At 42.3% G+C, this 57,671-nt stretch carries 64 protein-coding genes (2 of these 64 only partly in view); 5 read left to right on the top strand and 59 right to left on the bottom strand.

What is annotated here, in order from left to right:
- Positions 1–146: the 5' portion of a hypothetical protein gene (locus LCL89_RS03245; RefSeq protein ID WP_197316151.1), read on the bottom strand. The gene continues 121 nt to the left of window position 1, outside the view; only the first 146 of its 267 coding nucleotides appear in the window; the start codon lies at positions 144–146; its stop codon lies off the left edge, out of view.
- Positions 147–647: 501 nt separating this feature from the next.
- Here LCL89_RS03245 and recU point away from each other — a divergent pair.
- The 4 genes from recU (at position 648) to LCL89_RS03225 (ending at position 5,312) form a co-directional block, all read left to right on the top strand.
- On the top strand, positions 648–1,238 hold the full coding sequence (gene recU / locus LCL89_RS03240) for a Holliday junction resolvase RecU (protein WP_224807674.1): 591 nt from the start codon (positions 648–650) through the stop codon (positions 1,236–1,238).
- Between the two features lie 16 nt (positions 1,239–1,254).
- Positions 1,255–3,903 carry a PBP1A family penicillin-binding protein gene (locus LCL89_RS03235; protein ID WP_224807672.1) on the top strand — a complete coding sequence of 883 codons (2,649 nt, stop codon included), beginning with the start codon at positions 1,255–1,257 and terminating at the stop codon, positions 3,901–3,903.
- Positions 3,904–4,171: 268 nt separating this feature from the next.
- Positions 4,172–5,005: a protein-glutamine gamma-glutamyltransferase gene (locus LCL89_RS03230; protein WP_224807660.1), complete on the top strand. Its 834-nt coding sequence runs from the start codon at positions 4,172–4,174 to the stop codon at positions 5,003–5,005.
- A 148-nt stretch (positions 5,006–5,153) separates the two neighbouring features.
- On the top strand, positions 5,154–5,312 hold the full coding sequence (locus LCL89_RS03225; RefSeq protein WP_404813391.1) for a YjcZ family sporulation protein: 159 nt from the start codon (positions 5,154–5,156) through the stop codon (positions 5,310–5,312).
- Positions 5,313–5,508: 196 nt separating this feature from the next.
- Here LCL89_RS03225 and nth read toward each other — a convergent pair whose 3' ends face one another.
- The 16 genes from nth to LCL89_RS03145 form a co-directional block, all read right to left on the bottom strand.
- Positions 5,509–6,165, bottom strand: a complete 657-nt coding sequence (gene nth, locus LCL89_RS03220) for an endonuclease III (RefSeq protein ID WP_224807658.1) — start codon at positions 6,163–6,165, stop codon at positions 5,509–5,511.
- Between the two features lie 8 nt (positions 6,166–6,173).
- Positions 6,174–6,869 (bottom strand): DnaD domain-containing protein, encoded by a 696-nt coding sequence (locus LCL89_RS03215; RefSeq protein ID WP_197316156.1) that lies wholly within the window; start codon positions 6,867–6,869, stop codon positions 6,174–6,176.
- 86 nt (positions 6,870–6,955) lie between these two features.
- A complete protein-coding gene (asnS, locus tag LCL89_RS03210) occupies positions 6,956–8,248 on the bottom strand; it encodes an asparagine--tRNA ligase (protein WP_197316157.1) in 1,293 nt (430 codons plus the stop codon).
- A gap of 20 nt (positions 8,249–8,268) precedes the next feature.
- Entirely contained in the window at positions 8,269–9,453 is a 1,185-nt protein-coding gene (locus LCL89_RS03205; protein ID WP_224807657.1) for a pyridoxal phosphate-dependent aminotransferase, read from the bottom strand.
- A gap of 11 nt (positions 9,454–9,464) precedes the next feature.
- A complete protein-coding gene (locus tag LCL89_RS03200; protein WP_224807656.1) occupies positions 9,465–9,995 on the bottom strand; it encodes a cell wall elongation regulator TseB-like domain-containing protein in 531 nt (176 codons plus the stop codon).
- Positions 9,958–10,128: a YpmA family protein gene (locus tag LCL89_RS03195; RefSeq protein WP_197316160.1), complete on the bottom strand. Its 171-nt coding sequence runs from the start codon at positions 10,126–10,128 to the stop codon at positions 9,958–9,960. The genes LCL89_RS03200 and LCL89_RS03195 overlap by 38 nt, the downstream gene beginning before the upstream one ends.
- 96 nt (positions 10,129–10,224) lie before the next feature.
- Entirely contained in the window at positions 10,225–13,023 is a 2,799-nt protein-coding gene (gene dinG, locus LCL89_RS03190) for an ATP-dependent DNA helicase DinG (RefSeq protein WP_224807655.1), read from the bottom strand.
- A gap of 146 nt (positions 13,024–13,169) precedes the next feature.
- Positions 13,170–13,559, bottom strand: coding sequence for an aspartate 1-decarboxylase (panD, locus tag LCL89_RS03185; RefSeq protein ID WP_197316162.1), 390 nt, complete (start codon positions 13,557–13,559; stop codon positions 13,170–13,172).
- Positions 13,560–13,580: 21 nt separating this feature from the next.
- Positions 13,581–14,447 (bottom strand): pantoate--beta-alanine ligase, encoded by an 867-nt coding sequence (panC, locus tag LCL89_RS03180; RefSeq protein ID WP_224807654.1) that lies wholly within the window; start codon positions 14,445–14,447, stop codon positions 13,581–13,583.
- 11 nt (positions 14,448–14,458) lie between these two features.
- Positions 14,459–15,280 carry a 3-methyl-2-oxobutanoate hydroxymethyltransferase gene (panB, locus tag LCL89_RS03175; RefSeq protein WP_224807645.1) on the bottom strand — a complete coding sequence of 274 codons (822 nt, stop codon included), beginning with the start codon at positions 15,278–15,280 and terminating at the stop codon, positions 14,459–14,461.
- The gene (locus tag LCL89_RS03170) at positions 15,273–16,265 is read right to left on the bottom strand and encodes a biotin--[acetyl-CoA-carboxylase] ligase (RefSeq protein WP_224807643.1); all 993 of its coding nucleotides are present in this window, start codon (positions 16,263–16,265) and stop codon (positions 15,273–15,275) included. Before LCL89_RS03170 ends, panB begins: the two co-directional genes overlap by 8 nt.
- Positions 16,238–17,449, bottom strand: coding sequence for a CCA tRNA nucleotidyltransferase (locus tag LCL89_RS03165; RefSeq protein ID WP_224807642.1), 1,212 nt, complete (start codon positions 17,447–17,449; stop codon positions 16,238–16,240). The genes LCL89_RS03170 and LCL89_RS03165 overlap by 28 nt, the downstream gene beginning before the upstream one ends.
- Entirely contained in the window at positions 17,436–18,569 is a 1,134-nt protein-coding gene (bshA, locus tag LCL89_RS03160) for an N-acetyl-alpha-D-glucosaminyl L-malate synthase BshA (protein ID WP_224807641.1), read from the bottom strand. The genes LCL89_RS03165 and bshA overlap by 14 nt, the downstream gene beginning before the upstream one ends.
- A gap of 6 nt (positions 18,570–18,575) precedes the next feature.
- Positions 18,576–18,992 carry a methylglyoxal synthase gene (locus LCL89_RS03155; RefSeq protein WP_197316168.1) on the bottom strand — a complete coding sequence of 139 codons (417 nt, stop codon included), beginning with the start codon at positions 18,990–18,992 and terminating at the stop codon, positions 18,576–18,578.
- Between the two features lie 14 nt (positions 18,993–19,006).
- On the bottom strand, positions 19,007–19,810 hold the full coding sequence (gene dapB, locus LCL89_RS03150; RefSeq protein WP_224807636.1) for a 4-hydroxy-tetrahydrodipicolinate reductase: 804 nt from the start codon (positions 19,808–19,810) through the stop codon (positions 19,007–19,009).
- Positions 19,800–20,144 carry a nucleotide pyrophosphohydrolase gene (locus LCL89_RS03145; protein WP_224807634.1) on the bottom strand — a complete coding sequence of 115 codons (345 nt, stop codon included), beginning with the start codon at positions 20,142–20,144 and terminating at the stop codon, positions 19,800–19,802. Before LCL89_RS03145 ends, dapB begins: the two co-directional genes overlap by 11 nt.
- Positions 20,145–20,302: 158 nt before the next feature.
- On the opposite strand from LCL89_RS03145, the gene LCL89_RS03140 reads away from it, so the two are divergent.
- A complete protein-coding gene (locus tag LCL89_RS03140; protein ID WP_197316171.1) occupies positions 20,303–21,178 on the top strand; it encodes a YitT family protein in 876 nt (291 codons plus the stop codon).
- Positions 21,179–21,218: 40 nt separating this feature from the next.
- Here LCL89_RS03140 and LCL89_RS03135 read toward each other — a convergent pair whose 3' ends face one another.
- The 42 genes from LCL89_RS03135 to LCL89_RS02930 all read right to left on the bottom strand — a co-directional run.
- A complete protein-coding gene (locus tag LCL89_RS03135; protein WP_197316172.1) occupies positions 21,219–21,893 on the bottom strand; it encodes a zinc metallopeptidase in 675 nt (224 codons plus the stop codon).
- A gap of 65 nt (positions 21,894–21,958) precedes the next feature.
- Positions 21,959–22,594, bottom strand: coding sequence for a sporulation protein YpjB (locus tag LCL89_RS03130; protein ID WP_224807633.1), 636 nt, complete (start codon positions 22,592–22,594; stop codon positions 21,959–21,961).
- Between the two features lie 134 nt (positions 22,595–22,728).
- Complete coding sequence (locus LCL89_RS03125) at positions 22,729–23,313, bottom strand: DUF1405 domain-containing protein (RefSeq protein ID WP_224807632.1); 585 nt, start codon at positions 23,311–23,313, stop codon at positions 22,729–22,731.
- Positions 23,314–23,383: 70 nt separating this feature from the next.
- Positions 23,384–24,211 (bottom strand): menaquinol-cytochrome c reductase cytochrome b/c subunit, encoded by an 828-nt coding sequence (locus LCL89_RS03120; RefSeq protein WP_224807631.1) that lies wholly within the window; start codon positions 24,209–24,211, stop codon positions 23,384–23,386.
- Positions 24,212–24,239: 28 nt separating this feature from the next.
- Complete coding sequence (gene qcrB / locus LCL89_RS03115; protein ID WP_197316176.1) at positions 24,240–24,914, bottom strand: menaquinol-cytochrome c reductase cytochrome b subunit; 675 nt, start codon at positions 24,912–24,914, stop codon at positions 24,240–24,242.
- A gap of 2 nt (positions 24,915–24,916) precedes the next feature.
- The gene (locus LCL89_RS03110) at positions 24,917–25,423 is read right to left on the bottom strand and encodes a QcrA and Rieske domain-containing protein (protein ID WP_224807629.1); all 507 of its coding nucleotides are present in this window, start codon (positions 25,421–25,423) and stop codon (positions 24,917–24,919) included.
- Positions 25,424–25,554: 131 nt separating this feature from the next.
- Positions 25,555–26,010, bottom strand: a complete 456-nt coding sequence (locus LCL89_RS03105; protein ID WP_224807627.1) for a DUF2487 family protein — start codon at positions 26,008–26,010, stop codon at positions 25,555–25,557.
- 98 nt (positions 26,011–26,108) lie between these two features.
- Positions 26,109–26,669: a ReoY family proteolytic degradation factor gene (locus LCL89_RS03100; protein ID WP_197316179.1), complete on the bottom strand. Its 561-nt coding sequence runs from the start codon at positions 26,667–26,669 to the stop codon at positions 26,109–26,111.
- A gap of 21 nt (positions 26,670–26,690) precedes the next feature.
- The gene (locus tag LCL89_RS03095) at positions 26,691–27,950 is read right to left on the bottom strand and encodes a tetratricopeptide repeat protein (protein WP_197316180.1); all 1,260 of its coding nucleotides are present in this window, start codon (positions 27,948–27,950) and stop codon (positions 26,691–26,693) included.
- An 18-nt stretch (positions 27,951–27,968) separates the two neighbouring features.
- Positions 27,969–28,835, bottom strand: coding sequence for a hypothetical protein (locus tag LCL89_RS03090; RefSeq protein WP_224807625.1), 867 nt, complete (start codon positions 28,833–28,835; stop codon positions 27,969–27,971).
- A 65-nt stretch (positions 28,836–28,900) separates the two neighbouring features.
- A complete protein-coding gene (aroA, locus tag LCL89_RS03085) occupies positions 28,901–30,190 on the bottom strand; it encodes a 3-phosphoshikimate 1-carboxyvinyltransferase (protein ID WP_224807624.1) in 1,290 nt (429 codons plus the stop codon).
- 12 nt (positions 30,191–30,202) lie between these two features.
- A complete protein-coding gene (locus tag LCL89_RS03080) occupies positions 30,203–31,303 on the bottom strand; it encodes a prephenate dehydrogenase (protein WP_224807623.1) in 1,101 nt (366 codons plus the stop codon).
- Positions 31,303–32,397: a histidinol-phosphate transaminase gene (gene hisC / locus LCL89_RS03075; RefSeq protein WP_224807622.1), complete on the bottom strand. Its 1,095-nt coding sequence runs from the start codon at positions 32,395–32,397 to the stop codon at positions 31,303–31,305. The genes LCL89_RS03080 and hisC overlap by 1 nt, the downstream gene beginning before the upstream one ends.
- Positions 32,398–32,410: 13 nt before the next feature.
- A complete protein-coding gene (gene aroH / locus LCL89_RS03070; protein WP_224807621.1) occupies positions 32,411–32,773 on the bottom strand; it encodes a chorismate mutase in 363 nt (120 codons plus the stop codon).
- Positions 32,770–33,849 carry a 3-dehydroquinate synthase gene (gene aroB, locus LCL89_RS03065; protein WP_224807620.1) on the bottom strand — a complete coding sequence of 360 codons (1,080 nt, stop codon included), beginning with the start codon at positions 33,847–33,849 and terminating at the stop codon, positions 32,770–32,772. The genes aroH and aroB overlap by 4 nt, the downstream gene beginning before the upstream one ends.
- A gap of 1 nt (position 33,850) precedes the next feature.
- Positions 33,851–35,020: a chorismate synthase gene (gene aroC / locus LCL89_RS03060; protein WP_197316186.1), complete on the bottom strand. Its 1,170-nt coding sequence runs from the start codon at positions 35,018–35,020 to the stop codon at positions 33,851–33,853.
- Positions 35,021–35,166: 146 nt separating this feature from the next.
- A complete protein-coding gene (locus LCL89_RS03055; RefSeq protein WP_224807619.1) occupies positions 35,167–35,940 on the bottom strand; it encodes a CheR family methyltransferase in 774 nt (257 codons plus the stop codon).
- 179 nt (positions 35,941–36,119) lie between these two features.
- On the bottom strand, positions 36,120–36,566 hold the full coding sequence (gene ndk / locus LCL89_RS03050) for a nucleoside-diphosphate kinase (protein ID WP_224807618.1): 447 nt from the start codon (positions 36,564–36,566) through the stop codon (positions 36,120–36,122).
- A 90-nt stretch (positions 36,567–36,656) separates the two neighbouring features.
- Positions 36,657–37,628, bottom strand: a complete 972-nt coding sequence (gene hepT, locus LCL89_RS03045; protein WP_224807617.1) for a heptaprenyl diphosphate synthase component II — start codon at positions 37,626–37,628, stop codon at positions 36,657–36,659.
- Positions 37,629–37,647: 19 nt separating this feature from the next.
- Positions 37,648–38,352 (bottom strand): demethylmenaquinone methyltransferase, encoded by a 705-nt coding sequence (gene menG / locus LCL89_RS03040; protein WP_224807616.1) that lies wholly within the window; start codon positions 38,350–38,352, stop codon positions 37,648–37,650.
- 2 nt (positions 38,353–38,354) lie between these two features.
- Positions 38,355–39,158 carry a heptaprenyl diphosphate synthase component 1 gene (locus LCL89_RS03035; RefSeq protein WP_224807615.1) on the bottom strand — a complete coding sequence of 268 codons (804 nt, stop codon included), beginning with the start codon at positions 39,156–39,158 and terminating at the stop codon, positions 38,355–38,357.
- 94 nt (positions 39,159–39,252) lie between these two features.
- On the bottom strand, positions 39,253–39,477 hold the full coding sequence (mtrB, locus tag LCL89_RS03030) for a trp RNA-binding attenuation protein MtrB (RefSeq protein ID WP_197316192.1): 225 nt from the start codon (positions 39,475–39,477) through the stop codon (positions 39,253–39,255).
- A 188-nt stretch (positions 39,478–39,665) separates the two neighbouring features.
- Positions 39,666–39,938, bottom strand: a complete 273-nt coding sequence (locus tag LCL89_RS03025; RefSeq protein ID WP_197316193.1) for an HU family DNA-binding protein — start codon at positions 39,936–39,938, stop codon at positions 39,666–39,668.
- Between the two features lie 361 nt (positions 39,939–40,299).
- On the bottom strand, positions 40,300–41,778 hold the full coding sequence (gene spoIVA, locus LCL89_RS03020; RefSeq protein WP_197316194.1) for a stage IV sporulation protein A: 1,479 nt from the start codon (positions 41,776–41,778) through the stop codon (positions 40,300–40,302).
- Positions 41,779–42,196: 418 nt separating this feature from the next.
- Entirely contained in the window at positions 42,197–42,922 is a 726-nt protein-coding gene (locus tag LCL89_RS03015) for a YajG family lipoprotein (RefSeq protein WP_224807613.1), read from the bottom strand.
- Positions 42,923–42,940: 18 nt separating this feature from the next.
- Positions 42,941–43,138: a DUF2768 domain-containing protein gene (locus LCL89_RS03010; RefSeq protein WP_197316196.1), complete on the bottom strand. Its 198-nt coding sequence runs from the start codon at positions 43,136–43,138 to the stop codon at positions 42,941–42,943.
- 760 nt (positions 43,139–43,898) lie between these two features.
- A complete protein-coding gene (locus tag LCL89_RS03005; protein WP_197316197.1) occupies positions 43,899–44,159 on the bottom strand; it encodes a stage VI sporulation protein F in 261 nt (86 codons plus the stop codon).
- 61 nt (positions 44,160–44,220) lie between these two features.
- On the bottom strand, positions 44,221–45,261 hold the full coding sequence (locus tag LCL89_RS03000) for an NAD(P)H-dependent glycerol-3-phosphate dehydrogenase (RefSeq protein WP_224807611.1): 1,041 nt from the start codon (positions 45,259–45,261) through the stop codon (positions 44,221–44,223).
- 25 nt (positions 45,262–45,286) lie between these two features.
- Complete coding sequence (der, locus tag LCL89_RS02995; RefSeq protein WP_224807610.1) at positions 45,287–46,597, bottom strand: ribosome biogenesis GTPase Der; 1,311 nt, start codon at positions 46,595–46,597, stop codon at positions 45,287–45,289.
- Positions 46,598–46,807: 210 nt separating this feature from the next.
- Positions 46,808–46,993: a capping complex subunit for YIEGIA gene (locus tag LCL89_RS02990; protein WP_197316200.1), complete on the bottom strand. Its 186-nt coding sequence runs from the start codon at positions 46,991–46,993 to the stop codon at positions 46,808–46,810.
- Positions 46,990–47,877 (bottom strand): YIEGIA family protein, encoded by an 888-nt coding sequence (locus LCL89_RS02985; RefSeq protein ID WP_224807609.1) that lies wholly within the window; start codon positions 47,875–47,877, stop codon positions 46,990–46,992. The genes LCL89_RS02990 and LCL89_RS02985 overlap by 4 nt, the downstream gene beginning before the upstream one ends.
- Positions 47,874–48,494: a YphA family membrane protein gene (locus tag LCL89_RS02980; protein ID WP_224807608.1), complete on the bottom strand. Its 621-nt coding sequence runs from the start codon at positions 48,492–48,494 to the stop codon at positions 47,874–47,876. The genes LCL89_RS02985 and LCL89_RS02980 overlap by 4 nt, the downstream gene beginning before the upstream one ends.
- A gap of 122 nt (positions 48,495–48,616) precedes the next feature.
- Positions 48,617–49,645, bottom strand: a complete 1,029-nt coding sequence (gene fni, locus LCL89_RS02975) for a type 2 isopentenyl-diphosphate Delta-isomerase (RefSeq protein WP_224807607.1) — start codon at positions 49,643–49,645, stop codon at positions 48,617–48,619.
- 17 nt (positions 49,646–49,662) lie between these two features.
- The gene (gene rpsA, locus LCL89_RS02970) at positions 49,663–50,805 is read right to left on the bottom strand and encodes a 30S ribosomal protein S1 (RefSeq protein WP_224807606.1); all 1,143 of its coding nucleotides are present in this window, start codon (positions 50,803–50,805) and stop codon (positions 49,663–49,665) included.
- 99 nt (positions 50,806–50,904) lie between these two features.
- Positions 50,905–51,489, bottom strand: a complete 585-nt coding sequence (locus LCL89_RS02965) for a lysophospholipid acyltransferase family protein (protein ID WP_197316204.1) — start codon at positions 51,487–51,489, stop codon at positions 50,905–50,907.
- Positions 51,490–51,492: 3 nt separating this feature from the next.
- On the bottom strand, positions 51,493–52,173 hold the full coding sequence (gene cmk, locus LCL89_RS02960; protein WP_404813389.1) for a (d)CMP kinase: 681 nt from the start codon (positions 52,171–52,173) through the stop codon (positions 51,493–51,495).
- Positions 52,174–52,311: 138 nt separating this feature from the next.
- Positions 52,312–52,974 (bottom strand): flagellar brake protein, encoded by a 663-nt coding sequence (locus tag LCL89_RS02955; RefSeq protein WP_224807604.1) that lies wholly within the window; start codon positions 52,972–52,974, stop codon positions 52,312–52,314.
- A 114-nt stretch (positions 52,975–53,088) separates the two neighbouring features.
- Positions 53,089–54,429, bottom strand: a complete 1,341-nt coding sequence (gene ypeB, locus LCL89_RS02950; RefSeq protein ID WP_224807602.1) for a germination protein YpeB — start codon at positions 54,427–54,429, stop codon at positions 53,089–53,091.
- 11 nt (positions 54,430–54,440) lie between these two features.
- The gene (gene sleB / locus LCL89_RS02945) at positions 54,441–55,274 is read right to left on the bottom strand and encodes a spore cortex-lytic enzyme (RefSeq protein ID WP_404813388.1); all 834 of its coding nucleotides are present in this window, start codon (positions 55,272–55,274) and stop codon (positions 54,441–54,443) included.
- Between the two features lie 119 nt (positions 55,275–55,393).
- On the bottom strand, positions 55,394–56,053 hold the full coding sequence (prsW, locus tag LCL89_RS02940) for a glutamic-type intramembrane protease PrsW (protein ID WP_224807600.1): 660 nt from the start codon (positions 56,051–56,053) through the stop codon (positions 55,394–55,396).
- Between the two features lie 243 nt (positions 56,054–56,296).
- The gene (locus LCL89_RS02935) at positions 56,297–57,256 is read right to left on the bottom strand and encodes an asparaginase (protein ID WP_224807599.1); all 960 of its coding nucleotides are present in this window, start codon (positions 57,254–57,256) and stop codon (positions 56,297–56,299) included.
- Between the two features lie 90 nt (positions 57,257–57,346).
- Positions 57,347–57,671, bottom strand: partial view of a YpdA family putative bacillithiol disulfide reductase gene (locus LCL89_RS02930; protein ID WP_224807598.1) — the 3' end only. 647 nt of this gene lie beyond the right edge of the window; 325 of the gene's 972 nt are visible here — the last part of the coding sequence; the start codon falls outside the window, past its right edge; its stop codon occupies positions 57,347–57,349.

Genomic DNA, 57,671 nt, shown 5'->3' with positions numbered 1-57,671 from the left:
ATTTCTTTTCTATGGGCTACCGCCATCGTAAATACTATTTCGTCAGCTTTCAGGGAAAGGCGACGCTCCAATAAAGAAAACTTCTCTTTCAATTGAAAGATTTGTTCCTCAAACTCTAAAGGGGTGACCACACGAGTTTTAACCATCCGAATCTCCTCCTAGTCTTGATATATTAAAATTCCATGTTCGGAGAATAACTCCTTCCATCATGACAAGACTAGAACTAAAGCTACAAAACAAGTCAATATCGACAAATCCTTCGACAGAAAGGAGGTCACCTATATGGCAAAGAAAAAACAACCGAAGAAGAAACAGCAGCCTACACCAGCAAAAACGGATAACCCTAAATTAGAAGGTGAAAACCGTCCAGCCACATAAATAACGGATCAAACTGTTGCTCTTTATTCGGGCAGCAGTTTTTTTATATCCCCCCTAAAATTAGAAAAATTAAACGAAATCATTAAATGATGTTTATAATCTTGAAAGAGGGGTAAATTCAACTCGAAAAACTTGGATGAATGTCGAAAAAAGAAACCTGTTAATGAAACCTTTCGTTCATAAAAACGTCTAATATATTGGTGCTTCCATATATCCTTTGACATCGATTTTTGGTATGATACTCTCATGGAAATGAGGAGGGATGGAGTTTGAATTATCCCAATGGAAAGCGGAGTACGAAGCAGTCTCACGCTTTAAGAAGGAAATCTAAACCTGACTTCAGTAATCGCGGGATGTCATTGGAGGAAGACATATCAGTCACCAACGAATACTACTTGAGTGCAGGAAAAGCTGTCGTCCATAAAAAACCGACCCCTGTACAAATTGTCAACGTAGACTATCCGAAGCGAAGTGCTGCAGTCATAAAAGAAGCTTACTTCAAACAAGCTTCCACTACCGACTTTAATGGAGTTTACCGCAGCAGGTACATTGATTTTGAAGCCAAAGAAACTAAAAATAAAACATCTTTTCCTTTAAGCAATGTGCAACAGCACCAGATCGATCATATGAAGGCCGTTCATCAACATGGAGGTATCGCATTTATGATCATAAAATTCACACCTCTTGATGAAGTGTATCTACTGCCTTCCCCCCTCTTATTTGAGTATTGGGACGAACAATCGAATGGTGGCAGAAAATCGATTCCTTATTCTTTTATTCACGAACATGGAGAAAAAATCCCTTTTCATTATCAAGCACGAGTCGATTATGCCGCTGCATTGGATAAGCTCTATTTTTGAATTGGAGGAAAACTAAATGGCAAATGAAAGCCAGTCACGTACAGCAAGAAGAAAACAAATGAAGAATGACAAGAAAAGCAAATCAAAACCTAAGTTCAAAAAAATTTTTATGACCCTCATAACACTTGGACTTATTATGATGATCGGTGTCGGAGGGCTCTTCGCATATTATGTATCCGATGCACCTAGTTTGGATGAATCGAAATTATCTACTCCTTTTTCTTCAAAAGTTTACGATAAAAATGATGAGTTGATCACTGATCTCTCAGGTGAAGAGCGCCGGACTAAAGTGAGTTACAACGACCTTCCCCCTGTGTTGAAAGATGCGGTAATCGCTACAGAGGATGCAAGATTTTATGATCATTTCGGAATCGACTTTAAGCGAATTGTAGCGGCTGTCTGGGCGAACATCACAAGAGGGTTCGGTGCAGAAGGTGCCAGTACGATTACCCAGCAGGTAGTTAAACGGTCTTTCCTATCCAGTAATAAGACATTGGAGAGAAAAGTCCAGGAGCAGTACTTGGCCGTCAAACTCGATCAGGAGTATTCAAAAGATAAAATTTTAGAAATGTATTTGAATAAAATCTATTATGGATCAGGCGCATATGGAGTAGCTGAAGCTGCTAACACCTACTTCGGCAAGAAAGACCTGAGTGAGCTGACTTTACCTGAAGCAGCGTTGCTCGCCGGTCTCCCTCAACGTCCGACTGCTTACGCACCATTTGATAACCCGGATTTAGCAAAAGACCGAATGAACACGGTGCTGAGCCTGATGGTGCAGCACGGAAAAATCACAGAACAAGAAGCTAATGAAGCTAGAAAAGTCAATATCGAGGATCTCCTTGTCGATGAAAAACCAAAACGGGACACCCCTTATGATGCTTTCATTGACCAAGTTCGGAAAGAAGTTCAGGAAAAAATGGATGGTGCAGACATCTTCAAAGACGGTCTGAAAATTTATACGACATTGGACCCAAAAGCTCAAGACTCAGTGGAAAACATTTTGAGCAGTGATGGGCAGATCCCTTGGCCTGACGAAAAACTTCAGTCCGGTGTAGCAGTAACTGACACCCAGACCGGTGCCATACGTGCCATCGGCGGTGGCCGTAATTATCAACAAGGGAACTTCAACTTTGCAACAGACATCACTCGTCAGCCAGGTTCAACGTTCAAACCGATCACGGCATACGGACCGGCGATTCAAAACGAGAAAATATCGACGTATCATCAAATTAAAGACGAACCAACTGAATTCGGCGGCGGTTACAAACCGAACAACTTTGACAACCGTTTCAGAGGTTGGGTATCTGCAAGGTATGCACTCAGCCGGTCACTCAACATCCCTGCATTGAAAACACTTGAAGAAGTGGGGATTGATCGAGCTCAATCTTTTGCAGAAGGATTAGGAATTAATTTTGAAGGTGACCAGATGATGCTCAGTGATGGAATCGGCGGTTCCGGTACTGGCGTCAGCCCTGTGCAGATGGCTGGTGCTTATGCAGCTTTCGGTAATGAAGGTGTCTACAACGAACCTTATACGGTACGAAAAGTTGAACTCCCTGGTGAAGGTACAATCGACATGAAACCGGAACCGAAATCAGCGATGAACAGCTACACAGCCTACATGATTTCAGACATGTTACAAACAACGATGTCTGAAGGATCAGGCCGTGCAGCCAATGTTCCCGGCCTTCCTGAAGCAGGAAAAACGGGTACGACAAACCGTGAAGTTGGCGGCAAACAAATTGCTCCTGACTCATGGTTCAACGGCTATACGACGAACTACTCCGTATCCATCTGGACTGGATATGGGGATATCGACGAAGGTCTTTCACAGGCTGCAAAAGATATTCCGAAGCAGATGTTCAAACCTTTGATGACTCAATTATCTGAAGGTGAAGAAACGAAAGACTTCACAAAACCAGATTCTGTCGTCTGGGTAGATATCGAAGATGGATCCCGCCCAGCCAAGCTGCCGAGTAAATTCACACCGGAGAGTCAAATCGTCACAGAACTCTTCCACGTGGATAATCAGCCTTCTAAAGTATCCAATGTTTATAAGAAATTGGAGCCAGTCCAAGGTTTAACAGGCGCATTCAATAAAGAAACACAGTCCATAGACTTATCATGGTCTTATGGAGAGACTGAGGGTATATCCTTCCGGATCGCAGTTTCCATCAATGACGGCGAACCGAAAGTCCTGACAACGACGAAGGATACGAGCCTCAATGTTTCTAATATCGAAGCAGGTGCCACGTATCAATTCTCTGTTGTAGCTCAAAGTGATGAAGGAAAAGCAGCGGAGAGTGATTCAGCAAACGTTCAGGTACAAACCGAAGCATTAGAGGAAAATAAAGACGAAAAAGACGAAGATAAGGATAAAGAGAAAGATAAAGAAGACAAAGAAGAAGAAAATGAAGATAACGAAACTGGAAATGATGATGGAAGCCAAGGTGATGGTGAACAAGACAGCGGCCAAAATAATGATGGCAGCCCCGGAAATGATCAAGGTGGTGAAGGTGACGGAAGCGGATCCAATGACGGATCCGGGGATGGATCTGGATCCGGAGATGGATCAGGTGACGGTTCCGGTGAAGGGTCTGGTGATGGATCTGACTCTGACGACGGCTCTGCATTGAATGGTCTACTTGACTCTGCAGCATGAATAATGAAGGATTAAAGATAACCATACTTGTGAAAAACGCTCTGTATACATACAGAGCGTTTTTTTTTATCTTTTGCCTGTGTTCATCCCCCTTTCACCTATTCTCTGAAATTTACTACACCGTTTGCTCGTTTTTAGTTTGATGGGAGGATTTGAACTTTCTTTTCCCCAAGAGAAGTCAGGGCATCATGAGAATTAACATCTTCCTCCCTATTCTTGAATACCATAAGAACAACACCAAATGACTTCCTATATAAGGAGGAATCCTATGATTTACGTGGCCGGGAGTCCTTTTGAACCAGACAGCTCATGGAATTCTGATAAAGTTTTCAATGATATCATTGACTCTTTAGAGAAAGCCCCTTTCTTCTACTCTTTTCCTACAGAGAAAGAGCTCTTGTTTGAGATCAATATCAGAAAAAACACAATCGAAAGTTCTATAAAAATGGATGAAGGTGAATCAGTCTTTGCCACCTTTAAAAATGCAAGATGTAACCCTGAATATTGGAATTTAACCCAAGCGGGTGGATTTCTGCTGAAACCTGAAGTGAAACCATCAGATGCTGTTGACGACATTTTTGAAAACAGCGGTCTTTACAGCTTCGAATGTGCCACTTCCTGCGTCATTATTTTTTATCATGCCGTTTTGAAGACGATCGGCAGTGATTCCTTTGACTACATTTTCCAAAACCTATACTTGTACAGCTGGAATACTGATTATGACCTTGGACTGCATTCTATTTTTACGGATCATTATATCCCTGGAGACGTCGTCTATTTCAATAATCCGGACGTGGATCCTGAGACATCCTGGTTCAGAGGAGTCAATGCTGTAGCATTAAAGAATAACCTTTTTTTTGGACATGGGTTCAGTATAAGAACAGAGAAGAAAATGGTTGAGGGGCTTAATAAATACAGAACGTCTGACAGTAAACAGTCAGCTTATTTGACAAGCTTAATAACCAGGCCTTCATACAACCAGTTAGCCGGCTTCTTCAATCCACATCGCTGGAACTTCTACAAACCGTCCCCAATCATTGTCCATCATAATAAGGATTCTATATCATTCAGACAATATCTCTCTGAACTTGGGTATGAATAAAGTTATACAAGGTATTTTACAGTGCATACGAGACATCTACCCATCTTTGAGGTTGACGGGCTCATTTTCATGCAAGTGGAGTACTATATAGTGACAAACCCACTAAGTGAAAGGAAGTTTTCAAATGGAAAATGTAAACGCGCCGTACATGGGTGCTAATATAAATGCACCATACATGGGTGCGAATGTCCCTCACATGCCTACCGCTCCTATGTATCGATGCTATCCTTACAAAAACAATTTTGTATTGATTATTGTGCTGTTTATCTTATTGATCATTGTAGGCACCAGCATTTGTAAATGGTAAACAAGATCATAGTGTTTGATCTTGTTACAGCCCCGCCGGATTCAATGATTACAGCTATTTTTAGACTTTAAAACGATCAAGCTAAGGGTTAATAAAGATAAAAACCAGCACCCCTAAAATCCGGGTGCTGGTTTTTATTTGATGTGTGACCATTCGTTTACTTACATTTCTCATAATCCTGCTCTAAAAACCTTATTTACGAATGACTCTTTTTCTTCATTCGCTTCTGTCCTTCCCGGCACAAACTAAGCAGCTTGCATTCTTCACAATTCGGACGTTGAGCTTTGCAGTGGTAACGACCAAAGAAAATCATTCTATGATGGGTGACGCTCCACTCTTCCTCAGGTATTTTTTTCATCAATGTTTTTTCTACTTCAAGAACTGAGTCTTTCCAACGGCAGATGCCAAGTCTTTTGGAAACTCGTTCTACATGGGTGTCTACAGCGATTGCCGGTTCATCAAAAGCGACAGATGCCACCACATTCGCGGTCTTTCTCCCCACTCCAGCCAAGCTTTCCAATTCCTTCTTCGTTTTAGGGACTTCACCATTGAACTGATCGATCAACGTCCGGGATAACTTTTGAATATTCTTCGCTTTGTTCCGGTACAAACCGATACGTTTAATATCTTCCTGCAGCTCTTCCAGAGGTACAGCTGTATAATCCTCCGGCGTTTTGTACTTCTCAAAAAGGCCTGGAGTCACTTTATTCACCAGGGCATCAGTGGCTTGTGCAGATAAAACGACGGCGACCAACAGTTCAAACGGATTGGAGTGATTCAGCTCGCATTCAGCCTCTGGAAACATTTCTTCGAAAACGTCTAGACATTGGCGAATCTGTGAATTATTAAGCATGATAGATGTTATAAGTCCTCCTCTAACCAATTGTAATAGAGCGAGATATCACGTTTTTTACTTGATGAAGCTGGTTCTTTCCTTGTCGTCTGACCTTGGCGGAACTGCTTTCCTTGTTCCCTTGCCTGCTCTACGGTCTGTACGCCTTTCCTCTTCCATTCTCTCAAAATGCGGTCGATGTACTTGAAATTCAGTTTGCTCATTAACACAGCTTCTCTCAACGCAGCTTTGATCAAGGCAGGAGACTGTTGATCTTCATCCAACCAAATATTGATCGTCTCAATTTCAAATGGAGATAGCGGCCGGCCGAATTCTTGTTCGAACAATGGAAAAATGTTTTCATTGAACTCCTGTGTTTTCGGCTTTTGAACAGGCGTATAGGTGTATAGTTTTTCCCACAACGGTTCCAAGGAATAGCATTCATTCAGCACCTGATCTTCATTATGCTTCTGTTCAATTGTAAGCATCTGCTTTTGTATCAGACGCCTCAGAACTTGTGAGCATTCTTGTCCTGAAATGCTCAAATGATCGGCTAAATCATCCGGCGTCGGAAACAAGTTACCTTCTGTACGAAAACGGTGGATTTGAATCAACACCATCAATTCGGTTTCTTTCAATCCCAACTTGATGTAATCACATAAAAGTTTCTTCGGTATCATCACCTGATTATCCAAAATACTTTCAAAGCTTTGATACTTAGGCATGACACTTCACCTCATTTCTATATCTCTCAGGAAAAAACACCGATAACGCCCGTGGCGATTGATCGGTGTTTTCCTTTTCGGATGACTTATGGATACAAGCGGTTCAATAGACGAGGGAACGGAATCGTTTCACGGACGTGCTCGACTCCTGCAATCCAGGCAACTGTACGCTCAAGACCAAGACCGAAACCAGAGTGAGGGACACTGCCATATTCACGAAGCTGTAAATACCACTTATATGCTTCGCCAGTCAATCCATGTTCTTCATAACGTTGTTTCATAAGTTCCAAATCATCGATTCGTTGAGAACCTCCAATGATTTCTCCATATCCTTCTGGTGCTATCAAATCAGCACATAGGACAACTTCAGGACGCTCAGGATCAGGCTTCATATAGAAAGCTTTAATATCTGCAGGGTAATTGGTAATGAAAACCGGCTTATCATAGCTTTCAGCAATAGCTGTTTCATGTGGCGCACCGAAGTCTTCGCCCCATTCGATATCGTCGAAACCTTTTTCTTTCACTAACTTAATGGCATCATCATAACTGATGCGAGGGAATGGCGCCTGGATTTTTTCAAGTTTCTCTGTATCCCGGCCAAGAGCTTCCAACTCGATTTTACAATTTTTCAAAACAGATTGGACAACATGCGAAACGTATTGTTCCTGTACTTCCAGGCTGTCTTCGTGATCCATGAATGCCATTTCCGGTTCAATCATCCAGAATTCGATCAAGTGACGGCGTGTTTTGGATTTTTCTGCTCGGAAAGTCGGTCCGAAACTGAAAACCTTCCCGAAAGCCATCGCTGCTGCTTCCATATACAACTGACCACTTTGGGATAAGTAAGCATCTTCCTCAAAGTACTTGGTATGGAATAGTTCAGTTGTTCCTTCAGCAGAAGAACCTGTAAGAATTGGTGGATCAATTTTCACATAGCCGTTTTCATTGAAAAATTCGTATGTTGCACGGATGATTTCATTACGTACTTTCATCACGGCATGTTGACGTGTGGAACGCAGCCACAGGTGGCGGTGATCCATCAGAAACTCTGTACCATGTTCTTTTGGAGTGATCGGATAATCCACGGCTTCGTGAATCAATTCGAAACCACTCACCTGCATTTCATAGCCTAGTGGGGAGCGAGTATCTTCTACAATAGTTCCCGTGACATAAAGGGAAGACTCCTGAGTCAAAGACTTTGCTTCCTGGAATTTTTCTTCACCGATATCCGCTTTAACCACGATCCCCTGCATGAATCCTGTTCCGTCACGCAATTGAAGGAAAGCGATTTTTCCGCTTGAGCGTTTGTTTGCAAGCCACGCTCCAATGGTGACTTCTTGTCCTACATATTTTGATACTTGCGAGATTGTCGTTTTCACAATAATACCTCCAGCTTACATTAAGATTGATATTTACTTACAAATTTTTTAATTCGTTCTGCCGCTTCTTCCAGTTGGTCCATGGAAGTGGCGTAAGACAAACGTACGTTGTCAGGAGACCCGAATCCTGATCCAGGAACGAGCGCTACTTTCTCTTCATCCAGCAACGCTTTCACCCAGCCATCCACGTCATCAAAGCCACATTCATCCGCTGCTTTTTTGACATTCGGAAACAGGTAAAATGCTCCCGCAGGCTTGACACATTCGATTCCAGGGATGTCGATCAATAAATCATACAACGCATCCAATCGTCCCTTAAATGCATTCCTCATCTCGTCCACCTTTTCTTCTGAACCGGTGTAAGCAGCCAACGCTGCATATTGGGTTATGGAAGTGGGGTTGGATGTGGAATGTGATGCAAGATTCGACATCGCCTTGATGATTTCTTTGTTCCCTGCGGCAAAACCCATTCTCCATCCCGTCATTGAATGTGACTTGGATAAACCGTTAATGATGACGGTCTGATTGTACAATGCATCAGATATTTGAGCAATGGAAACATGTTGCTGTTCGGTATAAATCAGTTTCTCGTAGATTTCATCAGATACGATTAAAATATCTTCCTCGACACATACTTGACCTAGAGCTTCAAGCTCTTCTTTCGTATACATCATTCCTGTCGGGTTGCTTGGTGAATTAATAATGACGGCTTTGGTTTTAGAAGTTATCGTTTCTTTCAGCCGTTCTGGAGTCAGCTTGAAATCCGTTGATTCATCTGCAGATACGATTACAGGGTTCCCTTCTGCGAGTTTGATCTGCTCAGGGTAACTGACCCAATATGGAGCAGGAACAATCACTTCATCATCTTTATCCAATATGACTTGGAATAAAGAATAAAGCGCATGTTTCGCTCCAGTGGTGACGATGATTTGTTCATTGGTATAGGTCAATTGCTGGTCCCTGTGGAGTTTTGCAGTAATTGCATTCTTCAACTCAGGGATGCCTCCTGCAGGAGTATATTTCGTTTTACCCTCATCCATCGCACGTTTGGCAGCTTCCATGATATATGAAGGTGTATTAAAATCAGGTTCACCAGCTCCTAAGCCTATGACGTCATGCCCTTCAGCTTTCAGTGCTTTGGCTTTTGCCGTAATGGCTAAAGTGCTGGAAGGTGTCAAAGATTGAACGCGTTTTGCTAGTTCCATTTCATTCACTCCTACGAATCAGTTTGTTTGAATGCGAACCTTTGATCGAACTTTTCCCCATTCAACTGGTAATAGTCTAGTACATATCTGTTCTTTTCATCTATATAAGTAATTTCAAAGACAGGGTGGCTTTCTTCATAGGCAAACTGTATATTCTTGAATTCACAGTTTTCACAAGCGTTCATCCACTCCTGTTTCATTTCATCCAAAGAGAGATTGTCCTCCCTGAAACTTTCTTTAAGGATTTCTTTTTTCTCTAGGTCAATATATACAATCCCATTTTTTTGTTGATCTGTCACGCCTCTCACAATATGTACCGTCTTATCCCCATGATAGTTGCTGACTTGATCGACTTTTTTCAATGCGGTTTCCTGCAGCGCGAATTTTGCAGCTTCATCGTTGCCTTTCGTTCGGTCCTGATTGATATCTGCATACATATAAATGAAAAAAGCACTGCATAGAAATAGAATCGTTCCTGTGATCAAAATCGACCATTTCAGCCATCTAGGTACGATAAATCGTGAAGACTGCGGTTTGATCATCCTCATCATCCAGCGCCATCCCAAACATTAGATTTTCTTCTTTCAGTGTACGGTTCAAAGTATCCACCAGCTTATATAGGTCATCGGTCTTTTTTATTCTGACCGTTGATAGTGTTTCTATTTTTTTATCCATTCCGTTCCCTCCAAAATTCGATGATTTGTCTCACCAGGATACGTAAACATTATAACAGGTAACAGGACCGAAGTAGAAATGAACCTGCAATCGGACTTATAACCACTCATCGATCTCATCTACTAATTCACGTGTAGAGCGGTAAGAAACGGGTACATCAGGGATTGAGGATAGGAAATACTTCCCATACTTCGCTTCCATTAAACGCTGATCACATATGAAAACCACACCTCGGTCTGTACTGGACCTGATCAATCGGCCGAACCCTTGTTTAAAACGGATGATGGCATGCGGCAAGGATCGTTCCATGAATGGATTCCGCTGTTGTTTCTTTAAAGCTTGGTCCCGCATGGATGTTACAGGGTCATGAGGAGGCTGGAATGGTAAACGGACGATCATGAGACATGACAAATCATCCCCCGGAATATCGACACCTTCCCAAAAAGAACTCGTGCCTAAAAGAATGGATTGATCGAAAGCCTGGAAGTTTTTTTTCAGGCGATCACGACTTCCTGTAGAAACCCCTTGTGCAAACACCATGAACTCCTCAGGATCGATGAATTCTTTCAATAAATGGTATGTTTTTCTCAACATGTCATAGGAAGTGAATAATACCAGCATCCTGCCCTTGGTTATAGTAGCCACTGAATAGATCGCTTCACTAATTGCTTCGACATATTCTTCGGGACTTGCTTTGATATTTGGAAAATCGTTAGGGACCATCACCTTCACCTGACGTCCAAAGTCGTATGGGGAAGGCAGGCTTGCCTCGACTGCTTCTACATTTCCTTCCAACCCTAACACTTTTCGGATGTAATCAAAGGATGCATCCGTTGACAATGTAGCACTCGTCAACACAACACTTCGCTTCTGATTGAACAGCCGGGCCCGCAATATTTCAGAAACATTCAAAGGTTCCTTAAATAAGTATACGGCGTTTGTTGCGCCTTCGCCTTCAATTTCAATCCATTTCACTTCATTGCTGTCACTCATATCGAAATAGTCAACGAGTTGATCACGGATTGATTTTGTCAACTCAATTTGACTGCTCAAACGCGAGACAAGTATAGGAATCCGGTAATCTTCATTCAATTGACCAGCCAATTGAAGCTGGTCATGAATTTTCTCCATAGCGATCGCCAGCTTCTTGATACTTGCCAGGAAACGGTGACACATTTCATTGGCAGTACTGCGGAAACCAACTTCTTTCCCATCCAAAACAAATTGAATCCGTCCTACATCACTTTTCGTTTTGTCTTTCTTCTTATGACTTTTAATTCTTTGGAACAAATATCTCGATAAATGATTCAATTCTTCTTTTGCCTCATCTACGGAAAATTGCGCACGCTCAAGCTCCGTAACTACTGAAGGGGAAAGAGGTATTTTGGAATAATTCCGTTTTTGAAACATTTCTGCAAATTGGGTCAGCTGACGTTGGAGTTCTTTATAATTGAGCTGTATTCCAAAGTAACGACTGGAAACCGCTTCTAAGTGATGGGCTTCATCCACAATGACGCGGTCGTACCCAGGCAGGCGTTGTTCGGAACTGATCAGATCCATGCAGAACAAGGCATGGTTTGTGATGATTAAATCTGCAGAATCAGCCTCTTTTTCAGCCCAATGGTAATAAGATTCTTTACCCTCTTCAAGCTCTACTGTTTTTTTGGATTGATCAGCCGAGACCTTATGCCAAAATTGTTTCCCATTCGAAGGCAGTTGAATTTCATCAATATCTCCAGTAGTGGTCTCAGTCAACCACACAAGAATCATAGCTTTAGTCAAAGCAATGTCGTAATTATCCTGATAGGACTGCTCCAATTCATAACTGAAATGCACCAAGCTGATGTAATGGTTCCGTCCCTTATATAAGACGGCACGTACAGGTCTGCCAAACAGCTCTTCCAAAGCTGGGATTTCTTTTTCAAGAAGCTGCTTTTGCAAACTGTTCGTATGGGTCGTGACTAAAAGTCGCTCATTGTTGACGATAGAATAATAAAGCGCAGCCAGCAAATAAGCCATTGACTTCCCTGTTCCAGTCTCAGCTTCTATGATGGCATGGTTCTGTTCTGATAATGCCTCAAAGACCATTTCAGTCATCTTTTCCTGTCCCTGTCGAATTTCATAGTTGTGGATCAACTTTTTTAAGCCGTCCGTATGCTTGTACGCTTTTTCGATCCATTCTTTGAAAGGAGGGAGTGATGGATTGGAGACCACTTCTTCCTGCGTAATTCTTTTAACAGGGATCCCGTGCCACAAATCAAATGGATATGGGCTTGTTTGTTCGTAACGATTATTTTCTATGGACTTCCGAATGAAGGGGCGCCATTCACTTTTAAGTTTTCCTTCCACCTTTAACAAGTGTTCCAACGTCCGCTCCGGAAGTTGATTCAAACGGTGGAGCAGATAATTAAGTAAATCACTGGTCACTCTTGCGTCAGATAGTGCCCTATGAGGCTGATCATGGCCAAGCCCCAGTTGTTCGGAAAGCTGCCCAAGCTTGAAGCTTGCCGACCCAGGTAATAAAATTCTAGCCATTTCGACCGTGTCAATGATCGGATTATGTAAGGGTGGGTATCCACACCTTTTGAACTCCTCGTTCAAGAAACCGAGATCGAATTCGATGTTGTGCGCGACAATATAACTGTCTTTCATTAAATGATAAACTTCGTCTGTAACTTCTGAGAACAAAGGGGCATCAAGCAAATCATCTTCATGGATGCCGGTAAGAGAAGTGATGAAGGGCGGAACATCTCTCTCCGGATACACAAGAGTAGAGAATTCCTGGATAATTTCACCGTTCAACTGCATCAAAACGACTCCGATCTCAATGATCCTGTCCCCTTTTGATGCTGCATTCCCTGTTGTCTCTAAATCGACGATCGCAAAAGTAGTCATAAGTACCCCTCTTTCAATGTAGAAAAGCTGTAGGGAACTCCCTAAGCTTTACAAAAAGGAAGGACCCTGCCTTCTTTCCGGCAAAGATCCCCTCTTCACTGCTTATCTTTTTCTTAGTCTACTGAAACCTATTACAGGAGGGCTGTTTAAAAAGGTAAGGCTGTCAATGGCGGTTCTTCTTCGATGATTTCTTCAACTTGGTTGTTTTCGCCCATCAAAGCGATTTTCGGTTTGAAATCCGCCAATTCTTCCTCACTCAGCATGGCATAAGAAACAATGATCACGACATCATCAGGTTGAACGAGACGAGCAGCTGCACCGTTCAGACAAACGACGCCGCTTCCTCTTTCACCAGCGATGACATAAGTTTCTAAACGCGCCCCGTTATTATTATTAACCACTTGGACCTTCTCATGTGGAAGAATCCCCACTTGATCCATAAGGTTTTGATCAATTGTAATACTTCCAACGTAATTCAAATTCGCTTCTGTGACTCTGGCACGATGTATTTTTGACTTCATCATGGTGCGAAACATGTTCATATCCTCCTTGAATTCTTATCCATAAGCAAGTTGGCCATCCGCATCAAAGACAACATTGTCGATCAGCCTCGCTTTTTCATAATAAACGGCTGTGGCTAATATGACTTGACCTTCGATATGATGAACGTCTTGCAGTTTTGGATAAGACAATAACTCAATATAATCTATTTTACCATGAGTTTTGCTTTCAAGAAACTTTCGTATTTCGTTTTTAATAGTCAGAGGATTTTTTATACCCTGCTGGACCATTTCCCTGCCTTTCTGCAATGCTTCCTGTATTGCGGGGGCTTCTTCTCTTTCTTTATCTGTGAGATTTACATTCCTGCTGCTTTTGGCAAGTCCATCTTGCTCTCTGACCGTTGGGACCGGCACCAGTTTGACAGGAAAGTTGTAATCTTCAATAAGAGCGTCTACCACTGCAATTTGCTGTGCATCTTTCATACCAAAATAAGCATGTGTAGGGCGGCATATATTGAATAGTTTGGCAAGAACCGTTACGACTCCCTCGAAGTGACCAGGCCGGCTCCGGCCACAAAGGACATCAGCACGTCTAGTCACAGTCATTTCAACTGAAAGAGGATTTGGGTACATCGTATCTACGGTCGGGAAAAAAATCATGTCGACCCCATTTCTTTCAGCGATTGCTCTGTCATGCTTTTCATCTCTTGGATAATGATCTAAATCTTCATTTTCTCCAAATTGCAGCGGGTTGACGAATATGCTGAGTATCACATAGTCATTTTCCTGTCGGGCGCGTTGGATCAATCGTTCATGCCCTTCATGCAGATACCCCATTGTAGGTACGAATCCTATCGTTTCCCCTTGTTGATGCAAATTGGATACCATCTGCTGCACTTTTTTGATATCACTGTACAGTTCCATTGTTAAGCTCCTTATTTTTCAGGTAGGCTGTCTCGATCCATTGTGAACGTATGTTTTTCCTCAGGGAATGATCCGTCTTTCACTTCTTGAACATAAGTTTTCACCGCATCACCTAAGGCTTTGTTACTATCATAATAAGGTTTCACAAATTTCGGAAGGCGTTCTACGCCATATTTCAATATGTCATGATAAACAAGGACTTGTCCATCACAATCCGCTCCTGCACCAATTCCGATTGTAGGAATAGTAAGTTTGGAAGAAATCAATTCGGCCAGCTGTCTTGGAACACATTCCAGAACGAGCGCCATAGCACCTGCTGCTTCGATCTGCAGAGCATCCTCCAATAGTTGATTGGCGGTATCCTTATCCTTTCCCTGTACTTTATATCCTCCAAGTACATTAACGGACTGAGGAGTTAAGCCGATATGGCCAACTACCGGAATTCCTGCGTGTACCAGTCTTTCCATCGTCCCTACAACTTCTCCGCTGCCTTCCAGCTTCAAAGCCTGGGCTTCTGTTTCTTGATAAAGTTTCATTGCATTTTTCAAGGAATCTTCCATGGAAATATGATAGGACATAAAAGGCATATCAATAACTTTGAAGGTATGCGGTGCTCCTCTTTTCACGGCTTTTCCATGGTGAATCATGTCTTCCAAAGTGACTGGGATGGTAGAGTCGTAACCTAATACAGTCATCCCCAGACTATCTCCGATTAATATCATATCCGCCTGTGCTTCCTCAGCCATTTTGGCAGAAGGATAGTCGTAAGCAGTGATCATTGCAATTTTATTGTTTTCATTTTTCATTTTATTGAACTGGTGTTTGTTAAGCATGATATCCTCCTTCTCCCCAATGAATTTCGGCGGAATAAAGTTTTTCTTCATTGCCAGATCGGTCACGTGCTTTTAACGCACCATCTGGTTCAATCCCAATGAGAGTCGCTTCCCATGTCTTTTTCATTGTAGAAATGGTAACTTCCTCTCCAATTTTGTAACCATACCGTTCCCATTCTTTTTTCACTTGTTGGAACCCTTCTTTTACATATTGGTCGTATGTAATTTCAAACTGACGCAGAATGGACTGTATCGTCTTTGGAATACTCCAATGGTTGCCTGACTCAATCTTTAAAGAAGAGGCTTTATGGCTTATTTCCTGTTGAATTTCACTCAAGTCCTGATTCACATTCATACCTATTCCTAAAACGACGTACTGTATTTGATCATGCTCCGCCTGCATTTCTGTTAATATACCTGAAATCTTTTTATGATGAACCAACAAATCGTTCGGCCATTTGATTTGTGGTTTCAAATCAGATTCTTCTGAAATCATTTTAGCAAGTACAGTTGCTGCCATGAGTGTCAACTGTGGGGCTTGTATCGGCGGCAGATTCGGTCGTAACAGGATACTCATCCATATCCCTTTGCCCTTCGGGGAATGCCAATTTCTTGCCATACGCCCTTTTCCTCTCACCTGTTCATCGGCAACGACGACCGTACCGTGGGGCATTCCCTGCTTCGCCATCTCATGGACGATTTGCTGGGTGGATTCAACTTGATCATAATGATACAGATTCTGACCCATCCAATTCGTGTCCAGACCCCACTGTAATGTGTTCGTACTTATTTTATCAGGATAAGAAACGATCTTGTACCCTTTTCTTTGCACGGCTTCGATTTCATATCCGTCTTTCTTCAGTTCATTCATGTGTTTCCAAACAGCCGTCCTTGAAATGTGCAAAGAATCGGACAGCTGTTGACCTGATATATACCCTTCTTGGTTTTCCAGCAATTCTATGAGTTGTTTTCGGGTGGATTCCATTTCTCGACCCACTCCTTTATCTTTTCATAATCATTAGGTAAACGATTGTCTAATATGGCCTGCTCAATTTCATCGATCGCCTTTGCTATCCATGGACCCTTAGGCGTATCAGGATACATTTGTATCAAATCCTTGGCCTGAAAAGCAATATCTTTTTTTGAAAAGATCGGCAGCTTTTCATGCTTATTTTTCATTTCTTCCACAAGAGAACCTTCATACACTTCAGCAGCTTGAAGAAGACGGTCAAATGCTTCAAATAAAGGAAACGGGAGTCGATAAACGAGTAGATTGCTTACTTCTTTATTCGTAGTAAACTGACTGAAAGCATAAAAGAGATGTTCTGCTTCTTTTTTGACCTTATTAGAGAGCTTCCATTGACGAGCCCAGTTTCCGATGGTTGTATCAATACCTATTCTGATACCATAAACGATAATCTCCGGCCACGACTGAAGAGGTACTTTCGGTGCGTTCGGCTGCATTTCCACCTGATTCATCAAGGGAAGATGATTGACCAGGCCTGTTTGAACAAGCGCTTTTATCCCATTGTCGAACCCCCGGCCTGAAAACAGCTTCACCGTCTCTTCTGCTATGCGTTCTATTGAAATGTTTTGAAGCAGATGAGCTTGTTCGTTCATAGCTTCCAAGGTGCCCAAGTCAATATTGAAATTCATCTGACTTGAGAAACGAGCAGCTCTCATCATTCTTAGAGGATCCTCTTGGAATCGAATGACAGGATCCCCTACAGCAATGATCAATTGCTTCTCAATAGCTTTTTTTCCTTCGTAAGGATCCACGATGTTACCATGACGATCCATTGCCATTGCATTCATAGTGAAATCCCGCCGTGCTAAATCCTGATTAATATCTTTAACGAACGTCACTTCATCGGGGTGTCTGAAGTCTTCGTACCCTTCTTCAATACGGTAAGTCGTCACTTCATAAGAAATGGACTGATGGCGAACAATGACGGTTCCGTGTTCGATCCCGACTGGAATCACTTTATCAAAAATCTCTTGGATACGCCCCGGCTTTTCAGACGTAGCGATGTCAATGTCACCGATGGGTCTCCCTGATATATAATCCCGGACAGCTCCACCTACAATATATGCTTCCCCTCCCGCTTGTTCTATCTTCTCAATGACTTCAAATGCGGGTTGGAATACTTTTTCATTAGTAGGATTCATTGTGCAGCACCTGTCCATACAATCTTTCATACTCTTCTAAAATTGTAGAAGAAGCGAATTTGTTATTCACGACTTGTTTGGCATTTACTGATAAGGAATTCAATAACTCATTATCCGTCAAGATCTTTACAGCGTAGTCTGCAATCTGATCGATGTTACCAAGTTCTGCAATGTATCCTGTTTCTCCATGATCGATGACTTCAGGAATGCCGCCGATGTTAGTACCGATACAAGGAACTCCACACGCCATAGCTTCCAATAATACCAGCCCGAAACTTTCTTTCTCTGATAAAAGCAGCTTCATATCTGAAATGGACAACAAATCACTGACATTATCTTGTTTACCTAGGAAAAGAACTTTATCTTCAATGCCTAAATCTTTGACCAACTGATAACAATCAGAATACTCCGGCCCATCTCCAACGAGTAACAACTTGGACGGAACTTCTTTCTCAATTTTTGCAAAGGATCGTATCACATCCGGGACCCGTTTAACTTTTCTGAAGTTAGAAATATGGATCAAAACTTTTTCATCTTCTTGAATGCAATAGTGTTCTTTCAATTCTTCGTTCGTTTTACGGTAATATTCCCGCTCGTCTACGAAGTTGTAAATAACGTCGATCTCCCGCGTCGTATCCAGCATATCCTGGGTTTGCGAAACCAGACTGCTTGATACAGCAGTGACTCGATCGGAGGCTTCTATACCGAACTTTATCATTTCTTTAAGGCTGGAATCGATACCTAGGACGGTAATGTCCGTTCCGTGCAGTGTAGTGATGATTTTGACATCACGATTACACATCTGCTTGGCTAAAATAGCACATATTGCGTGAGGCATTGCGTAATGGACATGAAGGATATCCAGTTCCTCTCTATTGATGACATCTGCCATTTTTGCAGCTAATGCCAAATCATAAGGTGGATGTTGAAATACGGGGTAATTGTTAACTTCTACCTCATGATAGTAAATATTCGGGTAAACACGGTTAAGCCGAAAAGGTACTTGAGATGCTACAAAATGAATTTCATGACCTTTTTCAGCTAAGAGTTTTCCGAGTTCTGTTGCGATTACCCCAGAGCCCCCGACCGTGGGGTAACAAGTAATTCCTATTTTAGCCATAATCATTCACTCCTGGTTGTTCTTCTTATCTTTTACGATACTTCTCCATGCAAGGTCTCCACGATCCAAGGCACGAACCAAAATTTCCGCCCCGGCCATGTTTGTCGCCAATGGGATCTGGTACACATCACACAAACGTATGAGTGCGGTGATATCAGGTTCATGAGGTTGAGCAGTAAGCGGGTCTCGGAAAAATAAAACCATATCCATCTCATCTTCAGCAATCTTCGCTCCGATTTGCTGATCGCCTCCTAGAGGACCGGATTTGAAACGATGGATGGTCAGATCAGCTTCTTCAGAAATACGTTTACCTGTCGTTCCTGTTGCAAATAAAGTGTGACCTTTCAAAATATGATGGTAAGCGACTGCGAATTGTATGATATCTTTTTTCTTTTCGTCGTGGGCAATCAATGCAATATTCAAAGTCATTCCTCCCCTTAATCAAGCAAGTGTTCCAGGCCATAGACAAGAACATCTAAATCCATCACTTTTTCAGCTGATAACTTAACACCGCTCATGAACGACTCGCGATGATGAGAGTCATGCTTGATCGTCAACGTTTGCCCGAGGCCTCCGAAAACGACTTCCTGGTGGGCGATCAGCCCAGGCAGGCGCATACTATGTATTTTCATACCATCAATATCCGCTCCACGGGCTCCCTTCAAGGTCTCCTCTTCTTCTTCATGACCCTGCTGATGAGGCTCGCGCGCTTCCTGGATTAATTGCGCCGTTTTGACAGCTGTCCCTGATGGGGCATCCAATTTTTGATCATGATGTTTTTCGATGATTTCTACATCAGGAAAATGCTTAGCTGCCCATTTGGAGAACTGCATCATCAACACAGCCCCGACAGCAAAGTTCGGAGCAATTACCGCACCTATGCCCTTTTCTTCTGCCAGCCTGGTCAATTCATCCAATTGATCTTGAGAAAAACCTGTCGTTCCTATGACGGGACGCACACCGTATTCCAGTGCGAGTTTTCCATGTTTATAACCATATTCCGGTGTTGTTAAATCTAATAATACATCTGCTTCCGTTTCCATAAGGGCGTTTTCAGGATTAGTATAGATTGGAGCATCCAAATCAGGAAGTCCATCTATATCGCTTACCTTTTGTCCATCATTTTTACGGTCGATGCAGGCTGCAAGAGAAAAATTCGACTGCTTATCAATCATTTTCAAAGCTTCCATCCCCATTTTCCCTCTAGGGCCGGCGACAATAATACGTATGTTATCCTTCATTGGTATTTTCCCCTTCTTTTCTCGTCCAACGATTCTTATCACGAGTTTCTATTTTGCTCATCGATTGTTCAAATGCTTCTGAAAGGTCTATATCAAGAGAATTAGCAAAGCAAGTCAATACGAAGATGACATCCCCTAACTCCTCTTCTAACGCTTTCTCCTTTTCAGAGGATTTCTTTGGTTTTTCCCCGTATCGATGATTGACTTCACGAGCCAGTTCTCCTACTTCTTCTGTCAGTCTCGCCTGCAGACTTAATGGAGAGAAATAGCCTTCCTTAAATTGAGATATGTATTCGTCTACACGCTTTTGTATATCTTTTGTCGTAAAATTCATTTTGTCATTCCCCGCCTTATCATAAGTATCTCCCTAAATGGTAGCCAAAAGGAACCTGTTTGACAAATTTTTCGGTTTCTATGTGATGGATTGCCGGTTGTAAAGAAGTTCTCTATAATAATAATCGTGCGACTTGACCATATCGTGGAGGTGAGAGATTGAAAATTTTTGGATTACGATTGAAAAATTTGATTTTTATTATTATCGGTGCAGCGATCTTCTCTTTCGGACTGGTTCACTTTAATATTCAAAATGAGCTTGGAGAGGGTGGTTTCACCGGCATTACGTTATTGCTATTATACTTATTCGATTGGGATCCGGCTGTCATGAACATAGTACTTAATATTCCCGTGCTGATTGTAGGGTGGAAGATACTAGGAAGAAATACATTCTTGTATTCGTTGATCGGTATTGTCGGAGTGTCGGTTTTCATCCGAATTTTCCAGGAGTATATGATTGAAATTGACCTGGCCGACGATTTGACCCTCGCTTCATTGTTCGCCGGCGTTTTTATTGGTGTCGGCCTTGGTGTCATCTTCAGATATGGTGGAACGACTGGTGGCGTCGATATTATTGCACGACTGATTCATAAATATTTAGGCTGGAGTATGGGCCGTGCCATGTTCGTTTTCGATGCTGTTGTTATTTTCGTTTCCATCATCACTTATTTGAATTCGATCAAAGGGATGTATACCTTAGTAGCCGTTTTCGTAGGAGCAAGAGTCATCGACTTCATCCAGGAAGGAGCCTATGCCGCCCGGGGAACGACCATCATCTCAGAGAAAAGTGATGAGATTTCTGCTCAAGTCATGAAGGAAATGGACCGGGGAGTCACTGTCCTTGAAGGAAGAGGGTCTTTTTCGGGTGCGAAACGTGATGTGTTATATTGTGTCATTGGTAAAAATGAAATTGTAAGACTAAAATCCATCATCGATCAAATTGACCCCCATGCTTTCGTGGCAGTCAGCCACGTTCATGATGTCATGGGAGAGGGATTCACATTAGATGAAGATAAAAAACCACTGGAAGACTAATAAACGCCCGATTCGTAATGAATCGGGCGTTTTGCTCGTATTATTCTTCTCCCATTCCTGTAAACATCAGAATAAAACGAATCAGTTCAGCAAGGGCAACAAGTGCAGCAGCAACATAAGTCATCGCTGCAGCATTCAACACTTTCTTCGTCTGACGCTCTTCGTCGTTACGAATGATCCCGGTTGAAACCAACTGGCTCATGGCCCGGTTGGAAGCGTCGAACTCAACAGGTAAAGTGACCAGTTGGAACAATACAGCCGCTGCGAAGAAAATGATTCCAAGCAGAGCCAAGTTCATCATGCCGAAAAGGAAACCGCCGATGATCAGGAAAATAGAGATGTTAGAACCGAAGCTCGCAACAGGTACCAGCGCACTCCTGAAGCGTAGGAATGCGTAATCCTGCGCATCTTGAATCGCGTGTCCGACTTCGTGGGCAGCTACGGCTGCTCCAGCTGCTGAGCGCCCATGATAGTTGTCAGATGACAATCGGACGACCTTGGAGCGAGGATCATAATGATCCGATAACTTTCCTCTGACTTCTTCGACAGCTACATTATATAATCCATTATCATCAAGGATTTTTCGTGCTACTTCTGCACCAGTCAATGATGATGATGTTGGAACCTTTGAATATTTCTTATACGTTTTTTTCACTTTCGACTGTGCCCACAATGGAATAATTAAAAGCAGGGCAAAATAAATAATAAAACTCATGTTTCATTCCTCCGTCTTGGATGTTGATCTTTATAGGTCAATTTTAGTCAAACTAGTCAAAAAAATCAACTATTATCTCTTCTCTTTGAGCGAGATTGTCTTTGGTTCGCTTTCATCTTCTGCAAAGCTACATAGAAGAGTGTCAAAACTATCGTACCACCGACTAAAAAAGCGGTCCACCAAAGTGCATCCATACGAATTTCCTCAGGGGCATCCAGCAGTTGTCCCACAGCTTCAATTGCAGCTTCTCTTGTATAAAACGTGTCTTCATGGGAGAGTGTTCTTATCTTCTCAGAAATTTCACTCACGGCTTCTTTTTCGTAATACGCATCAAGCATTGGAGCGATTACTTCCCATTGCGACTCTATTTTCACAATGGAAGCAAACGGATTTTCAAGCGCACCTTTTAAGTCCTGAACAAAAGTCCCAGCTTCTACTATAGGGTCAGGAGCTGTACTTACATTCACCATCATTTGAAATCGGAAGACATCCTTTTCAGTCGGAGTTCCTTCATCTTGAAGCAAAACGGTCAACAAGTCCCTCCACACGGTCTGCTCTTCTGTTTTTAACGTTTTTATATATTGTTCCATGTGAGGAAGGCGTCTATGCAACATACGTTCTGCCAGCTCGAATTTCCCATCTTCAATAAGCCATCTATATTGATCGGTAAACGACTGCCATTGATTTTTATCTTCCAACATTGTCGAATATGCTTGGTTGAACGGCGTGAGCGTGAAAAAAAGGGAACAAAAAATTACTAAAACTGCTCGTCCCACTTCACTTCTCCCCTCTCCATAAAAGGTCTTACAGAGAGTCTATGAATTCATCACAAAATTTAGACCGCTGCTGTTTTGCGCTGAGTCACAGCATAAGCAGCCCCTATGCAGAAAATGCTCAACCAAAACGTAAAGTACCCTATTTCATCCATATGGTCTACGATGGCAGGATAAATAGGCATCTGCCCAAAGACATAATCAATCACATCATTATGCAGCGTCCAAACGGCTGCAAAAACCAGGTGTCTCATCCTGATTGCATAATAAGGGGCATACAATAAACCTTGCACAGCCATCGCCCCATGTGAAATGACAAGCATATATCCCGTCCATGGAAGGCTGCCGTATTCAATAAAAGTGAGACCATTCATGACTACGGCCCAAACCCCATATTTCAATAGCGTAATAACAGCTAATGCCTCTACGTAAGGAACTTGTTTCCCGAAGATATAGAAACCTAAAAATATCGTGAAAAACAAGCTTGCTGTTGGACTATCTGGTACGAATATCAGAAAAATCGGTTCTGTAATCGATAATTGTGATTCATACCAAATATACCCATAGATCGTGCCAAGCAGGTTGATGAAAAACAAAATCACTAAAAACGTGCGGTTGGTCAATATGTAGGAGACTATATTTTTCATAAGGTCACCTCCTATAATAATAAAGCCGCACTCGAGTGAGCGCGGCTTGTTGCAATACTATTATGTTCAATTAATGGGAGCCTGAATCTTTTTCTGAGTCGCCTTCGCCACCAGATTCGCCGCCACCACCGGAACCAGCATTTTTGATGAATTCAGCTAATTGCTGAAGCTCTTCGTCAGAGCCTTTGAAAATACCGGCAGGCATAGATCCGATACCATTTACAGCGATGTCTTTGATCTCTTCTACAGACTTTTCTGTATCCGTCAGTGAAGGATAGTTTCCTTGTCCTTGAAGAGCGTCGCCGTGACAGCTCAGACAGTTAGCTTCATAAGCAGCGTAGCCGGGATGGTCTTTGTTGATTTCAGATTCAACTGCTTCAACGTTTACGCTATATTTTTCAGAACGCATTTCATAGTCAGCATGTTGAACAGATTCAAACGTCAACCAGAAAGTAGCGATGAACCCTAGGATCATCAGTCCTACTGCAATTGGACGTTTGTGAGGACGACGTTCAGGTCCTACATCCAAGAATGGAGCAAGTAATAAAGCTCCGAAAGCTAAACCAGGCATGACGATCGCACCGAGTACGATGAATTCCCCGCCTGCAAATTCATATTTCAAGAATTGGTATAAGAATAAGAAATACCAGTCTGGCAATGGAATATACGCAGCGTTTGTCGGATCCGCCTGTTGCTCAAGTGGTGATGGGTGAGCAGCAGTCAAAATAAGGAACCCGATCAAGAATACTGACCCTACAAGCCATTCCTTCAAAAGGAAGTTCGGCCAGAAGGCTTCTGTACGACCTGGATATTCCGAATAGTCTTTTGGTAAATTGGCTTTTTGTTCCGCCGTGACTCGTGAGTCACCGACGAACTTCATCCCTTTTCCCCTATGCACAGCTTTCCCTCCTTTATTGACTTACATTTTATAGTGGTCCGGAAATACCTTGTTTACGGATTAAAACGAAGTGGAATGCCATTAATCCGAACAATGCAGCCGGCAAGAAGAATACGTGAATCGCAAAGAAACGAGTCAACGTCTGTGCTCCTACAATCTCTGGATCACCTGCAAGTAACGTACGGATATCATCTCCGATAAACGGAGTCGCTGCGGCGATTTCAAGACCTACTTGAGTTGCAAAGTACGCTTTGTTATCCCACGGAAGTAAGTATCCAGTGAAACCTAGACCTAACATGACAAAGAATAATAGAACTCCGATTACCCAGTTCAATTCACGAGGTTTCTTATAAGCGCCCTGGAAGAATACTCGTAACGTATGTAGGAATAACATTACGATTACAAGGCTGGCACCCCAGTGGTGCATACCGCGTACAATCTGACCGTAAGCTACTTCTCTCTGAAGATAATAAACAGATTTCCAAGCATTTTCTATGTCAGGTACGTAATACATCGTCAAGAACATACCAGATAGAATCTGGATAACAGTTACGAAGAATGTCAGTCCTCCGAAACAGTAAACGAAAGCAGAAAAATGGTGGGCCGGGTTAACATGCTCTGGCACCTCGTGATCGGCGATGTCTCGCCATAACGGGGTAATGTCAACACGCTCGTCCACCCAATCATAAATTCGTTGCAGCATGTCTATTCCCCCTTTCTAGAAATTGTATCACCAAGATAAAGCATGCCATCTTTTACTTTGTGATCGTAATACGGCAGAGGTGCTGTCGGTGGAGTACCTTTCACGTTGACACCATCTTTAGTATAACGTCCACCATGACATGGACAGAAGAATTCATTAGGGTGTTCCTCCTGGGAACCCCAGTCAACCGTACAACCTAAGTGTGTACAGATTGGTGATAACGCTACAACTTCGCCATTTTCATCTTTGTAGACCCAAGCCGTCTTTTGAACTTCTGATTCATACCAGGCATCAACCTGTTCAATGGTCCACTCGAAACGTTGTGGTTCATTCGTAATTTCATCAATAGAAGCAACGGAATGCATATCGCCGCCTTCTTGAGATTTCAAAACCGGATCGATCGCAAATCGAACCATTGGTGCCATCATACCAGCAGCCATGAAACCGCCTACACCAGTCAATGTGTAGTTCAAAAACTGACGACGGGATACTCGTTTTTTATCGCTCATTCTTTTCCCCCCTCTATGCTGGAATCCATGCGACATGGATTGTTTACACACAGTTTACTAGGACATTACCATGATAGCGCAATCTGAAGGCGCGGTCAATAAATTATCAAACCTTGTCGTAACTTTTCGATTTACCAATATGCTTGGATCAATTCACTGATTTGATGGGCTTGTTCTTTAACAAACGATTGAGTTTCTGTTGACTGGATATTCCCCGAACTCGGCCCGGGTACCCAAATCAATTCCCCTTCTAAATCAAACTCATGCTTTTTCCATTTCGGATCGAATGTGAACAGGAAAATATGTTTGAACGGCTGCTTTTCAAAAGTGGCAATCCATTGATTCACACGGTCCAATTCCCTTTCATTCTGCCCGTTCAAATAATGGTAATCCGGAGCCAGGAAAATCCGGCCTTTATATTCTTTTTCGATTAAGTTGGTGAAAACGTGGTTCAATTCCTTTTGATACGCCTGTTTCACCATATGACCATCCGAAGCAGGGTCGAATGGAATCAACGGGATCAACACTGTATCAACATATTCTTTTTCAGGTAAGTATTGGGTAGTATCTGTCTTTGTCCAGCGCATCATTCATCCATCCTTTTATTTGTTATAAACATTGTACTAAACTTTGTAAAAAATAAAAATCAGGAGACATCTGTCGATGCTCCTGACTACTTATTTTATTATAGGAACGAACTCATCTCTTTTTTGATTTTCGTAACTTCCTTGCACAAAACTTTAAATTGTTCGCGATTTCCACTGACCAAAGCTTCATCTATTCGACTTTCCACTTCCCTTTGCCGATGTTTTAAGAGACTGAGGGTTAACAAACGGTTCGCTTCATTCCGATCGCGATCATTCAAATAATAATCTTTTGGAAGGTAAGGGTTTTCCTCAAGGACGAGAGCATATTTGGAGGACTGCTGTGCATTATCAAAATTCATTTGGATGTACACCGGCTCATCCTGGTTCATTCTTAAATCATGAAAGGATTTCTCCGCATCGTTCGTCATGACCTGACCTTTATAAAACCTGAACGGAGGATCGGAAACTCCCTGGGCACTGATTTCCATTCCCCTGGGGCAGAACTTCACTTCCTGGACAAAATGGACACTCGACAACAACGACTCATGATTCATTAAATAGTTGAGAATCCAAACGCTCTCTCGTTTTTTCAATTGATAATGATTTAAAAACCAGCGGACAAAATCCTTTTTCTCATCGACAGAAATAGGTGTTTGCATATGCGCCCCTCCTGCGCCTTATTAATCGTTCTGTTCTTGCAGCCTCTCAACAAATTCTTCAATTTCGGTATCCGTCGGATCAATCGCTAAATACTCTTTGAAAGTTCGCAAGCCTTCTTGCATACGGCCTTCTTCTACGAGGAAGTAACCATATGATTTCAAGAAGTCGGAATCCTCTTTGAGTGATGGATAAGCTTGTTGATATTGAACCAAGGCCTCATCAAATTGTTCTTCTTCTTCATAGGCTTGCGCAAGCTCCCATAAATAATTCGGATCTTCTTCTCCCATGGATAGAAGTTGGTTGATCAATTCAATAATTGCTTCGTAATCCCCGTCTTCTTTATAGTTTTCGATAAGGAAAAGTACAGCCTCTTTATAACCAGGATCGAGTGCCACAGCCTCACGCATCATCTGATAGCCTTCGTCTTTATTTCCTTGTCTGTGAGAGAGTGTACCAGCAAGATGGTAAAGCTCTTTGTTATATTCATCTTTCGCCAACCCTTTTTTAGCCATTTCAAGCGCTTCTTTCGGCATTCCTTCAGAATCGTAGGCTTGAGCCAGGTGTGGGTATACGGAATGGAAGTATGGGTCTTTATCGATCAGGTGCTCCCAGACATGGATCGCTATATCATTTCGATTCGCTTGGAAAGCGACAAATCCATAGCGGAACATGACATCGGGGTTTTCTTCTTCTACCTTTTGGAAATACTCCAGTGACTGTTCAAAGTCCCCGTTGGCTGCGTATGCTTCAGCAAGTCGGGTGGCTACTTCTATATCACCGATCACCGGCTGGTGATGCATGGCATTTTCATAGTATGGTACGCTTTTAGCATATTCTCCATTTGAAAAAGCCAGTTCTCCTAGTGCAAAATCGATGATTGCAGAATTCGGCTCCACCTCTTTTGCGGTAAGCAGTTTTTGTTCTGCTACTTCGTAGAGCCCCTGGGCTTGATATAAATCGGCCAATTGGACGAGAGCTTGAAGATAATCTTCGTCTTCTGGTCCAAACTGATTCAGAATTTCTATCGCTTCGTCGTCTTCATCCAAGTCGATGTGGATCTCTGCCATCATGACTTTCAATTCCTGTTCCTTAGGGTAGCGCTGCATAAGCTCTTGCAGAATCATTTTCGCTTCATTCAACATTCCCCACTGAAGATAGAGTTCAGCAATGGTAAACCGTTCCTCTTCATCAGCTTCCGGCAGGTATTTAGTGAGTGTATCTATTGCTTCTTCCGTCTTCTGACTTTCCATCAGACGGATGGCTTTTTGTATTTCCTCCATGATGACATCCTTTCTTTCTTACACAAAATGCTTATGAACCTTCACTGTGAGATGTGAGCCAGGCTCACGGTCTACAACCTTTTGATTCACTTGCTTCACTTTTCCATTCATTACAGTAACATTTGGAACAGCATCATGATATCTGAATTTGGCTTGTTCATCAAACAATGGAACCTTTTGTTTCAATGACAAGTTGTAATCGGCTTGGCCACCTGTGATGAAACTCCCTTTATGAGGAAAGATCCCACTATCCTTCAAGTTTTGACCAGATACCACTTCATCGTCCTGTAAGTCTGATAGTCTAATGATATCATATCGATTGCAAAGTGAAGACCACAATTCCGGGTAGTTCTCATTCGTATTTTCGGAATCTTTGACGAATATTGTCAAAGGAATCCGCTTGTGCCCTTGTGCCTGAGCCAGCCATTCCCAAGAAACATTAGCAAAATCAGTTACATTGTTCACTTCAATACATAAAAAGGGGCATCCCTTCCTAGCAAAGTAGCGGACCATTTCAGGTCGGACGATCTTAGCCGGCACCGTCGGGATTATCATATAATCCAATGGAAGACCCTCTAATTTTTTCAATAAAGAGTCATAAACCTCCCGGTAATGCCGTATGCTAGACACTAGGTGTTGAATCAGTAGAAGGGTACATCCTCTTTTTATGTATTCTTCCGCTGTTTGGTGAGGATGTGGAGAGCCTTCAAGTGGATGATTAATATCCATAAACACTAATCCAGGAGTCACATCAAAGGTTGATAGATCCATGTACATATAATGTTCCTGCCCCACTCGGTCTCTAACGAACTTTTGACCATATACTGTCCATTCTTCAAAAAGTTCCTTACTATCTTTTTCTACCTTGAACCAATAAGCTCCCATACGATACAAACCTCCATCAGGCTTTTTATATCGTATGAGAGCTATATGGAAACTATGAAAATAAATTAAAGAAGTACCTTTTTTAAATCATTGAAAAAAGAAGGATAGGAAATATTGATGCATTCTTTATCCTGAATGGAAATGACATTTTCTGAAATGAGAGAGGCGATCGCGCCCATCATTCCAATTCTGTGATCTCCAAATGACTGAAGCGTTCCTCCTGATAGAGATGCTTCCCCTTCGATTTGAAGACCATCTTCCCTCTCTTCTACTTTGGCACCTAATTTTCTAAGATTTTCAGCAACCGCTTTTATTCGATCCGTTTCTTTGAATCTCAGTTCTTTGGCATCCTTGATTTCTGTCGTCCCTTCCGCTTGCGTAGCGGCCAAAGCCAGGATAGGAATTTCATCAATCACATTCGGGATCATATCACCTTCAATGGAAATGGCACTCAATGTACTTGACTCAACATGGATATCACCTACAGGTTCGTCACCAATATGAGTATGGACGGTTGTAGTGATATTTGCTCCCATCAACTTCATCACTTGGACAATTCCATTCCTTGTGACATTCAGACCTACATTACGGATCGTCAGCCTACTGCCAGGTGTAATGGCTGCACCTACAATAAAAAATGCAGCAGAAGAAATATCACCCGGCACTCTCAAATCAGCCGCCTTTGGCTGTTGTTCACCTTTTATTGTAATCACTCGACCTTCAACTTCTAAGTCGATACCGTATTGAGGCATAAGCATTTCCGTATGGTTTCTAGTTGTCCCTGCTTCGATCACTTTCGTTTCACCTTCAGCCAGCATTCCCGCAAGCAGTAATGAAGATTTGACTTGTGCACTTCTCACCTGTAGTTCATGCGTAGTCCCTTTTAATCGACTACCGTCAAAAGAAAGAGGAAGCAGTCCGCCGTTTTTTCTGCCACTGATTTTCGCTCCCATGTCACGTAAGGGAACGACGACTCTATCCATCGGCCGCTTAGAGAGCGATTCATCACCGAAAGCAGTTGAAAACAACGGGAGACCTGCAAGGACTCCGCTCATCAATCGTGCGGTTGTCCCAGAATTGCCGAAATTGATCGGGGCGACAGGTTCGCTCAAAGAACGAATTCCTTTCCCGTGGACAGTGAGTTCATCTTCATGCTGTTCGATTGAAACTCCCATCTGACGGAACGCCTGGACGGTCCGCATACAATCTTCACCCGTCAGGAAATTGGTGATTTTCGACGTCCCCTCTGCTATTCCTGAAAAAATGACCGCACGATGTGAGATCGATTTATCCCCCGGGACTTCTATCGTTCCGTTTATTCCTTTTTTCGGTGGTGTCAATTCAATGGTAGACATCCTTTCACCCCTTTACTGTTGAAGCATAACTTCATATTGGTGGAGCTCTAGCACATGTTTACTTGCAAGTTGATCTTGTTCTGTTGCAAAACTGATTCTCAATACGCCTGTGATGCCTTCCCGGATTTCAAGTATCTGTATGTTCTTAATACTGATTTCATGTTGCGCAAGCAGACCGATGACATCATGAATCGCACCCGGCTGATCATGAATATCCACGTGAATGTCATAAAAGGATGGAATCGCACCCTTTTCTTTTTTAGGTAAGCCATCCCGATATTGTTTCGCTTCAAGTAAGTACTGGTATGTACGGTCGCTCTCCTGCTCTTGTAAAAACGTTCGTACTTTCCCCATTTCTTCTACCCAGTCATCAATCATGGAAATGAGCAGCGTACGGTTTTGGAAAAAGATATCCTGCCAAAGCTTCGGGTTGCTTGAGGCGATTCTGGTAATATCCTTAAAGCCGCCCGCCGCCAAATGTTCTATATACGGGTGCGTCACCTGCCAGTCTTTCGCTTGATGAACGAGAGATGATGCAATCAAATGTGGAAAGTGAGAGATGACAGCCGTCATTTCATCGTGTTCACGGGTGGAAAATGTCAAAAACCTTGCATTCGTTTCAGAAAACAGCTCCTTCAACTGTTCAGCTTCTTTATCTGAAGCATGAACAGATGGAGTCAACACGTAAATCGCATTTTCAAACAAATGAGGTTTAGCAGCCGTATACCCCTGTTTGTGAGATCCCGCCATCGGGTGGCCTCCAACAAATGAAATCATCGGATGCTGCAATTGATTGGCAGCATCCAGCACTTTATTTTTTACAGAAGAAACATCTGTCACGAGTAAAGGCTTTTGTAGATCGACCGTATCTAATAGATTCAAGTATTCGATCGTAATTGAAATGGGTGTAGCCAGAACACAGATGTCTGCTTCTTTTACCGCTCTTTTGAAATCTCTGACAGCCTGGTCGATGACTCCATGCTTTAATGCGGAATTCAAAGAATCTTCATTCTCATCCAAGCCCATGATGAAGACGTCTTCTTTCTTAGATGCATTCATGGCAAGGGAGCCGCCGATAAGTCCCAGGCCGACAAACAGTACTTTCTTTTTCATCATTTCACGCCTGGTGCAATCTTTTGTTTCATTTCCTCCTGGATGCTTTCCATATCCTCACGCTTTCCAATTGTAAGCCTGATTGAATTTGGAAGTCCCAGCGCCTCACCTGAACGGACGATGAATCCTTTGGACAATAGGTGTTTGAACATTTCGTCTCCACTGATCGGAAGGTGAATCAATAAGAAGTTCGCTTGAGTATCATAGTAAGTCAGACCATTCTCATCGCAGAATTGCATCAATGCTTTTTTATTCTCTTTATTCTCTTTCACTGACTTTTGAATAAAGTCTTGATCGTCGATCGCGATCAAAGCGGCAGCTTGTGCCACGGTGGATGTGTTAAATGGCTCCCGCGCCGGCTCTAAGGCATGGATGATTTCTGGAGAAGCCACCCCGTACCCGATTCGAAGTCCTGCCAGGCCATACGCTTTTGAAAATGTACGAAGAACCATCAAATTAGGATATTGATCGAGAACTTCGAGAGATTCCAAGTAGTCATCAGATTCGAGATATTCATAATAAGCTTCATCCATCACTACGAGCACATGCTCAGGTACGCGATCTAAAACGGATGTCATCGTTTCACGATCGATATGAACACCTGTAGGGTTATTCGGCGTACAAATCCACAAAACACGGGTGTCGGCATCGATCTGTGCAAGCATCTCTTCCAAGTCATGGTGCCCGTCTACTAATGGGACCTCTCTCACTTCTGCTCCTTCAATCAAAGCGTTATGACGGTATTGCGGGAAGGTCGGTGTAGCCATGACGGTATTCGCACCCTGCTCTAAAAAAGCACGGCAAATGATTTGAACCACTTCATCTGACCCGTTACCAAAGATCAATTGTTCCTCATTTACGTTTATAAAATCAGCCACTTTTTTACGGATGGCAGCTGCATACCCATCCGGATAGATTTCCAAATGAGAAATCAGCTTAGGCAGTTCTTCAGCAACTTTTGGTGAGAAACCGTACGGGTTTTCATTTGAAGCCAGTTTGACGATTCGCTCCAAACCGAATTCCTTTTTTACTTCTTCAATTCCCTTTCCGGGCTTATATGGTTTCATCGTTTTTAAAATTTCTTTTGCTTTCATAAGTATTCTCCTCTCATCTCTTTAAATCTGGTCTCAGTTCTTGTGCTTCATGATGATAGATGTGATGGATATCAGCTTGGTCCTTTGTGGTTTCAGCTGTAACCATGACCCTTATGCATTTCTGTAAACTATCGGGGACTGGGATTTCCCGCATACACATGACCGGGACGTACGTCCAACCTTCCAGTTCACGTATGCTTTTAGCAGGAAAGGCCTCCGTCACATCCTCAGTCACCGTGAAAAATACAGAAACTATATCATCCGGCTGGATCCCATTTTGCTGCACGAGATCCTTTAGTAGCTCAGCGGACCTTTGGACGATTTCATCAGCATGGTTATTTTCAACAGTTGTCGCACCTCGTATCCCTCTGATCATGAATAGACCACCTCGCTATAAAAACGATTCAAATGCCTGAGAAGTTCTTTATCTGAAATCTGGTGGAGGATTGGAGAACCAATTTGCTCAAGAAGAATATAATGGATCTTTCCATCCACAGCCTTTTTATCCCATTTCATACGCTTCACCAACACTTCAGGGCTTACTTCTTTCAACACTTTCATTGGATAGTGGTTTTCATCCAACCAGTTTACATAATCATCTACTGGTAAATCCGAATGGAGTATATCTTTACTTAGCTGCATGGCAAACAAGATTCCCACTGCAACAGCTTCTCCATGAGTGACTGTTCCATAACCAAGCTCAGCCTCAAGTGCATGGGCCAGTGTATGGCCAAGATTCAAGTGTTTTCTTATCCCATGCTCACGTTCATCCTGCTCGACTATATCCGCTTTCACCCTTATACCCTTACGAAGATCATTTGATATATGATCCTTAGTAAGGGTGTCAATCCTACTGTTTAAAAGGTCAAAAAACCATTCTTTGTCTGACAGCAATGCATGCTTGACTACTTCCCCATACCCTGAGCGAAGCTCATGATCAGGGAGAGTAACCAGGGTTTCAATATCATAAACGACTTTGGCTGGGTTATAAAAACTTCCGATTAAATTCTTTCCAGCAGGGTGATTGATAGCCACTTTCCCGCCGACACTGCTGTCATGAGCTAAAATGGTCGTCGGCATCTGCCAAAATTCCACCCCGCGCAAATAAGTGGATGCTACAAAGCCAGCCAAGTCGCCTATCATACCTCCTCCGAGAGCTATAATCAGCGAGTTGCGATCCATCTTACTTTCCACACATCGATCTAAAAGGTATTGATATTGTTTCATGCTCTTAGATGCTTCACCAGCTGGAACGATAGAAGTGTGCACTTGATGATCAGCTTCCAGGCTCTTCACTATCGAAGAAAGATATAAACCGGCTACCTGCTCATCCGAGATGATATGAATCGACGTATAAGCCTTCTTTATATGCTCAGAGAGTCGATGGCGAACCCCCGCTTCAAAAACGACCTCATAATCATGATTGCTTGCTTGAATGAGGAGAGCATCCATATTAAAACCCTCGTACTTCCTCACGGTAATCGTCCACTGCACGTTTCAAGCGTGGAAAGTAGTCAGCCGGGAATTCTTCTGTGATCGCTTTGGCCAGTTCGAAAGCGACGACATGCTCCATGACGACGGATGCAGCAGGGACTGCACATGAGTCCGAACGTTCGATACTTGCTGAAAAAGGCTCCTTTGTTTCGATGTCTACACTTTGGAGCGGTTTATATAAAGTAGGGATCGGTTTCATGACTCCTTTGACGACAATCGGCATGCCCGTGGTCATTCCACCTTCAAATCCACCTAGTCGGTTGGTACGGCGGGAATATCCTTTTTCTTCATCCCAAAGAATTTCATCATGAACCTGACTTCCATTTCGGCGTGCTGCTTCAAAACCGATGCCGAACTCCACCCCTTTGAACGCGTTGATACTCATTACACTGCTTGCAATTTTTGCATCAAGCTTTCGGTCGTATTGTACGTATGAACCTAAACCAGGGGGCATCCCTTCTACGTAAACTTCGGCTACGCCTCCGATAGAATCTCCTTCTTTTTTGGCTTGATCGATCGCTTCCATCATCTTTTGTGCCGCTCCTTCATCAAAAGTGCGGACAGGAGAAGCTTCTGATATCTCTCTTCGTTCCTTTAATGTCAGGTTTTCGTCCACATCACTTACAATACCTGCGATTTCCCGAACATAACCTGCCACTTCAATACCCAGTTCTTTCAGCAGTACTTTGGCAACGGCTCCGGCACCAACTCTGGCAGCTGTTTCACGAGCCGAAGACCTTTCAAGAACATTACGCATGTCTCGATGGCCATACTTCATACCGCCATTCAAATCCGCATGACCAGGTCTGGGCTTAGTCACAGTACGACGGATATTCTTTGTATCTTCCGGTAAAGGGTCTTCTCCCATGATATCTGTCCAATGCTTAAAATCATCATTATGTACGACTAAAGTTATTGGAGAACCTAATGTATATCCATGACGCACACCACTTGTAATTTCTACTAAATCTTTTTCAATCTGCATACGTTTGCCACGTCCGTATCCGCCTTGTCTACGGATTAAAGACTCATTGATTTGATCTCTTAGAAGAGGTAAATGCGAAGGCACCCCTTCGATGATCGTCGTCAATTGTTTTCCATGTGATTCACCAGCAGTTAAATAGCGCATGGACTCATCCCTCCTATCAATTGATACCTCAGCTCTGTTTCAGCTGAAAATTTATGTACTACTATATCATAAGCTTCCATGTTTGTGTTCTTTAAATATTCAAATTTTTTTATTATCTATATATATAACGCTTACATTTGTATATATCATCTTTTTTGATAGAAAAAGGAGTCAAACAAAGCGAACCCAAATCGATCCGGTGAAAAAATCTGTTCAGAGCTTCCTACAAATAAAAATCCTTCTTTATTCAACGCTCTATGAAATTTCATATAAACTTCCTGCTTGGCTTCTTCAGTAAAGTAAATGAGGACATTACGGCAGACAATCAAGTCAAATCCTGCAGGGTAAGGTTCTGATAAAAGGTTGTGCTGCTTGAAAGTGATACTTCGTTTGATTTCGTCCACTACCTTGTATCCATCCGTCTCTTCTTCAAAATACTGATTCATGGCAGTCTGAGAAACTTCTTTCAGCTGCTGCTTTGGATAGAATCCCTTTTCAGCCTTTTTCAATGAAGCCGTATCCAAGTCTGTTGCAGTGATCTTAAATTGACCAGGTTGGAGATAGCTCCTTAAAATCATCGCTATTGTATACGGTTCTTCTCCAGTTGAACAAGCTGCGCTCCAAATATTAAGCCTTCGTTTTTGACCAAGTAGAACGGGAAGTATCTTATTTTCCAACACCTCGAACCTTGCTTTATTCCTATAGAACTCTGATACATTAATTGTGATCCTCTCTTTCAATTCTTCCAATAGATGTGGATTGGTAATCAGAGCTTCAAAGTAGTCACCGAAACCCGCAAACCCCCGCTTATTTCTTAATGTCGTCAAGCGCCTTTTCATTTGTGCTTCTTTATAAAGTGATAAATCAATGCCTGTCTTTATATGAAACCTTCTAATAAAATCAACGTACCCATCAGTCATCATTCGTTCCCCTTCATAATGAACATTCACTATCAGACTACTGGAACAAATAGAATAAGTAAAATTTGAATCCTTTCTTCACAAGCGATGACTCACTGATTATTCATAGGTTCAGCCTTGAAAGTATAACTGCGTCAATGAATAAAAAAACCGCCCTGCACAGGCGGTTTTCTTAGACCTTAATAGATCCAGTTCAAATCGTTCTTTTGATAATCGACCAACTCTTCAGAATTGAAGAAAAGTCCGATTTCTCTTTCAGCACTTTCAGGTGAATCCGACCCGTGAATGATGTTTTTACCCACGATTACACCATAGTCTCCGCGAATCGTGCCAGGAGCAGCTTCTGCTGGTTTCGTAGCCCCCATCATATTTCTAGCGGTTGCGATGACATCTTCACCTTCCCATACCATTGCGAAAACAGGTCCGGAAGTGATAAATTCAACCAACTCACCAAAGAATGGCTTTTCCTTGTGCTCACCATAATGCTCTTCAGCCAGAGATGTAGGGATCTGCATCAATTTAGCTCCAACCAGCTGGAAACCTTTCTTTTCAAAACGAGACGTGATGTCTCCGATCAAATTACGTTGTACACCATCAGGTTTAACCATCAAAAAAGTCTTTTCCATGTCATACACCTCATCTTATGTATTGTGTGAAAGCGCTTTTAACAAGTGCCATAAAAAGTCTAACAAAAACAATAGATGATGGCAATACAATTATGTCCTTCTTTTTCCAATATACTTGGCAATTCCCTTCAGCGTCTGCTTCGCACGGTTGGCCGGGAGTTTGGATAAGGATTCATACGCCTTCGCCAAATAACGATCACTGATTTTCAATGAACGTTCAATGGAGCCGTTTGTTTTGATCTTCTTGATGACAGGAGCAATATCCTCAGTAGTCAGGTCTTCTTTTCTTAAATACAGGTGGTCAAGCTCTTGCTTGAATTCTTCATCCTCCAGAGAATAAAGAACAGGAAGAGTGATATTCCCTTGTAAGAGGTCACTGCCTGCAGGCTTGCCCAGCTCTTCTTCTGAAGCTGTAAAATCGAGGACATCATCGATGATTTGATAGGACATACCCACATAGTATCCATATTGGAACAAAGCTTTCTCCTCTTCTTCATTCACTTTTGAAGCAATTGCTCCCATTCGGCAGCTGGCGGCTATAAGAAGAGCTGTTTTCCGCTTTATCCTTCGCAAATAAGTACGAACATTTTGATTGGTATCATATTTGTCTTCAATCTGTTTGATTTCACCAAGGCACAGTTCCACCATCGTCTTAGCTAAAATTTGGTGTGCACGAGGATCATCCAAAGCAGAAAGGTTTTCCAAGGAACGAGCAAAAATATAGTCCCCCGTGTACATGGCTATACGGTTGTCCCACCGGGATTTAATGGTCGGTTCTCCACGCCTGACCTCCGCTTCATCTATGACATCATCATGTACAAGTGAAGCTGTATGTATGAGTTCCAGTGAAACGGCGACTGCCTTCATTCTCTCAATGTCATAGTCCCCGAATTTACCTGCAAGTAAAACAAAAACAGGGCGGATCCGTTTTCCGCCTGCCTGTAATAATTGACTGGAAGCCTCTCTCAATACAGGATTATCTGATTGGATCGTTTCATTGACGGCTTTTTCAATCACAGATAAATCTTGTTTTAAAAAAGAATAAATCATAGCTAATTTCATAATATTTCATTCCTAACTATCACTTTTCACCCATATGCATAGCTGCTACGCCGCCTGTGTAAGACTTTACTTCAACATTTTGCAGCCCCGCTTCCTGAAACATCTGCTTCAATTCTGCTTTACCAGGAAAGTCTTTGGCAGATTCATGTAACCAGCTATATTCCTGATAGCTCTTGGCGAACATTTTTCCGAACAAAGGCATGATATTCTTGAAATAAAAATAGTATACCGTCTTGAATAGGGGGTTGGTTGGCTGGGACGTTTCAAGACATACAACCTTTCCACCAGGCTTAACTACTCTGTGCATTTCTTTTAAGACCTGTTTGTAGTCAGGCACGTTTCTCAAGCCGAAGCCGATGGTCACAAAATCGAATTGATTGTCTTCAAACGGAAGCTCCATGGCATTTCCATGTTGGAATTCAACTTGACTGATACGGTTTGCAAGCTTCTTTTTAATACCGACGGATAACATATTTTCACTGAAATCGAGACCGATGACTTTACCCTTCCTGCCGACGGCTTCTGCGAGCGTCATCGTCCAATCCCCTGTACCGCAGCACACATCTAATGTATGGTCTCCTCTTTTCACGTTCATCCGCTTCATGACATCCTTACGCCAAATTCTATGTTGCTGGAATGAAATGATAGAGTTCATGCGATCGTATCGATTGTATATTTTTTCAAATACGTGATGGACACGTTCTTCTTTCGTTTGTGGATGCATATTTACCCTTCTTCCGCAATCTGTCTCTGGTTGAATTGTTGATGGATCGCTGAATGGACATAAGACTTGAGCCAATTGAAGTGAATCGGCAGCTGAGACACAGTCGTTTCAAGTCTATGGATATGGTTTTGCAGTATTTGTTCAATGTTCAGGAGGACTTGTCCGCTGTTTCCTGAAATATTAGGCCGGTTGATCAGTACATTGATCAAAGGGGAGAAGTTCCCTTCCATGTAGCTGCGTTTTTCCTGTAAGAGTTTCTTTGCAAGAAGCCACTCTCCAGCCATATCATTGATCGTCGTCTTTTGAACATATGAAGCAACCCTTTGAATCAATAAAGATTCGATTTTTTTCACACCGCTCAAAAATTCCTGGAACGATTCCACATCCTTATAATATAACTCCATCTTCAATTCGTTAATTTCTTTAATAGCGCCGGCCAGCGTATGGATCATTGGAATATCATCAAGTTGAGAAAGCAGATAATAATACAAGCCACTATAATAGTCTCCAGCCAGTACAGTCAATTGACGCTGCCTGACAGTATCCCGATCATCATCATCTTCGGTAAGAGTCACCAAATCATGGGTATCGAGCGCGATTTGAACCAGCATCGTAGTGATGACATATTGTTCTTTTTTGACGGAGCTCAACTTCGTGTGGTCCATTATAGAGGACAGGATCACCAACTTATCTTCGTCAATGTCCGGCTCAGGTATGAATTCTGCCAAAAAAGGATGGCGAACTTTCTCAGCTATCTTCTGTTTTAAGTCTTTAATATAAGTGTTTGATGAGTGCAACTTGATCACCTGGCCCCTTCTTGAACGCTATTAAAACCACGTTTATTATAGCATATATCACAATTCGACGCTTTTATGTATGTGCAGAGTACAGCGCCTGCTTTTACTCTGCTTCATTGGTCATTTCACCGTGGCTCGTCTGGATGACCGCTTTCCCCCGTACTTTCACAGCAGAAGTATGTTCCGTGAATTGCGCGATCATCACTTCACCTCGGTCAAGTTTTTCAGAATGGTGAAACCTTGTGTCTGTCCCTCTGGTCAAACCGATGACATTCACTCCATCTTCCATCGCTTTGATCACAAAAAAGTCATTGTTGTCTTTAGCCATTAAGTATCCGCTCCTCTCTTGTACTAATACTATCTCTTACAAGTTCAGCCATGTCAAAAAATTGACGTTTATTATAGTTTATCCAAAAAAATTTATTGTAAAGCCATCTTTGAACAGAGAGATTTCAAGTTTGAGGCAAAAAAGAAAAAGGGTGCAGACTGCACCCTTTTCCAGCCCTATGTAGTTAATTATTTAACCGCATCTTTAAGGGCTTTACCTGGTTTGAAAGCTGGTACTTTACTTGCAGAGATTTCAATCTCTTCACCAGTTTGTGGGTTACGACCTTTACGAGCCGCACGCTCACGAACTTCAAAGTTACCAAAACCGATAAGTTGTACTTTCTCACCATCTTTTAGTGAATCCATGATAGATTCGAATACGGAATCTACAGCTTGTGTAGCATCTTTCTTAGAAAGATCCGCTTTTTCAGATACTGAGTTGATTAGATCTGTTTTGTTCATGACATTCACCTCCTCCCAAGAGGGTTCATCTCATTCAAGTGGATTGGTTACCACTTTAAATGTGTTATGGACAGTCATCATTTGATGACAAGCCTTATATTAAACGAGTTTTCTACGAAATTCAATAGAGAAACCTTTAGAAATCGCATTACAACGCGATTTCTGCGACTGAATTCCGCTTCATTTCAAGAGTAGCGTACCATAAACCTGAAGAACGTTCAAGTTGCTCCAACCCTTGATATGATGGGATTCACAGCACTTTTCAATCCCTTATAACGGTAAATACGACATGATTATAATAAAACCCTCTTTTCCGGGAGAAATTTTTTATAAAAAAATTAAAACGGCCCTCTCGGAGCCGTTATAATATGATTGCTATCATGCCGCCGGAGCCTTCATTGATGATTCGCTCCAACGTTTCCTGTAGTTTGTATCGAGCATTTTCCGGCATTAACGCAAGCTTGGCTGAAATCCCTTCTCTGACAATGGAGCTCAGTGAGCGTCCGAATATGTCTGAATTCCAGATGGACAGTGGATCTTCTTCGAAATCCTGCATCAAGTACCTCACCAGTTCCTCACTTTGCTTCTCAGTACCGATGATTGGAGAAAACTCCGATTGGACATCTACCTTCACCATATGGATTGAAGGAGCGACAGCTTTCAAACGGACACCGAACCGTGAGCCCTGTCTGATAATTTCAGGTTCATCAAGGGTCATATCCTCAAGGGTTGGAGCTGCAATCCCATATCCAGTCTGTTTGACCATTTGCAGCGCATCAGCCACTTGGTCGTATTCTCTCTTGGCATGAGCGAAATCCTGCATGATTTCAAGCAGGTGATCTTTGCCGCGGATTTCTTCTCCTACAATTTCTTTTAATACATGATCGTATAAATGCTCAGGTGCTTGCAGATCAATTTCGGCGATGCCTTCCCCTAAATCCATCCCGGATATATGAGCACCGGTAATATATTCATATTCATCAAAATTTCCTATGACTGAATCAACGTCACGAAGCCTTTTTATATCCTTGACTGTTTCCTCAATGGCAGTTTGAAGATTGTTCCTCAGCCAATGACGGGAATCCAGCACCATGACCCAGCTCGGTAGATTGACATTGACTTCGAGGACTGGGAACTCAAACAATGCTTCTCTTAAAACATTCTGAACGTCCTGCTCGCGCATGCTTTCTACTGATAAAGCAAGGACAGGAATATCATACTTCTCCTGAAGTTCAGCCCTTAACTGCTCTGTACTTGACGCGTGGGGCTGAGCGGAGTTGACAATCATGATGAAAGGCTTTCCGACCTCTCTTAACTCTTCGACGACTTTTTCTTCTGCTTCAACATAATCGTGTCTGGATATTTCACCAATGGTCCCATCGGTCGTTACAACGATTCCGATTGTTGAATGCTCCTGGATCACTTTTTGTGTTCCAATTTCGGCCGCTTCATGAAACGGTATCGCTTCTTCATACCAAGGTGTATGAATCATTCTAGGCCCGTGCTCATCCTCGTAACCAACAGCACCATTCACCGCGTACCCAACACAGTCGACCATTCGTACCCGGATATCCAAGTGGTCGTCGATATTGATTTTTGCCGCTTGATTTGGTACGAATTTCGGTTCTGTCGTCATAATCGTTTTACCTGCAGCACTCTGAGGGAGTTCATCCAACGCACGTTCACGATCGGATTCCTCCTCCATATTAGGCAGGACAACTAACTCCATAAATTTCTTTATGAATGTAGATTTCCCTGTACGAACTGCCCCTACGACACCTAAATAAATATCTCCATTTGTCCTTTTGGAGATATCACTGAAGATATCCACCTTCTCCAAAGGATCCCCTCCCAAAATTGAATTTCAACAACATACAAGCCTAGACAATCTAATTCTATGATGTTGTCCTAGATAAATATGCAAGAATTTAATCTCTTTCATATGAGGAGTAGGACGGCAAGGATGAATGCTCATATCTCAGTTTATGAAACTATCTTCTATTCCATTCTAAAAACAAATTTTTATAGAGTATTGTTATATTTCAGCTCCTTTTCATCTTCATCTTTTATTATGGCCTAGTTTATGTCTGTTATTGGTTTTACATAACAAACCAAGTGCATGGATTTAATAATTGAATTGCAGGTCGCAGCTGGAGGTGGGGCAGGCATCCTAATTCAAAAAAAGGTTGAAGTGAAGTCAAAGAAAGGAATGTCAGGAACAATAAAAAAAACCGCTTTCTATAAAGAAAGCGGAATAATCATGATTCATAGTCACTCATGAATATAGGTTCTCCATCTTTGACAGTGTAAGGATCGGAATATCCAGGCACGAACGGAGCATGGTCGGTCAGCAGGTAACGGATATCCTCTCCAGGTTGATACGAGTGTTCTTTGTTTTGGAGATAATTGTATAAGTCTTTACGGTAATCAATCTTTACATTCCCTTGAGCATCCAAATATACGGGCAGCTTATGCTGAGAATATGGGCTGTCAACCATTGGAGGCTCGTCCATTCCCAACTTTTCATAATCGAGCTTATAAAATCCACGGGCGATCGGTTCGCCTAATGGAGGATATCGATTGTTATCCTGGTAAAACTTTATTTTAACCTGGAGAGAGCGTACGGATTCCGTCGTTCTTAAATCCAACACTTTCACAGTCGGATCTTCTTCAGGATGGATGATTACGTATTGATAATGCCCCCCGTTTTCAAAAGAAGTACCAGGGAGTTCACCGATTAGATTTTGCTGCTTCAATTTACTGAAATCCAGCAAATATTTTTGGAATACCGGTGTATCCTGAGGTTTCGTCTTGATCGGCAGCAACCCATCTGTATTTTCTTTATAAGTATCGACCGCATTTTGTATCGTATCTAATTGTACCTGATTAGGTACTTGGTTTTTTTGAAGCTGATTGCTTGGGTACAGACAGCCTGTTAACACAATGGCAAGTAAAGGCATGGTCAGTAATTTCAGCCACTTCATGTTGAAACCCTCCTTTTCTTAAGCTGTCGGTCCACTAAAAACGATATAAAAAATGATCAATCCACCGATGATCATGCATACCCACGCGATGAAAGCAACGACCCCGGCGAGGATGCCATTCAATTTATGTCTGCTTAACAAGATGAGCCCGATCGACAGGAATAATAAAATGATTCCAGCGAACGATATGTACATCTTGAGCATTGATTCAGACATGATTTTCCTCCTCTTATACACAATTTGCTTCTGGTATTATACCACATGTTCAAACCTGAACGCACCGGTAAAGTTCCATACGGGTGCCCTACTCACACCCTTTTAGATTTTTATAGGTAGACAGGAGAAAGAAGGACCCAGGCTTCACCTTTCACATCCATTAAGTAACTTTAAAAACACTCTGTTCTGTTATTGCTTGGTGGTGTTATTTCACATGTGAGCTTTCCTCCCTGGGTTTTGTATGAGGCGGCCTTTTAGAATGACTCCCTTTCCGTGGGGTACCGCGAGCCTCCTAAGGCTGCGCCTTCCGGGGTCTCACGATGTACCTTTATCCCACTGGAGTCTCGCCATTCTAAAAGGCCGCCTCTTCAAAGTAGAAGGGTCAGAAAGGCCATAACCCAAGTACGTTACACCAACTACGAAAGGGATTGCAGGGAAAACAGGTAGACTCCTGCGGGAAAAAGGAACAAGGTGAGACCCCGGAGAACGAAGTTCAAGGAGGCTAAAGCGTTCCCCGCGGAAAGCGGACTGTTTTCCCTGCCATCCCATGCACTCAGTAAATAACGGACCGGACACTATCAACAACAGATTTTAACAGAGCCAAAGAATAAAGACACGCTGTCAAACACAAGAAAATGCCGGAGCAAACGTATTGCTCCGGTTGACTAAATAATCCCCGCACAGCTCATATATAATGATTACTGCGAGTTATTGTATGCAATTGTATGAATGGCCGCCTCATCAGGTGCCCAACTTTGCGTCAGCCTTTAAGAAACTTGCTTAAAGTGTTCATATCAAGTGGCATATTCTGTTTTGTGATCGCTTCTACGATCTTATCTTCCTTCTTCTTTGAAACTGGTTTGTTTGCAACCTTGGCTAGTTGACGAACTAATCGACGCACCGTCTTTTCATCACTGAAATCTGCATTTTGCACAGAGTTCGCGACATTGAACACATCCTCCGGATCAATGTCCGCCTTTTTCTTCAAATGATCAAAAATGTTCTTTTGAAAATCACTCATGTACAGTTGACCTCCTCGTGCAATAGGTTCTGGATAGTATATGCACTGAGGAAGTCATTTGTCAGTCATTCATTTGTTCATCTAAAATATTTGTCAGATCCTCCATTTCGTGGCGACGGATCCTTGTCATCAATTGATCGACTACATCGCGAGGATCTGCACCTTCAAAGAGGATTTGATATATGCCTGAAGTGATCGGCATTTCTACGTTTTGATTTTTGGAAAGTTGATAAGCGGCTTTAGTGGTCCGCACACCCTCTACAACCATCCCCATCTGCTCTAAGACTTCTTCGAGATCATTTCCTTGGCCAAGCTTGTTCCCTGCTCTCCAATTACGGCTGTGAGAGCTCGTACATGTCACAATCAAATCACCAATTCCAGTCAACCCTGAAAAGGTGAGCGGGTTCGCCCCCATCGCTGTCCCTAGACGGGCGATTTCAGCTAAACCTCTGGTGATTAAAGCAGCTTTTGCATTATCCCCGTAGCCTAAGCCATCCGAGATCCCTGCCCCCAAAGCAATAATATTCTTTAAGGCTCCGCCAAGCTCCACACCTGTCAGATCCGGGGAGGTGTATACTCGAAAATTACGGTTTATGAATAAATCCTGGACTTTTTCTGCTACTTTAATATCAGCAGCAGAGACAGTTACAGTCGTCGGCTGACGTAAACTGACTTCCTCTGCATGGCTTGGCCCTGACAAAACTACGACATCTTCATAAAACTTATCCGGAATCTCTTCTTTAATGACTTCCGAAACACGCTTATAGGTTTCAGGTTCAATCCCTTTCGATGCGTGAGTAAGAATCACTTCCTGATCCATCACATTTACAAGATCCTTGCAGACTTCCCGCATCGCTTTTGTCGGCACGACCAAAATAATGTGTTTGACACCTTTGACAACACTGCTCAAATCGTTGCTTGCGTGGATACTTTCAGGGATTTGCACCCCTTTCAAATACTTTTCATTCTTATGGGTGGCATTAATCTCGTCAGCATGTTCCTGTCGATGTGACCATAATCTCACTTCATGTCCATTGTCAGCGAGAACCATGGCTAGAGCCGTCCCCCAGCTCCCAGCTCCCAGTACAGCTACTTTTTCCATGATACCTACTCCCTTTCTCTCGAAATCACTTACGTTTACGTGCGTAAATTTTAATCGGTGTACCTTCAAATCCGAAGGCTTCACGAATACGATTCTCTAAGAAACGTTCATAGGTGAAATGCATCAACTCAGGTTCGTTCACGAAAACCACGAACGTTGGCGGCTTGACGGAAACTTGAGCTGCATAGAATATTTTCAATGGCTGTCCTTTGATCGATGGCGCAGGGTTCATAGCCAGAGCATCCATGATCACTTCGTTCAAAATGTTCGTTTGAACGCGTTTGGCATGATTTTCACTTGCTTCCACCACTCTTGGGATCAAAGTATGTGTTCTCTTTTTAGTTTTGGCAGACAGGTACACGATCGGCGCATAGTCTAAGAATCGGAAGTTAGAACGGACTTTATCCTCGAATTCTTTCATCGTATTCTCTTTGATGTCCATCGTATCCCATTTATTTACTACGATAATGACAGCTTTTCCTGCTTCATGAGCATAACCGGCAATTTTTTTATCTTGCTCTTGTATACCCGTCTCAGCATCAATCAGAGTCAATACGACGTCTGAACGTTCAATCGCTTTTAGAGCACGCATGATACTGTATCGTTCTGTATTTTCATAAACCTTTCCACGTTTACGCATCCCCGCAGTATCTATGATGACGAAATCCCGGCCATCTTTAGTAAATGGTGTGTCAATGGCATCCCGTGTCGTTCCTGCGACATTACTAACAATGACACGCTCCTGACCGAGGAGACTGTTAACAAGGGATGATTTACCTACATTAGGGCGTCCGATCAAGCTGAAACGGATCGTCTCGTCATCAATTTCTTCCTGTACTTTCTCTGGAAAGTGTTTAACCGCTTCATCCAGCAGGTCACCAAGTCCGAGCCCATGTGTTCCGGAAATCGGGAAAGGTTCACCGAATCCCAAGCTGTAAAATTCATAAATGTTTTCTCTCATCTCCGGGTTATCCACTTTGTTGACTGCTAGTACAACAGGTTTGTTGGATTTATAGAGAATTTTAGCTACTTCTTCGTCTGCACCTGTAATTCCATCTCGTCCATTGACCATGAAGATGATAACGTCAGCTTCATCGATTGCCACGTTTGCCTGTTCTCTCATTTGAACGAGAAGAGGTTCATCTCCAAGCTCTATTCCACCGGTATCAATGACATTGAAACGAGTGGTCAGCCATTCTGCTTCAGCATATATACGGTCTCTTGTCACTCCTGGAGTATCTTCTACAATTGAAATTCTTTCTCCTACAAGGCGGTTGAAGATCGTCGATTTACCGACATTCGGCCGCCCTACAATAGCAACTACTGATTTTCTCATGAAAGGATCATCCTTTCCCCATTCTAATTTCATTATTTCACGTATTTTCAGTAAGGAAACGTCAAAGGGGTTCTCCCCTTTTGACGAAAAAAATACTGCCGTCTATGGTCATGCTGTTGAACAGCCTTCAATCCCACAGAACAGCAGATAGCCATTAACTTTATTATTTTAGCAAAAATAAGAAGAATACTCAATTGAAATTCTTTTGTATCAATGTTTGACGATGATATACAATTGCTCATTCAGCGCGTGGGCAATCCCATCCAATATGGCTTCAAGGTTTGCAGCCACTGCTTCCATCTCTTCTTTCGTTTCACAATGAAAAACAGCCGTACCTCCAGAAACTTTATTGGATTGGGTCGTTATTGTAGCGAGAATCGCTTTTTCCATCTTCATCTTTTTGCCCCCCGCCCTTTCCTCTTGGTCGGCATTTGAATAGCATTTTCAAGCACGGGAACCGCGGATATGATCTCTTTTGCCCTGACAGGATCCTTCTCTTGTGGGAGAATAAAAACACCGATTCGTCCATCATTCAAATCTCTTTTAATCAATGGAACAAGGGCGGGGGTTCCAGAATCACGAAATACTCCTAATGTGACCGAAACGTCGTGCAGAATGGCCTGTCTTTGTCCCAAGTTCGCAATTGTAGACCGGACACTGAAAGATTTCGGAGTCAGTACAAACCCCATCCCGTACTTAAGAATTTCTTCCTGTCGTTCAGGCAGTCCGATGTTCATGATATAAATGTTATCGACATATAGTCCAGCCCCATCGAACGAAAGTTCAGATTGTTCTACTTCAACGATATCCGCTAAAGTCGAACCACTCATCAGGAAGTGGGAAAGTATAAAACAGAACACGGTGGCTATCACTGCCACCCAAATATTGAAAGCCAAGTAACAGAGGGTTACAGTGAATGATGTAAATATGACAAGGTAATTCCTGCTTTCAAAAGCCACTGCGATGCCTTCAATATAAGTATTTCCCCTCGGAACAAGTTCGTAAGCGTCCATTTCTGTCAACGTATTCCGCTCCATATTTCTTACCTCTCGAAATTGGGAAGCAGCCAATGTCAAAAAGGTAACTGCTGTGAATTCTTTCTCCATTATGGAAGGAATAGCGATTGTCCCTAATCCAGCTGCAATAAAGCCGAGGGAGAGGTGAATGATTTTACCATGTAAATACGTAGGGTATTGACGATAATCGCTTCTCAGCATAAAAACGCGCACTGCGGTTCCTACAATAATTCCGAATATGATCGGGTACGTATATTCATTCACACCCAAGCAGCCCCTTTCTTCCTCGACTTTTGTTTTTGTACCTTTGCTTTCAAATGGTCCACCCCGTTGAGGATCAGAATCCACAACAATCCTTGTATGACAAATAACAGAATAACGTTCATTTCAATCAACCCTTCTAAAGAAAAAAGCGAGAAGACTGAGTATGACCATAAAGTTCCACAAGCATTCACTAAGAACCACATTCCTATCAAACTTTCCACGCTATCTGAAAACTTGTGAAAAATATACAGAAGCAGGAAAACCAACAAAGATAACCCCGGAAACTCCAACCATACTGGATTGACCAGAAAAAACAATTGAATAGATGTATAACCTATACTGAGGACAAATGGCCATACATGTAAGAGAAATCGCTTTTTATTCCTTATCCAATAGTAAATACCAAAAATAGCTATCGTAAAGGTATGAATATACATGAAATGTTCAGAAAAATACGGAGTAATATTGTATGTAATCATCAAAAGACTGCACAAAAGGAGGAGCGGATTCCTTATTGAAGCTTTTTGTGTAAAGAAGAAGAGGATAATGACAATCACCCAGCTGTACCAATAAAATTCCGCTTCCATGACTCCATCGCCCCCCATATGTAAAGCCATTCAAACCGATTTATTTCGATTACAACCATAATTCATTCAAAAATATAGTTCTTCTTTATTATGGGGGTAAAAAACCTTCTTTAAACATCTCAAATAAAAAAGCTTATGACTATAGTCATAAGCTAGCGACTCAATCGCTGATCCACCCATTCCTTTGTTTTCCCATACAAAACATACGGTTGATCTTTGAATTGATTTACATCAGTAATATTTAACAGCATCATCGCAACTTTCACTTCGTGATGGATATGGAGAATCTCATCCTCTAAAGCCTGCTCTCCTTCATCCAAAAGGACTCTAAGCAAAGCTCCTGCCATTCCAAAGGCCTGTGCTCCAAGCACCATGGCTTTGACGCCATCCAGCCCATTACGGATACCGCCCGAACCTATTATATGGATATCAGGGTGGTTTTCCCTGGCTTCCAAAACCGATACCGGAGTGGGAATTCCCCAGTTGTTGTACGAAGCCAGCTGCTTTTTCCTTCGCATGTTTTCAACTTTTGAGAAGTTCGTTCCCCCTCTCCCCCCTACATCGATATAGTTTACACCAAGAGACTTTAATGTTTTGACAGTCTCCCTGGACATTCCATACCCTACCTCTTTAATGATCACAGGAACGGATATACCATTAAGGATACGTTCGATTTTCTCCAATCGTTGAGTGAAATCCCTATCCCCTTCAGGCATAATCATCTCCTGTAGTGTATTGATATGAATCTGCAATGCATCGGCTTGAAGCATTTCCACCGCTTCTTCCGCCTGTTCAATGGTTCCCTCACTACCTATATTAGCAAAAACGACACCTTCCGGATTCACCCGGCGAACCACCTCGTATGTAGTACGTTCTTCGGGATTTTTAAGTGCTGACATTTGAGACCCTACAGCCATACCAATTCCAGTCCTGCTGGCCACTTCAGCGATTTTTCTATTGATTTCTTCCGTTTTCTCTCCGCCGCCTCCAGTCATCGCATTAACAAAAAGAGGGGAACTTAAATTAAGTTCCCCTACTTGTGCATCTATGCTGAGTTGATCAAAGTCAAGCTGAGCTAAACTTTGATGAACGATATCCATATCATCAAAATGATTGTGGAAATCGCGGTCATGACCTAAGGCATGGCGGATATGATCGATCTTTCTTTCAGACCTTGACATACCCTTCACCAACTCTTTTATTTTTTATACTTGTCCAGTTTGTCACCAATCATGTCACTTAGAGAAAAGCCGGAGTTGTCCTCTTCTTTTTCATACTGTTGGATTTCTTCGCGAGCTTCGTCCCGCTCCAATTCCTTCATGCTTAAAGAAAGACGTTTTGCGTTTTCATCTACATCAAGGACTTTCACTTCCACCTGTTGACCTTCATCAAGGACTTCATCAGGTGTTCCGATATGACGGTTGGAAATTTGAGATATATGCACAAGACCTTCTACTCCCGGGAATACTTCGACAAATGCACCGAAGCTTACCAGGCGTTTAACAGTTCCATTTAAAACTTCGCCTTGTGAAACTTTATTTTGGATGTCATGCCAAGGACCAGGTTGAGTTGCCTTCAGGGAAAGGGAAATCCTTTCATTGTCACGGTCTACAGAAAGAACTTTGACTTCTACTCGCTGACCCTCTTCTACTACATCAGAGGCCTTCTCGACATGCTGATGAGATAGCTGAGAGATATGTACGAGTCCGTCAATACCTCCTAGATTTACGAAAGCACCAAAATCAGTGAGTCTTTGAACCGTCCCTTCCACAACTTGTCCTTCTTCAAGAGACTGAAGCACTTCATGTTTCTTCGCAGATTCTTCTTCCTCAACTACTGCACGATGAGATAGGATGACGCGATTCTGTTCACGATCCAATTCCACGACTTTCAAGGTCAATGTTTTACCTTTATAATCCTCAAAATCTTCTACGTAGTAGGTTTCAACAAGAGAAGCAGGAATGAATCCTCTTAAGCCGATATCAACGACAAGACCGCCTTTTACGACATCCTTGACTTCAGCTTCGAAAATTTCTCCACTCTCATACTTAGCTTCTAAGTCTTCCCATGCTTTGTCAGCATCGACAGCACGTTTGGATAATACGATTTCATCATCTTCCACTTTTTTCACTTGTAGAGTCAGTTCGTCACCTTCACTTACTGCATCAGAAGCTTTTTCTACATGAAGGCTGGATAATTCACTAATGGGCACAATCCCCTCAACTTTATATCCAACATCTACAAGGACCTGTTTTTCTTCGATTTTGACGACTTTACCCGTCACGATGTCCCCTGCAGAGAATTCTTGCATTCCAGATACTTCTTGATTCATTTCATCCATACCAAGCTACCTCCTTCAATTTCCGACACAACCTTAAATACAGAAATGCCCTTTTGTCTAACTTCTAATATTTAGACGATTTTGTCAAGTGATTACGCCCTATTCACTATGAATTTTATGCAATTGTCTGATTTCTTCCATAATTCGATCGGTTACGACCTTCGCAGAGGCTTTCTCTTGTCGATATTCCGTCATATCAATGGGCTTCCCATATACCACTTTTAAGGGCTTGAATGTTCGATACGGCCCTATGATTGCACACGGGACGACATAAGCTTCAGAACGTAACGCAAAGAAACCAGCTCCAGCTAACCCTTGACCAACTTCTCCACTCTTCTGCCTTGTGCCTTCAGGGAACAAACCTAAAGCGTTGTTACCCTCAAGTACTTCCAGGCCTTTACGAAGCGCATTTCGATCACGCATTCCGCGTTTAATTGGAAATGCATGAACTCTTTTCAATATACCCCCAAGTACAGGGTTTTTAAACAATTCTTCTTTTGCCATGAAATAAATATCCCGGTTGCTTGTAATCCCTACGACAGGCGGGTCGACATTGGCGATGTGGTTGGAACAAATAAGCACAGGCCCTTCTTTCGGGATGTTCTCTCTACCGATGACCTTGATCCGGTACAAGGGATATAGAAGTACAGTACAAATAAACTTCCCTAATTTATACAGGTTCATTTCTTACGCCTCCAATAATCCTTTTTCTTCAATGATTTCAATGATTTTGGAAACCACTTGTTCAATGTTCAAAGAAGTGGTGTCCACTTCGATGGCGTCTTCTGCTTTGACTAATGGTGCTGTCTCTCGGTTGGAGTCGATTTCATCTCGTCTTCTAATCTCTTCCTTCAGCTGCTCAAGGTCAGAGTCATACCCTTTTTCAAGATTTTCTTTATGACGCCTTTCTGCACGTTCAGCAACGGAAGCGACCATGAATATCTTGACCTCTGCATCAGGAAGCACATGAGTCCCTATATCTCTACCATCCATCACGACGCCTTGTTTTTTTACTAAATCCTGCTGCCTCTTTACCATCTCTTCACGTACGCTTTTATGTTTGGCAACGATTGACACTTGATTGGTCACTTCATGAGTCCGTATATCATCTGAAACATCTGTACCATCCAGAATCACACGCTGACCATGATCAGACTGCACCAATTCAAGGTCTGTCTTTTCTAACAGTGTCGTCAACGCTTGTTCATCTTCCAGATTGATGCTGTTTTGAATCGCCTTCCATGTAAGTGCACGATACATTGCTCCAGTATCTACATAAATGATTGATAATTTTTCAGCTACTTTTTTTGCAACCGTACTTTTACCTGCAGCTGCAGGGCCGTCAATAGCAATAGTCATAGTATTCATCTTTTTCATAATCCTCCATCATTCCTTACTACGTGCAAAAGCGCACTTGTTTATAGAAGCGCGCTTTCATTAAGTATAGTTGTTTCCATTTACTTCAACAGAATAACATAACCGATTCATTGAAATCCATAAAAATAACTAGCTCATACCGAGCTTGCGCATTTCCATCTGCTTCTCGAAACTGTATTGTATGATCCATTGTCTTTTTTTCTCTGTCATATCCTTGAATTCAATCGAAAGCCTTTCTAATGACCCTTGTTTCACTTCTGACAAACGGACGACTTTCCCTTTTGTCTCTATATATTGATATTCACCTGAATTCATGGGGAGCACAAGTGTCAATTCGACTTCCTCGTCAACCGAAACATTCTCATACGGACGTTTGGCCAGCGCTATTCCACCACCGCTGATGTCATGTGAAATAGTCGTATATGTATGGTTGGCTTTTCTTAACGATATGTCTATGGACGCTTCTACTCTGACGTACTTCCTCCGCTGGATACGAACTAAATCATTCTCTTGCGGGAATGATAGCAGAATGACAGGAATTTTCATCTTTTTTCTGGCTACCACTTCTGTATCAAACCGGTAAACGGAGTTATCTTTTCCTACGAAACTTGCCTTGAACTGGGTACCCTCCAAAAAGAAACCGGTTCTTCCTGTGTTTTGATTGACAGGGTAATCAATATAAATACATTGATCGTCTTTATCGACTAACTTGCATTTATATGTTTCCTGTTCATTTTTTTGATTATTGAATGCCTCCAGGGTAATTGACATCCCGACGCTGATCCTCTGCAAACGAATCGCTCCTTCTACACCTTTTGTATGAGTATAATTATCCCATGTTCAACCACGAAAAGGAAGAACAAATCGCCATAATAAAAAGACCACTAATAGTTAGTGGTCTCATCATTAAACATCTTTATTGAATTTGACTTCAGCCTCTTTCAAAGTTTCTATTTTCTCTTCATCTCCATTTGATGCATTGATAAAGATCCGATAGGTTGTATTATCCATCGTCGTCAAAAATTCATAACAAAGGACTTGTTCTTTAAGGTCATTTTCTATGACAGCTAAATAATTTTCTTGTATTTTCAATTGCGGGTTGACTTTAGTCTTGGCTTCTTCTTCAGAAATCTCAGGATCATTCAAGCCTCGATCATTATGATAATTGTAATACTCACGAGCTGACAATCCCAGGACTTCCCCATTGTCCAAAGCAACTTTCACGACAATAGAATCCGGGTAATAACGAACTCCATCCTTCGTGTAAACAAAACGGAACACGCCCAATTTATCGTACTGGTTGCTTTCAATCAGCTCTAGACCTTCGACTTCAAGTCCACCAAGATATTTTACCGCTTTATTGGACGCTTCATGTAAACTGATTTCTGCGTCTTTTAGAGGACGGCTGATCATTAATGTCAATGGATGTCCGCCTTTTTCCGTTAAATCGATGTAACCATTCTTTTCTCCTGATTGGAAAGAGGCTGTATAAGTTGGTACATCGGCCCCTTTGCCGGATTTCGTAATGGTCAATTTAGACGGATCTACTTTTTCAAGCCAATTGCTGGCTATCTTTTTGACTTCTTCCTCACTGACTTTGTCCCCTTTTAAATATCGAAAACTTTTTTCCGGTCCGCGATTTCCCATCCCGGCTTCCATTGTAGACTGTGTATACCCATCAACGGATTTTTCTACAGTTTTGAACCCATTTATAATGGTATTATCCCCGACCTCATCATTGGTCGCAAGCGCGAGCTGTACGTCCATCCAGCGCAAGTTATCTTTTAACACTACATTTTGAACCTTGCGCAATTCATTACGTATCTCCCCTGATTGCTTGTGCAATGTCTTTAATACTTCCACTTCTTTTTCACTCAAAGGCTTTTTCTCTAAGTCACGAACCGCAGTACGATAAGCGAAATCTCCTACATCAAACAAAAATTCCTCAGTTTTATTGAATGGTAAGAGCGTAAGCGGGAGCTGTCCTACATCCGTATTGGCTTCAGAAGTTATCTTCCAAATTTCAGCCAACTGTGGAGATAAGCTTTTTCTTGAGTTCATGGCTAATGTCGAGCCTATTTTATCGTTCAATAAGTCGATATTGTAAGTGAGGTCGTGAAAAGCTCTTTGGTAACTGTTTTCGGCCTGTATCAGAACGGCGTTTTTATCTTGATTTTCTTTATAACCCCAAACAGCTGAACCCACTGTCGTAAGGCTAAGAATAATGATGATGATAGTCCTCAGCATACTTCCACCTCCTATTTACAGAAGATATGTTTTCCGATTTGTTTAATTTGTGGACGCGACCAAATCCAACTGGAAGTCGCAGTATTCGGGTTGAAATAATATAATGCCTGCCCGGAAGGATCCCAGCCGTTAATCGCATCTAACACAGCTTCTTTAGCCTGTTCATTCGGTGTGAGCCAAATTTGTCCATCACTGACAGCGGTAAACGCCCTGGGTTCAAAGATGACACCGGAAACCGAATTCGGGAACGAGGCGCTGCTTACTCGGTTCAAAATAACTGCCGCTACAGCCACCTGACCTACGTACGGTTCCCCCCTGGCTTCGCCGTATACAGCATTAGCCATCAATTGAATATCATTTTGGGAATAACCACTCGGAACATTGACAGCAGTTTGTTCCTGCGGCTGCTGTTTAGCTGCTTTTTGTTGTTGTGTTTTCTGCTGCGTTTGTTTCGTTTGCTGCTCTTTTGGTACGCCGCCATAATACGTGAATTCGTTCCCTTGCCTGATTTGCTCTTTCACATAACCTTCATCATATTTGCTGGCCTTGACTAGTTTGTCTTTTACATTCTGCCCGACGAGACCATCAATCTCTAATCCAAACTCTGACTGGAAATTCCGGACCGCCCAATAGGTACCCCATCCGAACACCCCATCAATCTTACCCTTATAAAAACCTAAATATTGAAGCCTGGATTGCAGTTCTATGACATCGTCACCAACGGCACCTTTTTGAATGACTTGATTGGAAAACCCTTGGACCGGCTGGACTGTCGCCCATTCGGAGAAAGGTAAAATCAACATGGCCATACCCAGGAACACGATTATCGTCTTCTTCCAAATCATGAGTAGATCACCTCTGCACCAAGTAATATATTGATACCGCTAGTTTCTATCTGATTGAGAACTTTATACATGCCCCCTAATAAAAAAACCGCCGGTAACGGCGGTTTAGACAAACATGGTCATAGTTTCATCATATTTTCATGATGTTGATTGGCGAGGCGGATCTTTCTGAATCCGATAATCCATAAAACGATCATAAATGGAGTGATATAGTAAAGCCAGGTATGTTCCAAAGCTGTTATCATATAGTCATAAAAACTATGTAAAAAAACAGGAATAATCAAGGCCAATAAGAGCGACAACCTTGTTGAAGCATCGATAAATTTTGCTTTTCCCATGTAATAGCCCATAATCAATCCGAACAAGGCATGAGAAGAAACAGGGAAGATGGCACGAAGAAGAGCGATTTCAATACCGTTAGATAAGATATAAAATATATTTTCAATAGTTGCAAACCCCAGGCTGATCGCCACTCCATATATAATACCATCATAGTGGTGATCAAAGTCCGCATGACGAAAGGCAACAAATAGTAAAAAGAACCACTTGAAAAATTCCTCCAGAGCTCCCGCTAAAAAAAACGACTTCAAAAAGGGGGTTTGAAATAAACCTTCCGTTTCAAAAGCATATTGAATGAATGTCAATGGAAACACCATAATGACTCCGATGACAAACATTCGGATGATAAGCGGCAGAGGTTCTAATTCGATCCGCTTACTTAAATAGATGAATGTCATGATCGCAACAGCAGGAGAAATCGCCGCAGTTAATATCGCCATAGTGCATCAGCCCTCTTTCAATGTATCCACTACAATTTATCGTACCACGTAGAGGAGATGAAAGATAGAATGAATACCAATTCACACCATGTAAAGGATTTGGATGTCTTATTTAGATAGGTTGTGTTAATGCTTACTATTAAATTTGTTCATTCACGTATCTATACCTTTCCTACCACTCATGATTACCCCATTATTAAAAGCAGCGGGTTTTTTAACTTTTTTGGGTGGATGTGGACTCGATCAGTAAGTAATCTCCCCTTCATAATCTGAAGCTAGTATGACTGCAAGCTTGATCCTAGCCTTTTTGCTGTCATCATCATCCCCCATAATCACCCCATGCTTATATAGGTCATAGGCACTCCCTAAGTAATCATATGTTGTGTATACTGACCCTTCTTCCGAAGTTGTCGTAACCACAAGGGTAATCCCATCCTCAATAGCTTTTATAATTTCAGGCATCATTCCAGGGGCGACTTGTCCACGCCCAACCCCTTCTAAAATAATTCCCTTTGCTCCGCTTTCCCTGGCCGCTTTGATGAATGTACCGTCAGCACCGGAGTATGTTTTAACTATATCCACTCTAGGTATTTCTTTGACGACATCATAATTTTCACGCTTGATAGGCTTTTGATAAATATGAACTTCATCATTATCGATAATCCCCAGGTACCCAAAACCGAATGCGTTGAATCCTTGAATGTTGGATGCATGTTCTTTCTTAACATACTTAGCCGGGAAAATTCGTTCGTTGAAAACTACAACGGCGCCTGCATCATGCAAATCCTTACTGCATGCTGAATAAATCGCGTGGCGGAGATTGATATAAGCATCGCTCCCCATTTCACCAGGTGATCGCTGAGATCCTGTTATAACCACAGGTCGGGAAGCATCAATGGTTAAGTCCAAAAAATATGCGCTTTCTTCAAGTGAATCCGTACCGTGAGTGACAACGACACCCGAAATAGAAGGGTCCTGGAAATAATGTTCAATTTTTTCTTTAAGTAAAAGCAGATCTTCAAAAGCGATATGCATACTCGGTTTTTGAAACACAGATTCAATCGTGACATCAATATCTGTAGGTAATTTCAGCATTCGAGCCAATTCCTCTCCAGTCAAGGCTCCTGAAGACAGTTTACCTGATTCTTCATTAGGTACACTTGCTATCGTTCCGCCAGTCGTCAACAAAACCACTTTACTCATCAAAATTCCACCCTTCTTGTCATATGTATACGTGGAGCAATTCTTTGGATCAGGAAGAAAAATCCCGGAGCCAACCCCCGGGATGTTCAATTATTGTTTCATATCCTTGGCAATTTTACCGCCGTGATGGCGTCCATTTTCAATGAAAATTTCGTTATTGTTGTATCCGGCCGCAATGACACCGGCGATATAAATTCCTTCGACGTTCGTTTCCATTGTATCTTCATTAAAATGAGGGCGACCTGTTTCTTGATCGATTTCAACCCCCATTTTCTTCAAGAATTGATGATCAGGACGGTAACCAGTCATAGCAAAGACGAAATCATTAGCAACTCGTTTAATTTCTCCCTTGCATTCATAGATGACTTCATCATCGGTAATCTCTTTCACGTGTGCACAAAACTCCATATCAACA

This window comes from Halobacillus yeomjeoni (genome assembly GCF_020171525.1).
GTDB lineage: Bacteria > Bacillota > Bacilli > Bacillales > Halobacillaceae > Halobacillus > Halobacillus yeomjeoni.
This window is presented reverse-complemented; position numbering and strand designations above follow the sequence as displayed.

What these genes read in the sequence shown, in the direction of transcription:
- LCL89_RS03235 (WP_224807672.1), top strand. Translation starts at nt 1,255, where the DNA reads ATGGCAAATGAAAGCCAGTCACGTACAGCAAGAAGAAAACAAATGAAG.
- LCL89_RS03230 (WP_224807660.1), top strand. Translation starts at nt 4,172, where the DNA reads ATGATTTACGTGGCCGGGAGTCCTTTTGAACCAGACAGCTCATGGAAT.
- LCL89_RS03225 (WP_404813391.1), top strand. Translation starts at nt 5,154, where the DNA reads ATGGGTGCTAATATAAATGCACCATACATGGGTGCGAATGTCCCTCAC.
- nth (WP_224807658.1), bottom strand. Translation starts at nt 6,165, where the DNA reads ATGCTTAATAATTCACAGATTCGCCAATGTCTAGACGTTTTCGAAGAA.
- LCL89_RS03215 (WP_197316156.1), bottom strand. Translation starts at nt 6,869, where the DNA reads ATGCCTAAGTATCAAAGCTTTGAAAGTATTTTGGATAATCAGGTGATG.
- LCL89_RS03205 (WP_224807657.1), bottom strand. Translation starts at nt 9,453, where the DNA reads ATGGAACTAGCAAAACGCGTTCAATCTTTGACACCTTCCAGCACTTTA.
- LCL89_RS03200 (WP_224807656.1), bottom strand. Translation starts at nt 9,995, where the DNA reads ATGATCAAACCGCAGTCTTCACGATTTATCGTACCTAGATGGCTGAAA.
- LCL89_RS03195 (WP_197316160.1), bottom strand. Translation starts at nt 10,128, where the DNA reads ATGGATAAAAAAATAGAAACACTATCAACGGTCAGAATAAAAAAGACC.
- dinG (WP_224807655.1), bottom strand. Translation starts at nt 13,023, where the DNA reads ATGACTACTTTTGCGATCGTCGATTTAGAGACAACAGGGAATGCAGCA.
- panD (WP_197316162.1), bottom strand. Translation starts at nt 13,559, where the DNA reads ATGTTTCGCACCATGATGAAGTCAAAAATACATCGTGCCAGAGTCACA.
- panC (WP_224807654.1), bottom strand. Translation starts at nt 14,447, where the DNA reads ATGGAACTGTACAGTGATATCAAAAAAGTGCAGCAGATGGTATCCAAT.
- panB (WP_224807645.1), bottom strand. Translation starts at nt 15,280, where the DNA reads ATGCTTAACAAACACCAGTTCAATAAAATGAAAAATGAAAACAATAAA.
- LCL89_RS03170 (WP_224807643.1), bottom strand. Translation starts at nt 16,265, where the DNA reads ATGGAATCCACCCGAAAACAACTCATAGAATTGCTGGAAAACCAAGAA.
- LCL89_RS03165 (WP_224807642.1), bottom strand. Translation starts at nt 17,449, where the DNA reads ATGAATCCTACTAATGAAAAAGTATTCCAACCCGCATTTGAAGTCATT.
- bshA (WP_224807641.1), bottom strand. Translation starts at nt 18,569, where the DNA reads ATGGCTAAAATAGGAATTACTTGTTACCCCACGGTCGGGGGCTCTGGG.
- dapB (WP_224807636.1), bottom strand. Translation starts at nt 19,810, where the DNA reads ATGAAGGATAACATACGTATTATTGTCGCCGGCCCTAGAGGGAAAATG.
- LCL89_RS03145 (WP_224807634.1), bottom strand. Translation starts at nt 20,144, where the DNA reads ATGAATTTTACGACAAAAGATATACAAAAGCGTGTAGACGAATACATA.
- LCL89_RS03135 (WP_197316172.1), bottom strand. Translation starts at nt 21,893, where the DNA reads ATGAGTTTTATTATTTATTTTGCCCTGCTTTTAATTATTCCATTGTGG.
- LCL89_RS03130 (WP_224807633.1), bottom strand. Translation starts at nt 22,594, where the DNA reads ATGTTGGAAGATAAAAATCAATGGCAGTCGTTTACCGATCAATATAGA.
- LCL89_RS03125 (WP_224807632.1), bottom strand. Translation starts at nt 23,313, where the DNA reads ATGAAAAATATAGTCTCCTACATATTGACCAACCGCACGTTTTTAGTG.
- qcrB (WP_197316176.1), bottom strand. Translation starts at nt 24,914, where the DNA reads ATGCTGCAACGAATTTATGATTGGGTGGACGAGCGTGTTGACATTACC.
- LCL89_RS03110 (WP_224807629.1), bottom strand. Translation starts at nt 25,423, where the DNA reads ATGAGCGATAAAAAACGAGTATCCCGTCGTCAGTTTTTGAACTACACA.
- LCL89_RS03105 (WP_224807627.1), bottom strand. Translation starts at nt 26,010, where the DNA reads ATGCGCTGGACAAAGACAGATACTACCCAATACTTACCTGAAAAAGAA.
- LCL89_RS03100 (WP_197316179.1), bottom strand. Translation starts at nt 26,669, where the DNA reads ATGCAAACACCTATTTCTGTCGATGAGAAAAAGGATTTTGTCCGCTGG.
- LCL89_RS03095 (WP_197316180.1), bottom strand. Translation starts at nt 27,950, where the DNA reads ATGGAGGAAATACAAAAAGCCATCCGTCTGATGGAAAGTCAGAAGACG.
- LCL89_RS03090 (WP_224807625.1), bottom strand. Translation starts at nt 28,835, where the DNA reads ATGGGAGCTTATTGGTTCAAGGTAGAAAAAGATAGTAAGGAACTTTTT.
- aroA (WP_224807624.1), bottom strand. Translation starts at nt 30,190, where the DNA reads ATGTCTACCATTGAATTGACACCACCGAAAAAAGGAATAAACGGAACG.
- LCL89_RS03080 (WP_224807623.1), bottom strand. Translation starts at nt 31,303, where the DNA reads ATGAAAAAGAAAGTACTGTTTGTCGGCCTGGGACTTATCGGCGGCTCC.
- hisC (WP_224807622.1), bottom strand. Translation starts at nt 32,397, where the DNA reads ATGAAAGCAAAAGAAATTTTAAAAACGATGAAACCATATAAGCCCGGA.
- aroH (WP_224807621.1), bottom strand. Translation starts at nt 32,773, where the DNA reads ATGATCAGAGGGATACGAGGTGCGACAACTGTTGAAAATAACCATGCT.
- aroB (WP_224807620.1), bottom strand. Translation starts at nt 33,849, where the DNA reads ATGGATGCTCTCCTCATTCAAGCAAGCAATCATGATTATGAGGTCGTT.
- aroC (WP_197316186.1), bottom strand. Translation starts at nt 35,020, where the DNA reads ATGCGCTATTTAACTGCTGGTGAATCACATGGAAAACAATTGACGACG.
- LCL89_RS03055 (WP_224807619.1), bottom strand. Translation starts at nt 35,940, where the DNA reads ATGACTGATGGGTACGTTGATTTTATTAGAAGGTTTCATATAAAGACA.
- ndk (WP_224807618.1), bottom strand. Translation starts at nt 36,566, where the DNA reads ATGGAAAAGACTTTTTTGATGGTTAAACCTGATGGTGTACAACGTAAT.
- hepT (WP_224807617.1), bottom strand. Translation starts at nt 37,628, where the DNA reads ATGAAATTAGCTATGATTTATTCTTTTTTAAAACAAGATTTATCTGTG.
- menG (WP_224807616.1), bottom strand. Translation starts at nt 38,352, where the DNA reads ATGCATCCACAAACGAAAGAAGAACGTGTCCATCACGTATTTGAAAAA.
- mtrB (WP_197316192.1), bottom strand. Translation starts at nt 39,477, where the DNA reads ATGGCTAAAGACAACAATGACTTTTTTGTGATCAAAGCGATGGAAGAT.
- LCL89_RS03025 (WP_197316193.1), bottom strand. Translation starts at nt 39,938, where the DNA reads ATGAACAAAACAGATCTAATCAACTCAGTATCTGAAAAAGCGGATCTT.
- LCL89_RS03015 (WP_224807613.1), bottom strand. Translation starts at nt 42,922, where the DNA reads ATGAAGTGGCTGAAATTACTGACCATGCCTTTACTTGCCATTGTGTTA.
- LCL89_RS03010 (WP_197316196.1), bottom strand. Translation starts at nt 43,138, where the DNA reads ATGTCTGAATCAATGCTCAAGATGTACATATCGTTCGCTGGAATCATT.
- LCL89_RS03005 (WP_197316197.1), bottom strand. Translation starts at nt 44,159, where the DNA reads ATGAGTGATTTTCAAAAGAACATTTTTGATCATTTGAAGAAAAAGGCG.
- LCL89_RS03000 (WP_224807611.1), bottom strand. Translation starts at nt 45,261, where the DNA reads ATGGAAAAAGTAGCTGTACTGGGAGCTGGGAGCTGGGGGACGGCTCTA.
- der (WP_224807610.1), bottom strand. Translation starts at nt 46,597, where the DNA reads ATGAGAAAATCAGTAGTTGCTATTGTAGGGCGGCCGAATGTCGGTAAA.
- LCL89_RS02990 (WP_197316200.1), bottom strand. Translation starts at nt 46,993, where the DNA reads ATGAAGATGGAAAAAGCGATTCTCGCTACAATAACGACCCAATCCAAT.
- LCL89_RS02980 (WP_224807608.1), bottom strand. Translation starts at nt 48,494, where the DNA reads ATGGCTTTACATATGGGGGGCGATGGAGTCATGGAAGCGGAATTTTAT.
- fni (WP_224807607.1), bottom strand. Translation starts at nt 49,645, where the DNA reads ATGTCAAGGTCTGAAAGAAAGATCGATCATATCCGCCATGCCTTAGGT.
- rpsA (WP_224807606.1), bottom strand. Translation starts at nt 50,805, where the DNA reads ATGGATGAAATGAATCAAGAAGTATCTGGAATGCAAGAATTCTCTGCA.
- LCL89_RS02965 (WP_197316204.1), bottom strand. Translation starts at nt 51,489, where the DNA reads ATGAACCTGTATAAATTAGGGAAGTTTATTTGTACTGTACTTCTATAT.
- cmk (WP_404813389.1), bottom strand. Translation starts at nt 52,173, where the DNA reads ATGAATACTATGACTATTGCTATTGACGGCCCTGCAGCTGCAGGTAAA.
- ypeB (WP_224807602.1), bottom strand. Translation starts at nt 54,429, where the DNA reads ATGCTGAGGACTATCATCATCATTATTCTTAGCCTTACGACAGTGGGT.
- sleB (WP_404813388.1), bottom strand. Translation starts at nt 55,274, where the DNA reads ATGATTTGGAAGAAGACGATAATCGTGTTCCTGGGTATGGCCATGTTG.
- prsW (WP_224807600.1), bottom strand. Translation starts at nt 56,053, where the DNA reads ATGGCGATATTAACTGCGGCGATTTCTCCTGCTGTTGCGATCATGACA.
- LCL89_RS02935 (WP_224807599.1), bottom strand. Translation starts at nt 57,256, where the DNA reads ATGAGTAAAGTGGTTTTGTTGACGACTGGCGGAACGATAGCAAGTGTA.